General features: G+C 70.7%; 41 protein-coding genes, 6 tRNA genes and 1 riboswitch (1 of these 48 running past the window's edge). Of the genes, 27 read left to right on the top strand and 20 right to left on the bottom strand.

Translation table 11 applies throughout. The annotated features are described in order from the left end of the window. The 5 genes from ACIQI8_RS28495 to purM all read left to right on the top strand — a co-directional run. Positions 1-115, top strand: partial view of an O-methyltransferase gene (locus ACIQI8_RS28495; protein ID WP_402356165.1) — the final stretch only. 482 nt of this gene lie to the left of the window's left edge; 115 of the gene's 597 nt are visible here — the last part of the coding sequence; the start codon falls outside the window, past its left edge; its stop codon occupies positions 113-115. A 32-nt stretch (positions 116-147) separates the two neighbouring features. After that, the gene (locus ACIQI8_RS28490) at positions 148-945 is read left to right on the top strand and encodes a sterol carrier family protein (protein ID WP_402356162.1); all 798 of its coding nucleotides are present in this window, start codon (positions 148-150) and stop codon (positions 943-945) included. An 88-nt stretch (positions 946-1,033) separates the two neighbouring features. Then, complete coding sequence (locus ACIQI8_RS28485) at positions 1,034-1,480, top strand: META domain-containing protein (RefSeq protein ID WP_402356159.1); 447 nt, start codon at positions 1,034-1,036, stop codon at positions 1,478-1,480. A gap of 61 nt (positions 1,481-1,541) precedes the next feature. Beyond that, complete coding sequence (gene purF / locus ACIQI8_RS28480) at positions 1,542-3,068, top strand: amidophosphoribosyltransferase (protein WP_402356157.1); 1,527 nt, start codon at positions 1,542-1,544, stop codon at positions 3,066-3,068. Between the two features lie 44 nt (positions 3,069-3,112). Then, positions 3,113-4,195: a phosphoribosylformylglycinamidine cyclo-ligase gene (purM, locus tag ACIQI8_RS28475; protein ID WP_402356154.1), complete on the top strand. Its 1,083-nt coding sequence runs from the start codon at positions 3,113-3,115 to the stop codon at positions 4,193-4,195. 72 nt (positions 4,196-4,267) lie between these two features. Here the strand turns inward: purM and ACIQI8_RS28470 are convergent, their stop codons facing one another. Beyond that, complete coding sequence (locus ACIQI8_RS28470) at positions 4,268-4,519, bottom strand: DUF3073 domain-containing protein (RefSeq protein ID WP_402356152.1); 252 nt, start codon at positions 4,517-4,519, stop codon at positions 4,268-4,270. A gap of 281 nt (positions 4,520-4,800) precedes the next feature. Then, positions 4,801-5,904, bottom strand: coding sequence for a Leu/Phe/Val dehydrogenase (locus ACIQI8_RS28465; protein WP_402356149.1), 1,104 nt, complete (start codon positions 5,902-5,904; stop codon positions 4,801-4,803). A 406-nt stretch (positions 5,905-6,310) separates the two neighbouring features. Here ACIQI8_RS28465 and ACIQI8_RS28460 point away from each other — a divergent pair, with 406 nt between their 5' ends. Next, entirely contained in the window at positions 6,311-7,153 is an 843-nt protein-coding gene (locus tag ACIQI8_RS28460) for a hypothetical protein (RefSeq protein ID WP_402356146.1), read from the top strand. A gap of 533 nt (positions 7,154-7,686) precedes the next feature. Then, positions 7,687-7,893: a developmental transcriptional regulator BldC gene (gene bldC / locus ACIQI8_RS28455; RefSeq protein ID WP_003949541.1), complete on the top strand. Its 207-nt coding sequence runs from the start codon at positions 7,687-7,689 to the stop codon at positions 7,891-7,893. A 435-nt stretch (positions 7,894-8,328) separates the two neighbouring features. Here bldC and ACIQI8_RS28450 read toward each other — a convergent pair whose 3' ends face one another. From ACIQI8_RS28450 to ACIQI8_RS28415, 8 genes are all read right to left on the bottom strand, one after another. Further along, positions 8,329-8,520 carry a DUF6274 family protein gene (locus tag ACIQI8_RS28450; protein WP_402356143.1) on the bottom strand — a complete coding sequence of 64 codons (192 nt, stop codon included), beginning with the start codon at positions 8,518-8,520 and terminating at the stop codon, positions 8,329-8,331. A 193-nt stretch (positions 8,521-8,713) separates the two neighbouring features. After that, positions 8,714-8,788: transfer RNA gene (locus ACIQI8_RS28445), tRNA-Asp, on the bottom strand. A 94-nt stretch (positions 8,789-8,882) separates the two neighbouring features. Next, positions 8,883-12,827, bottom strand: coding sequence for an ATP-dependent RNA helicase HrpA (gene hrpA / locus ACIQI8_RS28440; RefSeq protein WP_402356140.1), 3,945 nt, complete (start codon positions 12,825-12,827; stop codon positions 8,883-8,885). A gap of 75 nt (positions 12,828-12,902) precedes the next feature. Then, a complete protein-coding gene (locus ACIQI8_RS28435) occupies positions 12,903-13,241 on the bottom strand; it encodes a hypothetical protein (RefSeq protein ID WP_402356138.1) in 339 nt (112 codons plus the stop codon). Between the two features lie 146 nt (positions 13,242-13,387). Beyond that, positions 13,388-13,461, bottom strand: a tRNA-Phe gene (locus ACIQI8_RS28430). A 27-nt stretch (positions 13,462-13,488) separates the two neighbouring features. Continuing rightward, positions 13,489-13,563 (bottom strand) — tRNA-Asp (locus tag ACIQI8_RS28425). A gap of 424 nt (positions 13,564-13,987) precedes the next feature. Continuing rightward, positions 13,988-14,060: transfer RNA gene (locus ACIQI8_RS28420), tRNA-Glu, on the bottom strand. Positions 14,061-14,141: 81 nt separating this feature from the next. Beyond that, positions 14,142-15,746 (bottom strand): metallophosphoesterase, encoded by a 1,605-nt coding sequence (locus ACIQI8_RS28415; protein WP_402356135.1) that lies wholly within the window; start codon positions 15,744-15,746, stop codon positions 14,142-14,144. A gap of 85 nt (positions 15,747-15,831) precedes the next feature. Here ACIQI8_RS28415 and ACIQI8_RS28410 point away from each other — a divergent pair, with 85 nt between their 5' ends. From ACIQI8_RS28410 to ACIQI8_RS28370, 9 genes are all read left to right on the top strand, one after another. Then, positions 15,832-16,182 (top strand): metallopeptidase family protein, encoded by a 351-nt coding sequence (locus ACIQI8_RS28410; RefSeq protein ID WP_185146159.1) that lies wholly within the window; start codon positions 15,832-15,834, stop codon positions 16,180-16,182. A gap of 76 nt (positions 16,183-16,258) precedes the next feature. Continuing rightward, positions 16,259-16,783: a hypothetical protein gene (locus ACIQI8_RS28405; protein ID WP_402356131.1), complete on the top strand. Its 525-nt coding sequence runs from the start codon at positions 16,259-16,261 to the stop codon at positions 16,781-16,783. A gap of 235 nt (positions 16,784-17,018) precedes the next feature. After that, complete coding sequence (locus ACIQI8_RS28400; protein WP_402356128.1) at positions 17,019-19,133, top strand: DEAD/DEAH box helicase; 2,115 nt, start codon at positions 17,019-17,021, stop codon at positions 19,131-19,133. Positions 19,134-19,348: 215 nt separating this feature from the next. Then, positions 19,349-22,423 (top strand): FG-GAP-like repeat-containing protein, encoded by a 3,075-nt coding sequence (locus ACIQI8_RS28395; RefSeq protein ID WP_402356125.1) that lies wholly within the window; start codon positions 19,349-19,351, stop codon positions 22,421-22,423. Positions 22,424-22,493: 70 nt separating this feature from the next. Next, positions 22,494-24,029: an amino acid permease gene (locus tag ACIQI8_RS28390; RefSeq protein ID WP_402356122.1), complete on the top strand. Its 1,536-nt coding sequence runs from the start codon at positions 22,494-22,496 to the stop codon at positions 24,027-24,029. A 108-nt stretch (positions 24,030-24,137) separates the two neighbouring features. Beyond that, a tRNA-Lys gene (locus tag ACIQI8_RS28385) sits at positions 24,138-24,213 on the top strand. Positions 24,214-24,381: 168 nt separating this feature from the next. After that, the gene (locus tag ACIQI8_RS28380; protein ID WP_402356119.1) at positions 24,382-25,170 is read left to right on the top strand and encodes a hypothetical protein; all 789 of its coding nucleotides are present in this window, start codon (positions 24,382-24,384) and stop codon (positions 25,168-25,170) included. Continuing rightward, complete coding sequence (locus tag ACIQI8_RS28375; protein ID WP_402356117.1) at positions 25,163-25,549, top strand: GntR family transcriptional regulator; 387 nt, start codon at positions 25,163-25,165, stop codon at positions 25,547-25,549. The genes ACIQI8_RS28380 and ACIQI8_RS28375 overlap by 8 nt, the downstream gene beginning before the upstream one ends. Before the next feature lie 121 nt (positions 25,550-25,670). After that, the gene (locus ACIQI8_RS28370; protein ID WP_402356114.1) at positions 25,671-26,960 is read left to right on the top strand and encodes a serine hydrolase domain-containing protein; all 1,290 of its coding nucleotides are present in this window, start codon (positions 25,671-25,673) and stop codon (positions 26,958-26,960) included. On the opposite strand, the gene ACIQI8_RS28365 is transcribed toward ACIQI8_RS28370, so the two are convergent. Next, on the bottom strand, positions 26,957-28,222 hold the full coding sequence (locus tag ACIQI8_RS28365; protein ID WP_402356111.1) for an acyltransferase family protein: 1,266 nt from the start codon (positions 28,220-28,222) through the stop codon (positions 26,957-26,959). The genes ACIQI8_RS28370 and ACIQI8_RS28365 overlap by 4 nt on opposite strands. 170 nt (positions 28,223-28,392) lie before the next feature. On the opposite strand from ACIQI8_RS28365, the gene ACIQI8_RS28360 reads away from it, so the two are divergent. Then, the gene (locus ACIQI8_RS28360; RefSeq protein WP_402356108.1) at positions 28,393-29,583 is read left to right on the top strand and encodes a histidine kinase; all 1,191 of its coding nucleotides are present in this window, start codon (positions 28,393-28,395) and stop codon (positions 29,581-29,583) included. A 46-nt stretch (positions 29,584-29,629) separates the two neighbouring features. On the opposite strand, the gene ribA is transcribed toward ACIQI8_RS28360, so the two are convergent. Then, a complete protein-coding gene (gene ribA, locus ACIQI8_RS28355) occupies positions 29,630-30,271 on the bottom strand; it encodes a GTP cyclohydrolase II (protein WP_402356105.1) in 642 nt (213 codons plus the stop codon). Between the two features lie 115 nt (positions 30,272-30,386). After that, positions 30,387-30,902 carry a MarR family winged helix-turn-helix transcriptional regulator gene (locus ACIQI8_RS28350; protein WP_402356102.1) on the bottom strand — a complete coding sequence of 172 codons (516 nt, stop codon included), beginning with the start codon at positions 30,900-30,902 and terminating at the stop codon, positions 30,387-30,389. 89 nt (positions 30,903-30,991) lie between these two features. On the opposite strand from ACIQI8_RS28350, the gene ACIQI8_RS28345 reads away from it, so the two are divergent. From ACIQI8_RS28345 to ACIQI8_RS28325, 5 genes are all read left to right on the top strand, one after another. Further along, positions 30,992-32,122: a dihydrofolate reductase family protein gene (locus tag ACIQI8_RS28345; protein ID WP_402356099.1), complete on the top strand. Its 1,131-nt coding sequence runs from the start codon at positions 30,992-30,994 to the stop codon at positions 32,120-32,122. 213 nt (positions 32,123-32,335) lie between these two features. After that, positions 32,336-33,457, top strand: a complete 1,122-nt coding sequence (locus tag ACIQI8_RS28340; RefSeq protein WP_402357883.1) for an alginate lyase family protein — start codon at positions 32,336-32,338, stop codon at positions 33,455-33,457. Between the two features lie 63 nt (positions 33,458-33,520). Next, positions 33,521-33,597 (top strand) — tRNA-Met (locus ACIQI8_RS28335). Between the two features lie 311 nt (positions 33,598-33,908). Next, a riboswitch (cyclic di-AMP (ydaO/yuaA leader) is annotated at positions 33,909-34,066 on the top strand. 10 nt (positions 34,067-34,076) lie between these two features. After that, the gene (locus tag ACIQI8_RS28330; RefSeq protein WP_402356096.1) at positions 34,077-35,114 is read left to right on the top strand and encodes a M23 family metallopeptidase; all 1,038 of its coding nucleotides are present in this window, start codon (positions 34,077-34,079) and stop codon (positions 35,112-35,114) included. A gap of 127 nt (positions 35,115-35,241) precedes the next feature. Continuing rightward, entirely contained in the window at positions 35,242-36,186 is a 945-nt protein-coding gene (locus tag ACIQI8_RS28325; RefSeq protein WP_402356093.1) for an aldo/keto reductase, read from the top strand. A gap of 26 nt (positions 36,187-36,212) precedes the next feature. On the opposite strand, the gene ACIQI8_RS28320 is transcribed toward ACIQI8_RS28325, so the two are convergent. The 4 genes from ACIQI8_RS28320 to ACIQI8_RS28305 all read right to left on the bottom strand — a co-directional run bounded on the left by ACIQI8_RS28320 (position 36,213) and on the right by ACIQI8_RS28305 (position 41,639). Further along, complete coding sequence (locus tag ACIQI8_RS28320; RefSeq protein WP_402356090.1) at positions 36,213-37,550, bottom strand: PrsW family intramembrane metalloprotease; 1,338 nt, start codon at positions 37,548-37,550, stop codon at positions 36,213-36,215. Positions 37,551-37,593: 43 nt separating this feature from the next. After that, positions 37,594-38,655 (bottom strand): tRNA (guanosine(46)-N7)-methyltransferase TrmB, encoded by a 1,062-nt coding sequence (gene trmB / locus ACIQI8_RS28315; RefSeq protein WP_402356087.1) that lies wholly within the window; start codon positions 38,653-38,655, stop codon positions 37,594-37,596. A gap of 170 nt (positions 38,656-38,825) precedes the next feature. Then, complete coding sequence (gene lhgO, locus ACIQI8_RS28310) at positions 38,826-40,100, bottom strand: L-2-hydroxyglutarate oxidase (protein ID WP_402356084.1); 1,275 nt, start codon at positions 40,098-40,100, stop codon at positions 38,826-38,828. A gap of 114 nt (positions 40,101-40,214) precedes the next feature. Beyond that, a complete protein-coding gene (locus tag ACIQI8_RS28305) occupies positions 40,215-41,639 on the bottom strand; it encodes an MFS transporter (protein ID WP_123999417.1) in 1,425 nt (474 codons plus the stop codon). Between the two features lie 683 nt (positions 41,640-42,322). Here ACIQI8_RS28305 and ACIQI8_RS28300 point away from each other — a divergent pair. Next, positions 42,323-44,422, top strand: a complete 2,100-nt coding sequence (locus tag ACIQI8_RS28300; RefSeq protein ID WP_402356081.1) for an asparagine synthase-related protein — start codon at positions 42,323-42,325, stop codon at positions 44,420-44,422. A 514-nt stretch (positions 44,423-44,936) separates the two neighbouring features. Next, positions 44,937-48,398 carry a BTAD domain-containing putative transcriptional regulator gene (locus ACIQI8_RS28295; protein ID WP_402356078.1) on the top strand — a complete coding sequence of 1,154 codons (3,462 nt, stop codon included), beginning with the start codon at positions 44,937-44,939 and terminating at the stop codon, positions 48,396-48,398. Positions 48,399-48,436: 38 nt separating this feature from the next. Here the strand turns inward: ACIQI8_RS28295 and ACIQI8_RS28290 are convergent, their stop codons facing one another. Together ACIQI8_RS28290 and ACIQI8_RS28285 are read right to left on the bottom strand one after the other, a co-directional pair. Next, positions 48,437-50,389, bottom strand: a complete 1,953-nt coding sequence (locus tag ACIQI8_RS28290; protein WP_402356075.1) for a sigma-70 family RNA polymerase sigma factor — start codon at positions 50,387-50,389, stop codon at positions 48,437-48,439. Positions 50,390-50,888: 499 nt separating this feature from the next. Further along, positions 50,889-51,653, bottom strand: a complete 765-nt coding sequence (locus tag ACIQI8_RS28285; RefSeq protein ID WP_402356072.1) for a TetR/AcrR family transcriptional regulator — start codon at positions 51,651-51,653, stop codon at positions 50,889-50,891. Between the two features lie 374 nt (positions 51,654-52,027). On the opposite strand from ACIQI8_RS28285, the gene ACIQI8_RS28280 reads away from it, so the two are divergent. Together ACIQI8_RS28280 and ACIQI8_RS28275 are read left to right on the top strand one after the other, a co-directional pair. Continuing rightward, a complete protein-coding gene (locus tag ACIQI8_RS28280) occupies positions 52,028-53,395 on the top strand; it encodes an NAD(P)/FAD-dependent oxidoreductase (protein WP_402357880.1) in 1,368 nt (455 codons plus the stop codon). Between the two features lie 214 nt (positions 53,396-53,609). After that, the gene (locus tag ACIQI8_RS28275; RefSeq protein WP_402356069.1) at positions 53,610-55,259 is read left to right on the top strand and encodes a SpoIIE family protein phosphatase; all 1,650 of its coding nucleotides are present in this window, start codon (positions 53,610-53,612) and stop codon (positions 55,257-55,259) included. Positions 55,260-55,318: 59 nt separating this feature from the next. Here the strand turns inward: ACIQI8_RS28275 and ACIQI8_RS28270 are convergent, their stop codons facing one another. Then, positions 55,319-56,608, bottom strand: a complete 1,290-nt coding sequence (locus ACIQI8_RS28270) for an MFS transporter (RefSeq protein WP_402356066.1) — start codon at positions 56,606-56,608, stop codon at positions 55,319-55,321. A gap of 127 nt (positions 56,609-56,735) precedes the next feature. Between ACIQI8_RS28270 and ACIQI8_RS28265 the strand changes: the two genes are divergently transcribed. Continuing rightward, complete coding sequence (locus ACIQI8_RS28265; RefSeq protein WP_402356063.1) at positions 56,736-57,284, top strand: MarR family winged helix-turn-helix transcriptional regulator; 549 nt, start codon at positions 56,736-56,738, stop codon at positions 57,282-57,284. Positions 57,285-57,671 lie beyond the last annotated feature (387 nt).

Below are 57,671 nucleotides of genomic sequence, written 5' to 3'. Positions count from 1 at the left end.
GAAGCGCCTGGTGGGCGAAGTGGAGGGACGCCCGGATCTCCGGTCCGTGCGCCTGGCCTGGTCGAGCGGTCTGGTCATGGCGGTGCGCGGGGAGAGGGGACCGAAAACGCCGTGAGCCGTCCCGCCCCGACGATTAGGCTCACCGCCATGCCCACGGCCAAGAAGCGCGCGCGTACGTACGACCCCGTCAAGACCCGCATCGCGGTGTTCGCCCAGTTCGGGAACGTACGTCAGGCCGTGAGGACACTCACCCCCGAGCAGCTCGCGCTCCCCACCCGGCTCGGCGAATGGACCGTACGGGAGCTGGTCGCGCACATCGGCATGGCGGTCACCGCCGTCCACCGCTCCCTGGAGCGGCCGGCACCGCCGGCGCAGGACACCGTGCTCCTCGACTGGCCCTTCGCCACCGCGGCCAACTCCGCCGCCATCGACGACTTCACACGGACGCTCGCCGAGCGGCACCCCGACCTCGACGCCTATCTCGCCGACATCGAGCGGACTCTCACCGGCCACCTCGACACCCACCCCGGCACCCGGCTGCTGGAGACCAACGCGGGCGCCATGCCCCTCGCCGACTACCTGGTCACCCGTACCGTCGAACTGGTCGTCCACACCGACGACCTGAACGCGGCCGTTCCCGGTCTGGACATCCCGTTCGACCGCCAGGCCCTCGCCGCCTGCACCCGGCTGCTCGCCGATGCCCTGGCCGTGAAGGCCCCCGGCGCGACGACGGAGGTGCGCATCCCGCCGTACGCCGTCGTGCAGTGCGTCGAGGGGCCCCGGCACACCCGCGGCACCCCGCCGAACGTCGTCGAGACCGACCCCCTGACCTGGCTCCGGCTCGCGACCGGGCGGACACGGTGGAAGGACGCTGTGGCGGAGGCGAAGGTCAGCGCGAGCGGCGAGCGGTCGGATCTGGGCGGCCTGCTGCCGATCATGGGGTGAGGCGGCCACAGGCAGCCCGCGATCATGAGGTGAAGCGACTCAGGCATCCCGCAGGGAACCCGTCCCGCGTCCCTCCCGTCCCATCCCCATGGACACACAGCGATTCACCCTCGCCGTCCTGACCATCCTCCCGCTCGTCGTGGCGTGCGGCAGCGAGAAGGCGACCGGAGGCAGCGGCTCGGTCGACGCCGAGCGGCCCGTCACCGGTGTGGACTGGCGGGTCCAGGACATCACCGCGGACGGTACGACCAAGAAGGCGCAGGGCAAGCCGCACCTCTCCTTCGACGCCAAGAGCGGCAAGGTCGGCGGCCGGCTCGGCTGCAACGCCGTCAACGCGACGGCCACCGTACGCGCCGGACACATCACGCTCGGCCGCTCCTCCACCACCCGAATGATGTGCGACGCCTCACTCATGGGCACCGAACGCTCGCTGCTGGACCTCTTCGACGGCCGAGTCGGCTACCGAGTCGATCACGACACCCTCACGCTGACCAGCGAAAACGGCACGAGCGTCCGAGCCGTCGCTGCCGAGTGATCCACTACCGGCGAGTAACCCCAATTCGGACCAGTGGTCGATCTCGCCTACACTCGGTGCCGTGCCACGTGGTGACGGTCGACTCAGTCATGATCTGCTCCCCGGCGAGAAAGGACCCCAGGACGCTTGCGGCGTCTTCGGAGTCTGGGCTCCCGGTGAAGAGGTCGCCAAGCTCACTTACTTCGGGCTCTACGCCCTACAGCATCGAGGCCAGGAATCCGCGGGAATCGCGGTCAGCAACGGCTCACAGATCCTCGTCTTCAAGGACATGGGGCTCGTTTCCCAGGTCTTCGACGAGACCTCGCTCGGTTCGCTCCAGGGTCATATCGCGGTCGGTCACGCCCGCTACTCGACCACCGGCGCCTCCGTGTGGGAGAACGCCCAGCCGACGTTCCGTGCCACCGCGCACGGCTCCATCGCGCTCGGCCACAACGGCAACCTGGTCAACACCGCGCAGCTCGCGGAGATGGTCGCCGACTTGCCCAAGCAGGAGGGCCGCACCCCGCGCGTCGCGGCGACCAACGACACCGACCTGCTGACGGCGCTGCTCGCCGCCCAGTCGGACGAGGACGGCAGGCCGCTGACCATCGAGGAGGCCGCCCACACGGTCCTCCCCAAGGTGCGCGGCGCCTTCTCCCTCGTCTTCATGGACGAGCACACCCTCTACGCGGCCCGCGACCCGCAGGGCATCCGCCCCCTGGTCCTGGGCCGGCTGGAGCGCGGCTGGGTCGTCGCCTCCGAGTCCGCCGCCCTCGACATCTGCGGTGCCGCCTATGTCCGCGAGATCGAGCCGGGCGAGTTCGTCGCCATCGACGAGAACGGCCTGCGCACCTCGCGATTCGCGGAAGCGAAGCCCAAGGGCTGCATCTTCGAGTACGTGTATCTGGCCCGCCCCGACACCGACATCGCCGGCCGCAACGTCTACCTCTCCCGCGTGGAGATGGGCCGCAAGCTCGCGAAGGAAGCCCCGGTCGAGGCCGACCTGGTCATAGCGACACCGGAGTCCGGCACCCCCGCCGCCATCGGCTACGCGGAGGCGTCCGGCATCCCCTTCGGCGCGGGTCTCGTGAAGAACGCGTACGTGGGCCGTACGTTCATCCAGCCCTCGCAGACCATTCGGCAGCTCGGCATCCGCCTGAAGCTGAATCCGCTGAAGGAAGTCATCAAGGGCAAGCGCCTGGTCGTCGTCGACGACTCCATCGTGCGCGGCAACACCCAGCGCGCCCTGGTGCGCATGCTCCGCGAGGCCGGCGCGGCCGAGGTCCACATCCGGATCTCCTCCCCGCCCGTGAAGTGGCCCTGCTTCTTCGGCATCGACTTCGCCACGCGCGCGGAGCTGATCGCCAACGGCATGACCATCGACGAGATCGGCACCTCGCTCGGCGCCGACTCCCTGGCGTACATCTCCATCGACGGCATGATCGAGGCGACCACCATCGCCAAGCCGAACCTCTGCCGCGCCTGCTTCGACGGCGAGTACCCGATGGAGCTCCCGGACCCCGAACTGCTGGGCAAGCAGCTCCTGGAGACCGAACTGGCCGCCGGTCCGGCAGCCACGGCCGCGGCCGACGCGATCCGTCGCCCGTAGACCGCCCGTCAGACCCGCAGTACGACACGAAGGTTCTCACCGTCATGCCTGAGACAACCGGTGCCAGCTCCGCAGCCGCTTCCTACAAGACAGCGGGCGTCGACATCGACGCGGGCGACCGCGCCGTAGAACTCATGAAGGAGTGGGTCAAGAAGACCCAGCGCCCCGAGGTCCTCGGCGGCCTCGGCGGTTTCGCCGGCCTCTTCGACGCCTCCGCCCTGAAGAACTACGAGCGTCCCCTGCTCGCCTCCGCGACCGACGGCGTCGGCACCAAGGTCGACATCGCCCGGCAGCTGGGCGTCTACGACACCATCGGCCACGACCTGGTCGCGATGGTCATGGACGACATCGTGGTGTGCGGCGCCGAGCCGCTGTTCATGACCGACTACATCTGCGTCGGCAAGGTCCACCCCGAGCGGGTCGCCGCCATCGTCAAGGGCATCGCGGAGGGCTGCGTGCTCGCCGGCTGCGCCCTGGTGGGCGGCGAGACGGCCGAACACCCGGGACTGCTCGGCGAGGACGACTTCGACGTCGCCGGCGCCGGTACGGGCGTGGTGGAGGCCGACCGGCTGCTGGGCCCCGATCGCATCCGTACGGGTGACACGGTGATCGCCATGGCGTCCTCCGGTCTTCACTCGAACGGGTACTCGCTGGTCCGGCATGTCCTGCTGAACCAGGCGGGCCTGTCCCTGGACGCGCGGATCGACGAGCTCGGCCGCACGCTCGGCGAGGAGCTCCTGGAGCCCACCAAGATCTACTCGCTGGACTGCCTGGCGCTGACGAGCACCGCCGAGGTGCACGCCTTCTCGCACGTCACCGGCGGCGGCCTCGCCGCGAACCTCGCCCGCGTCGTCCCCGACGGCCTGCACGCCGTCGTGGACCGCGCCACCTGGACCCCGGACCCGATCTTCGACCTGGTCGGCAGGACCGGTCAGGTCGAGCGCCTGGAGCTGGAGAAGACCCTCAACATGGGCGTGGGCATGATCGCCATCGTCCCCGAGGAGTCCACGGACGTGGCCCTGGCGACCCTGGCGGACCGCGGCGTCGAGGCATGGGTGACCGGCGAGATCACCGAACGCGGCGACCACGCGACGGGCGCGGCGCTCATCGGCGACTACGCGAGCTGAAGCTCACCAAGCAGCGCAAAACCCGGTCCGGCGGGGGTAACCGCATGGACCGGGTCAAGCAACGCTGGATAGTCAAGCGCCGCGGCGTTGAGACGTAGGACCGGACTCGTCGTCCTCGTCCTCGTCGTCGTTATAGAGATCCGCGTACTGGGAGTACGGGTCGTCTTCGTCGTCCTCTTCTTCGAACGGCTCGCTGTTAGGCGGCTGGTTCGAAGTCGAAGCGCCCAGCTCGTTGGCCAGACGCGACAGATCAGTCCCGCCGCTGTTGTACTTCAGCTGGCGGGCGACCTTCGTCTGCTTGGCCTTGGCCCGGCCGCGCCCCATGGCTCGACCCCCTCGGTGACGGGGCTCGACGGCCCCAGAGTCTTGACACGCGTTCATGATCTGGAACGGACTCTCCGTGGAGAGACCGGTCCGTAGGGCTTCCACGGTACCTGAGCCCGCGCCCATACGGTACGTCGCCCGCACGACGGGCCCGGGTCCACCCCCTGCGAGGCGCCCCGTCCCCGCTGGTCAACCGCAATTTTAACCACTTCTTCGCGGGCGACCCGCCGACGGACGTGAGAGTTCTCTCCAACTGCCCGCCGACGGGTACCGGCCAAACCTCAGCGGGCCCTTTCCAGGGCCGCCTCGTGCATCCGCTGCTCGGCGATCCGGTCGGCCGCCGCGGCCGGCGGAATCCCGTCCTCCTTCGCACGTGCGAATATAGCCAGCGTGGTGTCGAAGATCTTCGCGGCCTTCGCCTTGCACCGCTCGAAGTCGAACCCGTGCAGCTCGTCGGCGACCTGGATCACCCCGCCCGCGTTCACCACGTAGTCCGGCGCGTAGAGGATCCCGCGGTCGGCGAGGTCCTTCTCGACGCCCGGGTGCTCCAGCTGGTTGTTGGCGGCGCCGCACACGACCGAGGCGGTCAGCACCGGCACGGATTCGTCGCTGAGGGCCCCGCCGAGCGCGCAGGGCGCGTAGACGTCCAGCCCCTCCACCCGGATCAGCGCCTCGGTGTCGGCGACCGCGCTCACACCGGCCGGGTGCGCGTCGAGGATGCGCCGTACGGCCTCCTCGCGCACGTCCGTGACGACGACCTCGGCGCCCTCCGCGAGCAGGTGCGCCACCAGGTGGTGGCCGACCTTGCCGACACCCGCGATGCCGACCCTGCGGCCGCGCAGCGAGGGGTCGCCCCACAGGTGCTGGGCGCTGGCCCGCATGCCCTGGTAGACGCCGAACGCGGTCAGTACGGAGGAGTCGCCGGCGCCGCCGTTCTCGGGTGAACGCCCGGTCGTCCAGCGGCACTCGCGGGCGACGACGTCCATGTCGGCGACGTACGTACCGACATCGCACGCGGTGACGTACCGGCCGCCGAGCGAGGCCACCATGCGGCCGTAGGCGAGCAGCAGGTCCTCGGTCTTGTCGCGGTCCGGATCGCCGATGATCACGGCCTTGCCGCCGCCGTGGTCGAGACCGGCCATGGCGTTCTTGTACGACATCCCGCGGGCGAGGTTCAGCGCGTCGGCGACGGCTTCCTGCTCGCTCGCGTACGGGTAGAAGCGCGTACCGCCGAGCGCGGGGCCGAGGGCGGTGCTGTGGATGGCGATCACGGCCTTGAGGCCGGAGGCGCGGTCCTGGCAGAGCACGACCTGCTCGTGACCGCCCTGGTCCGTGTGGAACAGGGTGTGCAGTGCGTCAGCAGGTGCGCCGGTTACATCGGTCACTGTAGTGACTCCTGGGTAAGTAGCGGCGGTTGGAGACGAGCTCCCATGGGTGGCGGGGGCTGTGAGACGAGATTAGGGCCTGTCTTTCGGATCATGTCGGCGTCGCGGGGTCTGGCACGCACATCTGCGGCGTTGTCGTCGGTTGTCGACGCTCCGCGTCGCCGCCCTCCTCCGCCTTGCAGCTGCACGCACCAGACCCCGCTCGGGTCGGCCAAGAGGCACCGAGCCTCACAGCCGACCTGATCCGAAAGACAGACCCTAGGGCCTTGGGGTGTCCGGCCACCGCGCAGTGCTCAGGATCACGTACTCATGTGATGCGTCCGTGCGACGATTTGGATAGATTTCCCGCCCGTTTGTGAGCGGGTTCCGCAGGTTTTCCCGTTGGTGGGCGGGGGATGGAGCAGGCGTGCCCAAGGTGTCCTCGGTGATCGTCCCGTATGCGACGTATCTGCGCGTGTACGAACCGCTGGCCGCCTTCCCGGAGCCGGAGCGCACCCACTGGGCACGCTACGCCCGCCGCCCGGACCGCCCCTCCTACCAGGACGAGCTGCGCCGCTCCCTGGCCGACCTGCTGCCCACCCCGCCCATCCCGGTGCCGGTGCACGAGAGCAGTGACGCCTTCGTGCTGGATGCCGACGGTGTGGTCTGCGTGTGCCCCTGGCGCACCCGGCTGCGCGGCTGGCAGGCCCTCCAGGAGCTGCCCGAGGAACTGCCGGCGCCGGTCCTTGAGGCGGTCCTGCCGGAGGTCGTACGACGCCAGGCGACCCAGGACTACGAGCGCTGGCTGCTGCGCAACCCGGACGCCCGCCCGTGGATCCTCACCGCGACCTGGCAGGTGCCGCTGCACTGGTTCGTGCTCGTCTCCGACGAGGAGCGGCGCTTCGACAAGGGCTCCGGCGAGATCCCGCCCGCGCTGCGCTACCGCACGCCGATGGTGCAGGCCCGCCGGCGCGTGGCGCGGGCCCTGCGGACGCTGCGGGACACCCTCGACGAGGGGCCGCTGATGGACGGTCTGCTGGATGTCGGGCGCTGGCTGGAGGAGTTCCATCCGCGCTCGCTGGTGGAGCTGGACTACGGCGGGCTCGTGCACACCCTGCCGCCCGGCGAGCTGGAGGACGACCACTCGGCGGCGGACGTCGCCGAGGGGATCGAGGCCCTGCGGCACGGCGACGGGGCGGCCGCGGGAGCGGCGTACGCACGCCTCGTGGACCGCTGGCGGTCGGTCAGGGACCGGCGCTCCGCGAACTGACGTTTGACGAATCGCCCGTTTTGGGGTTTCGTCCTGACACCGGCTCGTGCATTCGTGCGAGTCGCCCTTGCTTCTTGATGTCGCGTCCACATGGGACGTAGGTCCCGATCCGGGCTTATGTGTCAACAACGAGTCAACAAGGGGCAAGCGTGACGGACCGCACGTACGCGGCCCTTGCGTCCCTTACCCCTCCTCATGCCAAAATAGGACAAGGAGTCCGGGGAGGACTCCGCTCGCATTGCACGCTTTGGGGGGTCTGATGACTCCTGATCGCCCTGTGACTGATCGTCACAGTGGCGTGACTGTCCGCTATGGCATGGTCCATCGGCTTCCGTCGCTGATGGATACCTGGAGGGGCAATTCCATCGGTTTGGCCTACGTGGTTGGACAGATGGTGTAGTTGTAGTGCCGAGGACAAGCCGTTCGTCCTATAACCGACTCGACTCGCGTCCGCCATTTCGGGCAACGCGGGTCAAGGTGCAGAATTTAGAGGAAAGAACCGAGAAGGTTCGGTTCTCCCGAGGAGGCCGCTCATGACCGCTCGCACCCCTGATGCCGAGCCGCTGCTGACCCCGGCTGAGGTCGCCACGATGTTCCGTGTTGACCCCAAGACGGTCACGCGGTGGGCGAAGGCCGGCAAGCTCACGTCGATCCGTACGCTCGGCGGGCACCGCCGCTACCGCGAGGCGGAGGTCCGTGCTCTGCTCGCGGGCATCCCGCAGCAGCGCAGCGAGGCCTGAACAACTGAATAACCGGGCAAACCGGCAGGTCCCCCAACTTGTCGATACGTCCGATCACTAGCTCTAAACGACGCGGGTTCTGCCCCAACGGAGCCCACGCCCAAGCCCCTCCGGGCTTTCCCATTACGTGACAAGGGTGCGTCGTCGATCGCGCTGGACTCCGCCGGGTCCAGCGCGATCTTTTTTGTGCGCGTGCGGTGGATGAGTTGGGTGGGTCCGGTGGGGCTGTGAGCGACCTTGTCGGAGTCTGGTCGGAGTCTGAGAAGGGGCCCTGACGGGAGGCCGAGGGAGGGGCCGATGACTGGTGCAATTGCACATATAAAATTGACCAGTTGTAGGACAGGGGTAAATTCCTCGGTTTCAGAAACTCATGCAGTGACTCCCGTCACATGCCAGAGTCCTTGTTACTCCGCGCGCGGGTGCGCTATTGGCGTCTCACGCACTGGCGGGACTCTCGTCCTCGACGACCTCGTCGGCCACCGCGCGGGCCGGCGGGGCGGAGTCCAACTCCTGCCGCAGCAGGCGATGACAGATCGGACAGTGGCGCATGAGATGCCGGTAGGACGTGGCAGCCGCCAGGTGCGCGCGGAGTAACGCCCGCGTCTCATGCCTGACCGAAGCCGCCATACGCCACCTCCAGGGGCCGCACGGGCCGCACGCGAACGTGCCCTGGTCCCTGGGTACCGAGCGAATGTGACGCCGTCAAGACGCCATGAGGCGTTGAGGGACTCTTGAGGGGTCTGAACCGGAAGTGTCGATCCGGCATGGCTCCCTGAACGCGAAGAAGCCCGGATCCGAAGACCCGGGCTTCTTCATACTGCGGTCCTGACGGGATTTGAACCCGCGGCCTCCACCTTGACAGGGTGGCGAGCACTCCAAACTGCTCCACAGGACCAGGTTTCGCAGTGCGATTGGTGCGTTGCGCTGCGAGAAGAGACTGTACAGGAGGGTCGGGGCGCTGGTCGAACTCACCCACCGTGCAGGGGCGATTACGGGACCGCTGCGTCGATCGCCTTCACGATCCGCTTGTCCGAGACGGGGTACGCCGTGCCCAGCGCGTGGGCGAAATAGCTGACCCGCAGCTCCTCGATCATCCAGCGGATGTCCAGCACGGAGGACGGGACCGGCCGGCCCTGGGGCATCTGCTCCAGCAGCCACGCGTACTCGTCCTGCATCTCGTGGACCTTCTCCATCCGGGACGTGTCCCGCTGGACGCCGGTCGGCATCTGCTGGAGGCGCCGGTCGGCCGCCGTCAGGTAGCGCAGGAGGTCGGGCAGGCGCCGGAGTCCCGTCGCCGTCACGAAGCCGGGCCTCACGAGGGCGTCCAACTGCCCTCGTACGTCCCGGAGGTTGGGCAGCAGGGTCGGACTGTTCATGCCCTTCAGCCGGCGCTCACAGGACTGCCAGGCGGTCAGCACCTGCCGTACCTGCTCCACCGCCCGCACCGTCGTGTCGACGATCTCCGCCCGCACCTTGTCGAACAGCTTCCGGTACGACTCCTCGTCCCACGCGGGCCCCCCGAAGTCACCGATCAGCCGGTCCGCCGCCGCCATCGCACAGTCGTCGAACAGGCCCTGGATCGACCCGTGCGGATTCGACGACAGCGCCAGCTTCTGGACGTTCGTCAGCTTCTCCGACGCGAACTTCGCGGGGTTGACCGGGATGTTGCGCAGGATCAGCCGCCGCGTGCCCTTCCACATCGCCTCCGCCTGCTCCGCCTCCGTGTCGAAGAGGCGTACGGAGACCGTGTCGCCGTCGTCCACCAGCGCCGGATACGCCTTCACCGGCTGCCCGGCCCGACGCGTCTCGAAGACCCGGGTCAGTGTGCCGATCGTCCAGTCCGTGAGGCCCTTGCGTTCCAGCGACTGGCCGCCCTCGCGCTCGGCCGTGGCCGCCGCGGCCTGCGAGAGCGCCTGGCGTGCCTTCGGCTTCAGCCGCAGCCGCAGCGCCTCCAGGTCCTTGTCCTCGGCCAGATTGCGCCGCCGCTCGTCCACGATCCGGAACGTGATGCGCAGATGGTCCGGCACCTTCGACCAGTCGAAGTCGTCCGCGGTGAACGGGACTCCGACCATCCGCTTCAACTCGCGCGCCATGGTCACCGTGAGCGGCTCTTGCAGCGGAACCGCCGTGTCCAGAAAGCGCTTCGCGAAGTTCGGCGCCGGCACGTAGTTGCGGCGGATCGGCTTCGGGAGGGAACGGATCAGCTCCGTCACCACTTCCTCCCGCAGCCCGGGGATCTGCCAGTCGAAGCCCTCGTCCGTGACCTGGTTGAGCACCTGCAACGGCACATGGACCGTCACACCGTCCGCGTCCGTACCCGGCTCGAACTGGTACGTCACCCGGAACTTCAGCTGCCCCTGACGCCACGTATCCGGATAGTCGTCCTTCGTGACCGCCTGGGCCGACTCCCGGATGAGCATCTCCCGCTCGAAGTCCAGGAACTCCGGCTGCTCGTGCCGCTTGCGCTTCCACCACGAGTCGAAGTGCGCCCCGGACACGACGTGTTCGGGCACCCGCTCGTCGTAGAAGTCGTACAGCGTCTCGTCGTCGACCACGATGTCCCGGCGCCGCGCCCGGTGCTCCAGCTCCTCCACCTCGCTGAGGAGTCGGCGGTTGTCGGCGAAGAACTTGTGGTGCGTGCGCCAGTCGCCCTCCACCAGCGCGTTCCGGATGAACAGCTCACGGCTGACCTCCGGATCGATCCGGCCGTAGTTCACCTTCCGCTGCGCCACGATCGGTACGCCGTACAGCGTGACCTTCTCGAAGGCCATCACGGCCGCCTGGTCCTTCTCCCAGTGCGGTTCGCTGTACGTCCGCTTCAGCAGGTGCTCGGCGAGCGGCTCGACCCACTCCGGCTCGATCTTCGCGTTGACCCGCGCCCACAGCCGCGAAGTCTCCACCAGCTCCGCCGACATGACGAACTTCGGCTGCTTCTTGAACAGCGCCGAACCCGGGAAGATCGCGAACTTGGCGCTGCGCGCGCCCAGATACTCGTTCTTGTTGCCGTCCTTCACGTCCTTCATGCCGACGTGCGAGAGCAGCCCGGCCAGCAGCGAGACATGGACGCGCTGCTCGGGCGCGTCCTCCTCGTTCAGATGGATGCCCATCTGCTTGGCCACCGTGCGGAGTTGGGTGTAGATGTCCTGCCACTCACGGATCCGCAGGAAGTTCAGGTACTCCTGCTTGCACATGCGGCGGAACGACGACGAGCCCCGCTCACGCTGCTGCTCGCGGACGTACCGCCACAGGTTCAGATACGCGAGGAAGTCACTGCTCTCGTCCTTGAACCGGGCGTGCTGCTGGTCGGCCTGCGCCTGCTTCTCGGCGGGGCGCTCGCGCGGGTCCTGGATGGACAGCGCGGCGGCTATGACCATGACCTCCCGCGCACAGCCGTTCCGGTCCGCCTCCAGCACCATCCGGGCCAGCCGCGGGTCCACCGGCAGCTGGGCCAGCTTGCGGCCGGTCTCCGTGAGCCGCTTGCGCGGGTCCTTCTGCTCCGGGTCCAGCGCGTTCAGCTCCTGCAACAGCTGTACGCCGTCACGGATGTTGCGGTGGTCCGGCGGATCGATGAACGGGAACTTCTCGATCTCGCCGAGCCCGGCCGCGGTCATCTGCAGGATGACGGAGGCGAGGTTCGTACGGAGGATCTCCGCGTCCGTGAACTCCGGCCGGGCGAGGAAGTCCTCCTCGGTGTAGAGCCGGATGCAGATGCCGTCCGACGTACGCCCGCAACGGCCCTTGCGCTGGTTGGCACTTGCCTGCGAGATCGCCTCGATCGGCAGCCGCTGCACCTTCGTTCGATGGCTGTAGCGGCTGATGCGGGCGAAGCCCGGGTCGATCACGAACTTGATGCCGGGGACCGTCAGGGAGGTCTCCGCGACGTTCGTAGCCAGAACGATCCTGCGCCCGCTGTGCTGCTGGAACACGCGATGCTGCTCGGCGTGCGAGAGCCGGGCGTACAGCGGCAGCACCTCGGTGAAGCGGTACTTCTTCTTCTCCAGCGCGTCCGCGGTGTCGCGGATCTCCCGCTCCCCGGAGAGGAAGACGAGGATGTCCCCCTTCCCCTCGCCCATCAACTCCTCGACGGCGTCCGTGATCGCGGTGATCTGATCCCGGTCGGAGTCCTCGGAGTCCTCCTCAAGGAGCGGCCGGTACCGCACCTCCACCGGATAGGTCCGCCCGCTGACCTCGACGATCGGCGCGTCCCCGAAGTGCCGGGAGAACCGCTCGGGATCGATGGTCGCGGACGTGATCACGACCTTCAGATCGGGCCGCTGAGGCAGCAACTGCGCGAGATACCCGAGCAGGAAATCGATGTTCAGGGACCGCTCGTGGGCCTCGTCGATGATGATCGTGTCGTAGGCGCGCAGCTCACGGTCGGTCTGGATCTCGGCGAGCAGGATGCCGTCCGTCATCAGCTTCACGAAGGTCGAGTCCGGACTCACCTGGTCGGTGAACCGCACCTTCCAGCCCACGGCCTCGCCGAGCGGGGTGTCCAGTTCCTCCGCGACCCGCTCGGCGACCGTACGCGCGGCGATCCGCCGGGGCTGGGTGTGCCCGATCATGCCCCGGACACCGCGCCCGAGCTCCAGACAGATCTTCGGGATCTGCGTGGTCTTCCCGGACCCCGTCTCACCGGCCACGATCACGACCTGGTGATCACGGATGGCCGCCGCGATCTCGTCCTTCTTCTGGCTGACCGGCAACTGCTCCGGATACGAGACGGCGGGCACCCGCGCCCGCCGCACCTCCATCCGCTCCTCGGCCCGGCCGACCTCCACCTCGATCTCGGCGAGGACGGCGGCCCGAGCCTCGGGCTTACGGATCTTGCGCGCACCTTCGAGCCTGCGCCCGAGCCGATGCGCATCGCGCAGGGACAGCTCGGTCAGGCGGGGGGCGAGGGCGCCGAGGGCGGGGGCAGGGTGCGTAGACATACGGGATCCAGGATCTCATCCCGGAGAAATCCGTGGCGAATGATTTGCCGCGGGGTGCCCCGACCCGTACCGGTTCTAGGGAGTGCGCTGCTCGGGAGGGCCAGGCGTGACGGTCGGCGGGGCCACCGGCGGGGCAGCCGTCGGCGCCGACGGCCCCCGCGCCTCACCGTCCCCCATGGCGAAGGACTGGGCGGTGTTCGAGACGGCCTTGATCCCCAGATAGGCCGTGGTCATGCTGCTCACGGCGGTGAACGCCGACGTCAGCACCCCGACCATCACCGCCTTGTCGCCGTCGAGCCGCCATACCCCGAAGAGCGCTACCCCGGCGATCGCGAGATTGCTGAACACCACGGCCATCAGTCCGAACCGAGCCCGGTCCCGCTCCAGCGCAAGTGCCCCGGCGGTCCCGGCCATATCCCGCTTCATCGTTCCCTGCCCCACCCGCATCAGCCGGCGCCCCGAGCCACCGATCAGCCCAGAAGGTAGCGCCGGGCGGGGAGGCTGCCAAGCCGGACGCGCACGACGAAGACCCCGTCCGTTGGGACGGGGTCTTCGGGAGGTGGCTGGGGCCGGGATCGAACCGGCGACCTATCGCTTTTCAGGCGATCGCTCGTACCAACTGAGCTACCCAGCCACGAGATTCCTGGAAAAGAAACCTCAGCGGTCCTGACGGGATTTGAACCCGCGGCCTCCACCTTGACAGGGTGGCGAGCACTCCAAACTGCTCCACAGGACCATGCTGTTGCGTACGACAGTCTCGCACACGGTGTCGCGTGTTCCCAACGGGATTGAATTCTCGTGGGGAGGGACGCTGCGACCTTCGATTCGCACTGGCCGGCGGCCGATGTCGCTGGAAAAGCGTATCAGACCACGGGGTGTGCCCAGGCCCATGTGAGAAGGGGTCCGGACCCCTCGGAGGCGGTGGGTACGCATGGGGTGGTGGCGTCGCCCGTGGGCGCTGGTTCGCCGGTGCGTACGGCTGCCTGGGAGCCCGTCAAGTCGCAACACAGGCCGGTGACGCCGTAGTTGCCGCCGTCCTTCACGGCCACGGCGAACCCTTCACCGACGGCGTCCACTGACCTCTGCCGCGCCACACGGCAAAGGCGATGGGCCCGAGGAATCCTCGGGCCCATCGCCATTGCCGTTCAGCTGAAAGCCAGTACCCCCAACGGGATTCGAACCCGTGCTACCGCCTTGAAAGGGCGGCGTCCTAGGCCGCTAGACGATGAGGGCTCTCGGCTCGCCTGGGCGTCTCGCGACGCGTCAGGGGACGTGAGGAGCATATGGGATCGCGGGAGGGATCGCCAAAACTGTTTACGGGGCGGAGGGGGACGAGGACCCAGGGGAGGACGAGGACGGTGGGGTGGGATCGGAGGGGCCCGGGGACGACGGGACCGCGCCCGGCTTGTTGTCGTCCGGGAGGTGGCGGGAGACCTCGGCGGTCGTCTCGCCCAGGCCGCCGAGTTTGATCGCGTCCCAGGCCTGGAGGCGGCGGGTGTCCCGGTCGAAGTAGAGGATCGAGGCCTCGATGGGGGCGGGGTACTTGTGTTCGAGGGCGCGCAGGCCGCTTCCGCCCGTCGAGCCCTCCATGCGCAGCCGGGTGCCGTACTTGAGGATCTCGTCGCCCTCGTGGTGCAGGTGCCCGCACAGGACCAGCGGCACCTCGCCGTCCGTCTCGCGGGCCGCGGACGGTTCGTGGGCGACGGCGATGTCGACCGGGGTGCCGGCCACCTTCTGGTCGTGCAGGGCCGCGGCGAGGCGGGCGCCCGCGAGCTCCTCGGAGGCTTCGGCGCCCTCCGCGTTCGAGCGGTCGGGCGTGAACTGCGGGTCGCCGATGCCGGCGAAGCGCAGACCGGCGACGGTCTCGGCGCGGCCGCCGTCGAGGACGTGGACGTTCTTCATGCGCTCCAGGTAGCGCTGGGTGGCCTCGGAGTCGTGGTTGCCGCGGACCCAGACGTAGGGCGCCCCGAGGTCGGCGATGGGGTCGAGGAAGCCGTTCTCCGCGGCCGTGCCGTGGTCCATGGTGTCGCCGGAGTCGACGATCACGTCCACCTTGTACTGGTCCACCAGCGAGGCGATGATCTTCCAGCTCGCCGGGTTGAGGTGGATGTCGGACACGTGCAGCACGCGGATCGAGGTCGGGTCGGGCTGGTAGGCCGGGAGTGTGGACGTGACGTCGTAGAGCTTGGTCACGTTCGTCACCAGGCGCGCCAACTCCTTCTGGTAGACGTCGAATTCGGTGACGATGTTGCGCGCGTTGCCGACCAGCGAGGGGGCCGAGGAGAGCAGGCCGGAGTACTTCGGTTCCAGGATGGATTCGGAGTTCCAGGTCGCGTACGCCGAGACGCCGCTGGCCAGCAGGAGGGCGAGGGCGGTGGTGCCGGCGGCGAGGGCGCGCCGGGGGCGGCGGTAGACGGCGAGACCGAGGGCGGTGGCGCCGGAGACGACGGCGACCGCGGAGCGCACGGCGAGGTCGAGGGTGCCGTGTGCGACGTCGTGGGCGACCTCGTCCTGGAGTCCCGACAGGCGCTCGGGGTGGTCGACGAGGGCCTGCGCGCGGACCGGGTCGAGCTGGTCGACGTTGACGTCGAGGCGGACGGGCGCGTGGTGGCTGTCGAGCTGGAGGGCGCCGAGGGGGGAGATGTCGATCTTCGTGCCGCCGGTGAGGGAGGGGCGCAGGGTCATCGTGGTGTCCATGGGGCCGACGGGGACCCGCACATTGCCCACGACGAGCAGTCCCAGCCACGCCCCGAGCACCACGACGAGGACCAGGCCGAGGGCGCGGATCCACGGGTTGGTCCGGGGGACGAGAACGGCGGTGGGCTGCGGGCGGTGTGCGCGCCGGCGGCGGGCGAGGGTGCGCGGAACCCTTCGTAGCCATTGCGGAACGGACAGTGCGGCGGCGGGGACGCGGACCATTGGTCCCGTATGCCCAGGTGCGCCGCCGGATATGCGGGTGGGTCCATGTCTCTCGTACGGGCGTCCGGTGGCCGACAATGGGTGGGTGCTGGAGATGACGCGCGAGGAGTTCGAGGAACTGGTCGCCGAGTCGCTGGACCGGATCCCGCCGGAGCTGACACGGCTGATGGACAACGTGGCGGTGTTCGTCGAGGACGAGCCGCCGGCGAACGACCCCGAGCTGCTCGGGCTCTACGAGGGGACGCCGCTGACGGATCGCGGGGAGTGGTACGCCGGTGTCCTGCCGGACCGGATCACGATCTACCGCGGGCCGACGCTCAGGATGTGCGAGACGCGGGAGGAGGTCGTGGCGGAGACCGAGGTGACGGTCGTGCACGAGATCGCCCACCACTTCGGGATCGACGACGCGCGGTTGCACGCTCTGGGGTACGGGTGAGCGCGGTGCGTGTCCTCTTGTGGGCGGCGGGAGTTGGGGAGGTTGACTCCCTTTCCCCGCTCGGAGGTGGCTGCCCGTGCGCGCCTTGTACGTACCCGTTCGTCTCGCGGTCACGGTCGTGGCCGTCGCCGCCGTGGCCGGCTGTATGAGCGTGGGGGACGACGGTGAGGGCGGGAGCGCGAAGCCGTCGCACTCCGCCGGCCGGCACGGCGGTGAGGCCCCGGACGGGGGCACCGGACTGGCGGGGGGCGGTGTCGGGCTCGGGGCGGCGGGGGACGCCAAGCACGGGGGCAGGAAGGGCCACGGGAAGCCGGGGGAGTCGGCGAGTCCGTCCACGTCACCCTCGGCCGGCGCGAGCGCGTCCGCTCCCGTGAAGGGCAAGCCGGGCAGGACCGAGAAGCCGGGGGACCCGGCGCCTACCAAGGCGCCGCCCACGGCGACCCAGTCCGAGCAGCCCCCGCCCCCGCCCGCCTCACCCGAGCCGCCCGCCTCCCCGGAGCCGCCCCCGCCGTCCGCCGAGCCCTCGTCGTCGGCGCACCCGGAGGCGGGACCGCAGCTGGCGGACCGCGAGCCGGCGCCCACGGCGGGTACCCCGGCGTAAGGGCCGACCCCCTCGCATGTGAGCTACGTCAAGTCAGGCTGACTTCGTTTGCCGTCGGGGGTGCGGGGTGCGTATGGTGGTAGATCGTTTGATCCCATTGCCCGGCGCCACTGCAGAGCGCGCCGTGTGGCGCGTACTCTCCCTTGCCGTGGCGGACCGCATTGAGGCGGTCGATAGCGAATCACGGAGTTGACGGGCGCGTGCCGACGGATACTCCGGAAGGTTTCGCATTCGCATGTCCATTTCCAGTACTGATCACGTCGTCATGCCCGAGAACGAGGGCGACGAGACGACCGTGGACGCCGCCGTGGAGGCGCCCGAGGTGACCTTCGCGTCCCTCGGCCTCCCCGAGGGCGTCGTGCGCAAGCTCGCGCAGAACGGCGTGACGGTCCCCTTCCCGATCCAGGCGGCGACCATCCCGGACGCCCTGGCCGGCAAGGACATCCTCGGCCGTGGCCGCACCGGCTCCGGCAAGACCCTCTCCTTCGGTCTGCCGACCCTGGCCCAGCTGGCCGGCGGCCGCACCGAGAAGCACAAGCCGCGCGCGGTCATCCTCACCCCGACCCGCGAGCTCGCGATGCAGGTCGCGGACGCCCTCCAGCCCTACGGCGACGTCCTCGGCCTCAAGATGAAGGTCGTCTGCGGCGGTACGTCGATGGGCAACCAGATCTACGCCCTGGAGAGGGGTGTGGATGTGCTGGTCGCCACGCCCGGCCGCCTGCGCGACATCATCAACCGCGGTGCCTGCTCCCTGGAGAACGTCCAGATCGCCGTCATCGACGAGGCCGACCAGATGTCCGACCTGGGCTTCCTGCCCGAGGTCACCGAGCTGCTCGACCAGGTCCCGGCCGGCGGCCAGCGCATGCTGTTCTCGGCCACGATGGAGAACGAGATCTCCACGCTGGTCAAGCGCTACCTGACCGACGAGGTCACGCACGAGGTCGACAGCGCGCAGGGCAACGTCACCACGATGTCCCACCACATCCTCATCGTGAAGCCCAAGGACAAGGCGCCGGTCACCGCCGCGATCGCCTCCCGCAAGGGCCGCACGATCATCTTCGTCCGCACCCAGCTGGGCGCCGACCGCATCGCCGAGCAGCTGCGCGAGTCCGGCGTGAAGGCCGACGCGCTGCACGGCGGCATGACGCAGGGCGCCCGTACGCGGACGCTGGCGGACTTCAAGGACGGCTACGTCAACGCGCTCGTCGCGACCGACGTCGCCGCCCGCGGTATCCACGTCGACGGCATCGACCTGGTCCTGAACGTGGACCCGGCCGGCGACCACAAGGACTACCTGCACCGTGCGGGCCGTACCGCCCGCGCGGGCCGCACCGGCACCGTCGTCTCGCTCTCCCTGCCGCACCAGCGGCGCCAGATCTTCCGGCAGATGGAGGACGCGGGCGTCGACGCCGGCCGTCACATCATCAACTCCGGTACGGCCTTCGAGCCCGAGGTCGCCGAGATCACCGGCGCCCGTTCGATGACCGAGGTCCAGGCCCAGTCGGCGGGCGACGCCGCGCAGCAGGCCGAGCGCGAGGTCGCCCAGCTCACCAAGGAGCTGGAGCGGGCCACCCGCCGCGCGTCCGAGCTGCGCGAGGAGTCCGACCGGCTGATCGCCCGTGCCGCCCGTGAGCGGGGCGACGACCCCGAGGCAGCGGTGGCCGAGGCCGCCGCCGTCGTGGAGGCCGCGGCCGAGAAGGCCGCCGCCGAGGCGCCGGTCCGTGAGGCGTCCTCGTACGAGCGTCCGCGTCAGCAGCGTGACGAGCGCGGCAACTACGAGCGCCGTGACCGTCGTGACGACCGCCCGTCGGGTGGCTTCCGCCGCGACAACGACCGTCGTGACGGTGGCCGTTCCTTCGAGCGTCGCGACGAGCGTCCCTCCGGTGGCTTCCGCCGTGACGACCGTGGCGGCAGCGACCGTGGCCGTTCCTTCGAGCGTCGTGACGACCGCCCCTCGGGTGGCTTCCGCCGTGACGACCGCGGTGGCAGCGACCGTGGCGGCTTCCGTCGCGACGACCGTCCCTCCGGCGGCTTCAACAGCGACCGTCGTGACGGCGACCGCGGTGGCCGTTCCTTCGAGCGCCGTGACGAGCGCCCCACGGGTGGTGGCTTCCGCCGCGACAACGACCGTCGGGACAACGACCGTGGCGGCTTCCGCCGTGACGACCGTCCCGCGACCGGTCACCGGGGCAGCGACCGCCCGTTCAACCGTGACCGCCAGGGCGACCGCCCCGGCTTCCGCGCCGGCGGCCACGACCGCCCGGGCCACCGCGGCACCACCGGCACGGGCACCGGCACCGGTTCCTTCGGCCGCCGCGACGACAAGCCGCGCTGGAAGCGCAACGGCTGAGCCTGCGTGAACTGAGGAAGGGTCCGTACGACTTCGGTCGTGCGGGCCCTTCCGCCGTTTCCGCCCGCGTAACCGAGCCGCCCGAAAACGCTCGCCCGTCCAGCTGTGAAGTCCCTGTAAGATCAGCGCACTTGAGAGGCGGATGCGCCGGCCGGGGGGCCTGGGACATCGAGCATCGGTGTACGTCCCGCCTCATGTTTCGGGGAGGGTCTTCCTTGGCTCGTCGTGCCCACATACGCCTGCGCCTGCTGGCCGCCTCCGCCGTGCTGGCGGCCGGTCTGGCTCCGCTCCTGCCGGCCACCGCCGTCGCCGAGGGGTCGCAGGACGCACCGCAGGAGACGGTGGTGCCGGCGGCCCAGCGGGACACCTACACCTCGGCGACGCTGCAGAGCCCGTCGACGTACAACGGGCGCGACGGTGCCGGGGCGCAGGGCGTCTTCCACACGCTGGAGGGCGCCGGGCGGGTCTGGACGCGGTACGCGGACGGGCGGTCCGTACCGGTGCCGACGCCGGCGGGGACCTTCGCGCGGTACGGGACGGGCAGCGACGTCCTCGCGTACGTCTACTCCGTCGAGAGCCGCGTCGACCTGTGGAACGCCGTCGACGGAACCACTCGTACGATCCATGTGCCCTCCGGCCTGTCCGTGCTCTCCGCGTACGGCGACCTCGTGGTCGGCTGGCGCACCGTGCAGGACGGGGACGGGACCGCCCGGCGGGAGGTGCACCTGCTGTTCCCGGACACCGATGGCACCACCCGTGACGTACCGGTCACCGGGCTGCCCGACGGGGTGAACCTCGGGACCGCGCTGGGCGGCGACGCCCAAGGGCTGCTCTTCCAGGCCACACGGAACGGCCAGACGCTGTCGGTGCTGGTCGACCGGGTGACGGGACAGGTGCTGAGCCTGACCCCGCCGCGCTCCAAGGTCTATCTCAAGGCGCGGGTCACCCCTGATCACGTGGTGATGTTCAACCTCAACGACCCGACCGTCCTGGTCTATTCGCGCTCCGACCTGTCCGCCGCCCCGACCGAGGTCACCCTCGGCGGCAGCGGTGTGAACCCCGCGGAGGACCTGTCCATTGTCGGCGACTGGCTGATCCACCGGCCCAGCGCCGGCACAGCGGTCGTCGCCAAGCCCCTCTCCGGGGGCCCCGAGGTGACGGTCCTGACCTCGTCCAGCCCCGGCGCCTCCGCCGTCGCCGACGGCACCGCGGTCATGATCGGACGCACCGGCTCGGGGCAGTGGGGCATCCAGCGCATCGCCCCCGGCGCGGACGGCAGCCCCACGGTCACGATGGTCAGGGCGCTGCCGAAGCCGATGTACAGGATCCAGGGGCTGGCACTGGACCAGGGGCGGCTGGTCGTCGTGGATCCCAGCAACGGCTACCGCGACACGTATGTGCGGACCGTTGCCGCGACCGGGACGCCGACGTTCGGCAGCCGTTCGTCGTACGACGGAGGCGGCCGGGTGCTGTCTCCCTGTCCGGTGGCGGATCTCGGCTGCTCGCAGTTGTTCGGTACGACGGCCGGGCTGGTGTGGCTGGAGCGGGGCTCCGGCGGGGACCGGATCAAGGCCGAGGACGGCGGCCCCTACAACTATCTGCGGGAGGTGAGCGTTCCCGCGGGTGGCCGGATCACCGACGTCTCCGGCGCGTACGTGCTCCACACCACGCCCACCGAGCAGCGCGTCTACCGGGTCGACGCCACCATCTCCCCGATCCTCACCCGCGCCGCGGGCCCCTCGGCCCTCTCCGGTGACGTCCTGTGGTCCCCGGGCGCGAGCCCCGGCACCGTCACCGCGTACGACCTGACGCAGCAGAAGACCACCGACACCGTGACCACCGACGCCGGCTGCGCGCCCACCGAACTTCAGGCGCTGGGCCGCTGGTTGTACTGGAACTGCGGTGACAAGGCGGGGGTGTACGACCGTACGACGAAGAAGTCGGTGCCCGTTCCGGTCGGTGAGGCCAAGCTGGGGGACGGATACGTCGTCACGCACGACAGGGCGGCCGGGAAACTGACGCTCACCGCGGTCGCGGACGGCACCCCCGCGAGCCGGGTCATCGGCGATCTGCCCGACACCGGCCTCTCGCAGCGGGACGTGCGCTGGACGGTGGACGAGTCCGGGGCGAACGTGGCCTACGTGGACGCCCAGGAGCAGGTGCACCTGGTGCCGTCCGGGGTGGTCCAGCAGCCGCTGCGGCCGCTGGGCGAGGTGTTCCGTGAGACGGAACTGGAGGCCCGCAAGACCGATCCGGCGGTGTACCCGCTCACTGTGGTGCCGCTGTCGAAGCCTGCCGAGAACTGGACGCTGACGGTGCGTGACAAGGCGACCGGCAAGGTCGTCGACACGTCGACCGGTGGACCAGTGCGCGGCGAGCTGAAGATCGTCTGGGACGGCGTGAGCGGCACGAAGCTTCTCCCCAGCGGTCCGTACGACTGGACGCTGTCGGTCACGCCGGCCGACGGAGCGGGCGCACCGCTGTCGCTCCAGGGCTCGGTCCGGCTGACGGCCGGCCGCGTGGTGCACCACGACTACGCCGGCGCGGACGGCCGGGGCGACCTGCTCACCCTCGACTCCCAGGGCGAGTTGACCGTCGAGCGCAGTGGCGGCAGCGGGACGTTCAGCACGTCGGCGATCGGCACCGGCTGGTCCTCGACGATCAAGGCGGTGCCGGTCGGGGACCTGAACGGTGACAACTGCAACGACGTCCTGGCACGGCTGAGCAGCGGCACCCTACGGCTGTACCGGCCGGGGTGCGACGACCCCCTGGACTCGACGTCGCCGTACACGACGCTGGGCACCGGCTGGAACCAGTACGACGTCCTCACCGCCCCCGGGGACGTCACCAAGGACGGCCGCCCCGACCTGATCGCCCGCAACGCCTCCACCGGTGCCGTCTACCTCTACAAGGGCACCAGCACCGGGAAGTTGTCGGCGCGCGTGAAGCTGTACGACAACTGGAAGACGTACAAGAAGGTCGTCGGGGCCGGTGACCTGAACGGTGACGGCATCGGCGACCTGGTCGCGCAGGACAAGGCCGACAACCTGTACCGCTACTACGGCGCGGGCAGGGGCACGTTCGGCGCGCGCGTGAAGCTTGCGGCGAGCTGGGGTGGCTCGTACAACGTGGTCGTCGGTGCCGGGGACATCACCGGGGACGGCAGGGCCGACCTGGTCGCCCGCGACACGGCCGGCAACCTGTACCGCCTCAACGGCACGGGCAAGGGCACGTTCGGCACCCGCGTGAGGATCGGGACGGGCTGGCAGCGCTACAAAGGTCTCTTCTAGCGGCCCGAGCGCCGATTTCTAGCCAAGTTGTGACGTGTGTCACGCCCCTGGCGGGGGAATTGCTGGGGGCATGACAGATGACGCCATAGCGAGTGGGCTGTCTGACGAAGAACGACTGGCCCAGCTCGGCTACACACAGGTTCTCGCCCGCCGCATGTCGGCGTTCTCCAACTACGCGGTGTCCTTCACGATCATCTCGGTCCTGTCGGGCTGCCTGACCCTCTACCTCTTCGGCATGAACACGGGCGGCCCCGCCGTGATCACCTGGGGCTGGGTCGCGGTCGGCCTGATGACGCTGTTCGTCGGCCTGTCGATGGCCGAGATCTGTTCGGCGTACCCGACCTCGGCGGGCCTGTACTTCTGGGCCCACCGCCTCGCGCCACCCCGCACCGCGGCCGCCTGGGCGTGGTTCACGGGCTGGTTCAACGTGCTGGGCCAGGTCGCGGTGACCGCCGGCATCGACTTCGGCGCGGCGTACTTCCTGGGCGCGTACCTGAACCTGCAGTTCGACTTCAAGGTGACGCCGGGCCGGACGATCCTGCTCTTCGCGGGAATCCTGATCCTCCACGGCCTCCTCAACACCTTCGGCGTCCGTATCGTCGCCCTCCTCAACAGCGTGAGCGTGTGGTGGCACGTGCTGGGCGTCGGCGTGATCGTCGGCGCGCTGGCCTTCGTACCGGACCACCACCAGTCGACGACCTTCGTCTTCACCGAGTTCGTGAACAACACGGGCTGGGGGAGCGGGGTGTACGTGGTCCTGATCGGCCTCCTCATGGCCCAGTACACCTTCACCGGCTACGACGCGTCGGCCCATATGACGGAGGAGACCCACGACGCGTCGACGGCGGGCCCGAAGGGAATCGTGCGCTCGATCTGGACGTCGTGGATAGCGGGCTTCGTCCTGCTGCTCGGCTTCACGTACGCGATCCAGGACTACGACAAGGAGCTGGGGTCCGCGACGGGCGCCCCGCCGGCCCAGATCCTCCTGGACGCCCTGGGCGCGACGGCGGGCAAGCTGCTCCTGCTGGTGGTCATCGGGGCGCAGTTGTTCTGCGGGATGGCGTCGGTGACGGCCAACAGCCGCATGATCTACGCCTTCTCGCGCGACGGCGCGCTGCCGTTCTCGCGGGTCTGGCACACGGTGAGCCCGCGCACGCGGACGCCGGTGGCGGCGGTGTGGCTGGCGGCGGGGGGAGCGCTGGTTCTCGGCCTTCCGTACTTGATCAACTACACGGCCTACGCGGCGGTGACGTCCGTCGCGGTCATCGGTCTCTACATCGCGTACGTCATCCCGACCCTGCTGCGACTGCGCAAGGGCGAGGGCTTCCAGCGGGGGCCGTGGCATCTGGGGCGCTGGTCGCGGGTGATCGGGGTGGTCTCGGTGGTGTGGGTCGTCGTCATCACGATCCTGTTCATGCTGCCCCAGGTCTCACCGGTCACCTGGGAGACCTTCAACTACGCGCCGATCGCTGTGCTGGTGGTGCTCGGGTTCGCGTGGGTGTGGTGGGTGGCTTCGGCTCGGCACTGGTTCCTGAACCCGGAACACGCACGAACGAAGGCACGGGAGGCGGCGCGTTCGGGCGCGCCGGAAAAGGTGGATCCGTAACGGACCGGATCTTTCGCCCCCTGTCCAGCCGCCCGACGCGGCCGTGTCCCCGATACCCGATCGGAGACACGGCCACGTCCCGCTATGCTCGGGGAGGCAACATCGCCTGGGCCCTTAGCTCAATTGGCAGAGCAGTGGACTTTTAATCCATTGGTTGTGGGTTCGAGTCCCACAGGGCCTACCAACTCGCCCCCGGCTCAGAGGTAGTTCGAGCTGGGGGCGCAGCTTTTTCTGGCCCCGGTGTCGCTCTCCTGGCAGGGGCTCCTTCTTGTACCAAGCGTTTGACACAAGGGGTCGTCCGAGGCCATCTTGTACTCGCCGCTTGGTACAAGATGATCTGGGGGACCTCCGTATGCTCGACGCCGTCCCGTTCCAGCAGAGATTCCTCGATCACGCCGATCAGTACGCCCGTTGGTCCGGCCTCGCCATCGGCATCATGGCCGCACAGGCGCTGTCGGCACTCGGGCAGGTCGAGTTCGAGCAGCGCGTCGTGTTCTGCATCACGGCTTTCGGGGTGTGCACGGTGGCTGGCGTCCTTCTGGCGGACGCGCTGACCCTGCTTCCCCAGGAGGCGGTACGCACCGCGAGTCTCGCCCCGCGCATGGTCAGAGACCACGTGCCCCCACGCATGGGTCCCCTGATCGCCCTCCAGGGGGTCACGCTCGTCGTGCTGCTGGCGATCACGGCCGCCACGGCCTCCGTCGACTCCGGCCGTGTCCTCAGCAGGGGCAAGGTCCTCACCGTCGCCTGCAACGGGATTCCGGCGACCCTGGGCCCCTGGCCCGGCCTGTACTACAGCCTTCCGATGTTCGGCGCGCTCGCCATAGCCACCCCTACCTGTGTGTGGGCACTGCGCCGCATCGCGCACGGACCAGGCGGGGAGCAGCAGCGTCGCAACCGCGCGTGGGCGGTGACCGGGGCCTGGGGCCTGCTCGTGTCGAGCCAGCAGTTGTACGCGGTGCTGATGGTCACCATCTCCTTCATGGAGACGGGCTGCGCCGGCGCGACGGGCGCACTCACCTTCTGGGTGTTCTACCCGCTGGCCCTGGTGAACCTCTTCACCGTCGTCTGGTCCCTGCTCACCGTGGTGGCCCCGCGGGCCGTCGACGACGTGCCGGAAGGGGACCGCACCGGTGAGTGAGCCTGCCCTACGCGTCGACACCACCAGCCCTGTACCGCCGTACCTGCAGATCCGGGCGCAGCTCGCCGCTCTGATCGTCACCGGCCGGCTGGTCGAGGGCGACAGGCTGCCGACCGTGCGTCAGCTGGCCACGGATCTCGGCCTCGCGCCGGGCACCGTGGCCCGTGCCTACCGCGAGCTGGAGGCCGAGGGCCTGATCCGCACGCGTCGGGGAGCCGGTTCACGGGTCGCGGCGCCGCCCGCCCGCCCGGCTCATGACCATGCCGCCCAACTCGTGGCCCTCGCACGTGACTTCGCTTTCTCCGCCCGCGCGCTGGGTGCCGACACGGAGGCCGTCCTTGCCGCCGTCCGCGACGCCCTCGGCCCGGACATGGGGTGAAAGGTGCACCTGAGTACACCCAGAACCCGGAGGACACCCCCATCCTCCCCGCCCCGCCGATGCGGTTCGCTGGTGATCGTCACCGTTCAGGATCAGGACCACAGCGACGGGGGATTCGATCATGCAGACTCAGCAGGTTCAGCACATTCAGCCGGTTCAGCCGGTTCAGTCGTCCAAGAAGACCGCGGCCGTCGTACTCGGAGCGGCCCTGCTCGTACTGGCGTCGCCCATGGCCGCGACCGCGGCGGCGACCGCCGGCAGTGCCGCCCACTCGGCCCCGCACCACCCCTACACCCGAGCCACCCTCCAACAAGACCTCGCCGCCGTACGCGCAGCCGGCGGCGGTGACGTCAACGTCCTGGCCAGGGTCGACGGATCCCGCACCGCCCCCCTCATGGCCCGCATCGGCACCCGCACCGCCGACTCCCCCGCCCCCATCCCCTGGAACTCCCACTTCCGCGTAGCCAGCACCACGAAGACCTTCACCGCGACCGTCGTCCTCCAACTCGTCGCCGAGAAGCGGCTGTCGCTCGACGACACCGTTGAGCACTGGCTGCCGGGGGTCGTCTCCGGCAACGGCAACGACGGCCGCCGTATCACCGTGCGCGACCTGCTCCGGCAGACCAGCGGGCTGTACGACTACATCGACGACCCGGAGATCCAGGACCGGTTGATCAACCACTTCGACGAGAACCGGTACGACACCACGCCCGCCGCCGATCTGGTCGCGGTGGCGATGAAGCACCCTCCCGCCTTCATGCCCGCGCCCGGCGGAGCCACCCGGTGGGCCTACTCCAACACCAACTACCTGCTCGCCGGGATGATCGCCGAGAAGGCAGGTGGCGCGAGCTGGGAGGAGCTGGTCGAGCACCGGGTGATCAGGAAACTGCGCCTGCGGGACACCTCCATCCCCGGAGCCGACCCCCGCCTCCCCGACCCGCACGTGAACGCCTACCTGACCACCCCCGACGGCAAGCGCCTCGACGTCACCGAGCACAGCCTTCAGCACACCGCGGACTCCGGTGTGGTGAGTACGACCGCCGATCTGAACACCTTCTTCCGCGCCCTGGCCGGCGGCCGGCTGCTCCCCGCCGCGCAGTGGCGCGAGATGCGGACGACCGTCGAGCGGACCGATGATCCCGACGACCTGGCCGAGATGCCCGTAGGGACTTATGGCCTCGGGCTGCGTGAGATTCCGCTCTCCTGCGGGGGGTTCTACTACACCCACGAAGGCGACGGCGCCGGCGTCAACACCCGCCCCGCCGTCAGCGCGGACGGCACCCGCGCGGTGACCGTCTCCCTCACGACCACCACCGCGCCACCCGACCTGGCCGCTCTCAACCGTGCCACGGGCACCCTGGTGGACCACGCCCTCTGCGCCGCGCCTGCCAAGGGTTCGCCGAAGGACTAGCCGACGCGTTCGGGCCTGGTGACCCGCGCGCCCCGCATCGACATCGACAGCGCCCGCCACGACCTGTTCCGCTTGAACGGCAGCTCGAAGAAGCGGGCGAACAGCCACCCCGTCAGCAGCGACGCCGGCACGCTCAGCAGAACCGTGACGGCGAAGGTCGGCAGGCCGGGGGAGACCACGCGGGGCGCGATCTCGCGGACCGCGATCATGACGATCGGCAGGTGGATGAGGTAGAGGCTGTACGAGATGTCGCCCAGGCCGCGGATGAGGCGCGTGGACAGGAGACTCATGAGCCACACCGGGCGGCCCGTCGCCACCGCCACCAGCAGCAGCGTCATCGCGGGGGCCGCGGCCAGGTCCACCCAGAAGTAGTGGCTGACCGTCCAGGTCGAGCCCTTGACGACCATCACGGACAGCAGCGGTACGGCGGCCAGCGCGGCGAGCCAGTGCCACGGCAGCCGTCGGATCCGGTCCCGTGCGACCACGATCCCGGCGCCGACCAGGCCGGCCACGAAGACCGGGGCCAGGTTCGGGGTCAGCCAGTTCATGCCCTCGACCGGGTTCGCGTTCGTCGCCATGAGGCCGCGGGCGACCGCGAGCAGGGTCACTCCCGTCACCAGGACGACCGCGCCCAGGCGTCGCCGGATGAAGAGGAGGAGGGGGAAGAGCAGGTAGAGCTCCGCCTCCACCGCGATCGACCAGAACGCCCCGTTCGGGGTCGGTGCCGTCGCCACGTCCTGGGCCAACAGGCCGTACACCACGACCGTCTTGAGGGTCGGCGGGCCGAAGCGCGAGGCGGGCACGACGAAGTAGGCGACCGCCACGCTCAGTACGAGGGCCGCCCAGTACGGCGGCAGGATGCGCCAGGCGCGGCGGCTGAGGAAACGGGCCGTGCCGCCGGGGTGCCAGCCGTTGCGGGCGGCGGAGATGGCCAGGGAGAAGCCGGACAGGACGAGGAAGAAGACGACGGCGAGACGGCCGTACATGAGCCAACCCAGCCAGGACGGGCCCGAGTTGCGCGGGAAACCGGGGAAGGCCAGCAGCCAGCAGTGGAACAGGACCACGTAGAGGGCGGCCAGGCCGCGCAGGCCGTCCAGGCCCGGCACGTGGCGGGGGACCCGTGCTTCCGGCGCGCCGCCGTCCCGTTGCGGTGCCGGGACCACGGGTGCGTCGAGCGTGCCTACGTCGAGCGTGTCGACGTCGAGCGTGCTGACGGATCGGCTCGGTTCCGGTGAGATCGCTGGGCCCCCTTCGTACGGCACCGAACGCTCAGCCCGGTGCCACCCACAGTGACTGATACGTCGCAATTGGGCGAGCCGTTCAACGGGCGCGCGTGGGGGTTTCGAGGGGTGCCCGGGAGCCCGCTCCCACCAGGTCGCATGGTGTAGCCCACTGCACCGCGCCCACCGCCCCCGTCGCTTAGCGTTGCCGTATGAGGACAACGATGCGGCGGGCCGCCCGGGCCACAGGGCATCTGCTCCTCGTCGCCCTGATGGCGTGCGGCCTGTGGATCTTCATCACCGTGCTGCTCATCACCGCCGTCGGCACGCTCGCGGTGGTCGGGGCGTGGCTGCTGCCGGAGACGGTGCTCCTCATCCGGCGGATCGCCGGGGCCAAGCGGGGGATGACCGCCGCCTGGACCGGGCAGCGGATCCCCGAGGCGTACCAGCCGATCACCGGGACCGTGCGGGAGCGGATCCGGATCGCCGTACGCGATCCGGGGACGTTCACCGACTTCCGGTGGATGGTCGCCGACTACTTCTACGGTGCTCTGATCGTCCTCGCCCTGCCGCTGTGGCCGCTCGGGCTGGTCGTCGACGGGGTGCGGAGCGGGCTGCTGCGGCGGGCGCCGGTCGTGCTGCCGTTGATCACGCGGATCGCGGACCTGGAGGCCGACTGGTCGACCGCTCTCCTCAAGCCGTCTCCCAAGACCCAACTCGCTGCGCGCGTCGAGGAGTTGGCCGCCACTCGCGCCGACGCCATCGCGGCGCACGGCGCCGAACTGCGCCGTATCGAACGCGATCTGCACGACGGCGCCCAGGCCAACCTGGTCGCCCTGTCCCTGCGCATCGGCCTCGCCAGACGCGCCTACGACCGTGACCCGGACACCGGACGCAAGCTGCTGGACGAGGCTCAGGCGCAGGCCGAACAGGCGCTGACCGACCTGCGGAACGTCGTCCGCGGCATCCACCCGCCGATCCTCACCGACCGCGGTCTGGTCGGGGCGGTGCGCGCGCTCGCCGCCGGGTTGGGGTCCCCCCGCGCGAGCGAAGCCGAGCGTGGGGGAGGGCTCCAAGTGAGCGTGGAGGTCGAGCGGTTGGAGGACGACGGGGTGCGGGCGCCGGCCGCCGTCGAGGCCGCCGCCTACTTCGTCGTCGCCGAGGCGCTCACCAACGCCGCCAAGTACAGCGGCTCGTCCCGGGCCTCGGTCCGACTCGCCCGGATGAAGCGCGGGTTGCGGGTGCGGGTGGCCGACGAGGGGTGCGGCGGCGCCGACGAGACGACCGGCTCGGGGCTGCTCGGCATGCGGCGGCGGGTGGCCGCGCTCGACGGGACCGTGGAGCTGTCCAGCCCGGTCGGCGGCCCCACCGTGATCGAGGTGCGGCTGCCCTGCGTGTGGTGACCCGCGTGCACCGCGGGGCCCGCCCCGACCGGCCCCGTCGAGTCCGTCAGCCCGCGTTCAGCTCCGTCAACTGGCCCAGCGGCAGCGTGTGGTGGGTCTGGAGGACCTTCGCGCGCAGGTAGCGGACGTTGTGCGCGGTCTTGAAGACGCCGGTGGGGACGCGGTCGCGGACGGCGATGCCGAGGGAGCGCAACTGGTCGGCCTTGTCCGGGTTGTTGGACAGCAGGTCCAGCTCGTCGATCCCGAGGGACCGGAGCATCTGCGCCGCCGCCGTGTAGTCGCGGGCGTCCTCGGGCAGACCCAGGGCCGCGTTCGCCTCGTACGTGTCCAGGCCCTGGTCCTGAAGGGCGTACGCGTCGAGCTTGTTGTAGAGACCGATGCCCCGGCCCTCCTGGCGCAGGTAGAGCAGGACGCCGCCGCGGTCGGCTATGCGCTCCACCGCCTCGCGCAGCTGCGGCCCGCAGTCGCAGCGGGCCGAGCCGAAGACGTCACCGGTCAGGCACTCGGAGTGCAGGCGGACCAACGGGGTGGTGCCGGGGGCCGGTTGGCCCAGGACGACCGCCACGTGTTCCTGGCCGTCGGTCAGGCCGTGGAAGGTGACCATCTCGGAGTCGACGCTGTAGCCGTCTTGGAAGCGCAGCGGGACCCGGACGCGGGAGCGCGGCGTTGCGGCAGGGAAGTCAGGCATGCGGGTTCTCCCGGTCCGGTGGACGAGTACCGATCTGCTTCAAAACTGAAGCAGATCCATGGTCACGGACCCTACCCTATGTTTTAAATTTGAAGCAACGGGTTTGTGAGCCTGCTCACGAACAGGGCGAGGACGACCGGCGGCGCCACGGGACGTCCTCCCGCGTGGCCTCGGACCCGTCGCCCTCCAGCGCCCGCACGATCCCCGCGCTGATCTCCTCCAGCTGACCCACCTGTTCCGGGGTGAGGTGGTCGAAGATGGCCGCGCGGACCGTCTCGACGTGCCCGGGAGCGGTCCGCACCAGGGTCTCCATACCGGCGTCGGTGAGCACGGCGGTGCTGCCCCGCTTGTCGGACGGACATCCCTCACGCCGTACCAGACCGTCCTTCTCCAGCCGGGTCACCGCGTACGTCAGCCGGCTTCGGGTGATCTTCGTCCGCCCGGCGAGATCGGTCATCCGCAGCCGGTGGTCCGGTACGTCGGAGAGGTTGGCCAGGATGGAGTAGTACAGGTGGGGCATGCCGGCGTCCTGCTGGAGCTGCCGGTCCATCGCGTCCTCCAGGAGCTGCGATGCGGCGATGTACGCGCGCCATGCGCGCTGCTCCTCGGGAGTGAGCCAGCGAGTCGTCATGGGACCAGTGTAGGTTTGTTTCAAACTTGAACCAAGCCCCGCCTTGAGAGAGCTCGAACCCAGCTCCGTCTCGCAGAGAGAGCGCGTCGATGCCCCACCCGTTCGTCCTGCTGTCCGCCGCCGTCTCCCTCGACGGCTATCTCGACGACACCGGCCCCGAGCGCCTCCTGCTCTCCTCCCCGGCCGACTTCGACCGCGTCGACGAGGTACGGGCGTCCGTCGACGCGATCCTGGTCGGCGCCGGCACGATCCGCGCCGACAACCCCCGCCTGCTGGTGAACTCGCCCGAGCGTCGCGCCGCCCGCGTGGCCTCGGGCCGGCCGGAGTACCCCCTCAAGGTCACGGTCAGCGCCACCGGCGACCTCGACCCGGCCGCCAACTTCTGGCACACGGGCGGCGAGAAGGTCCTGTACACGACGGACAAGGGCGCCGACCGGGCGCACGCCCTGGGCCTGGCCACCGACGTCGTCCCGCTCGGCCCCGACCTGGACTGGCGCGAACTCCTGACCCACCTCCACGAGGCACGCGGCATCGACCGCCTCATGGTCGAGGGCGGCGGCACGATCCACACCCAGCTCCTGCGGCAGGGCCTCGCGGACGAACTCCACCTGGTCCTGTCCCCGCTCTTCGTGGGCACCCCGACCGCGCCCCGCCTCTTCGGCCCGGGCCCCTACCAGCCCGGTCGCCTCCGACTCCTCGAAACCCGGCGGATCGAGGACGTCGTCCTCATGCGCTACGAGCCCACCGCCCCCGGCACCGGCCCCCTCCCCACCGCCGCCGACCACCACTGGCTCCGCCTCGCCTGCGAACTGGCCACCCAGTGCCCGCCCTCCGACACCGCCTTCAGCGTCGGCGCGGTCGTGGTCGCCGCCGACGGCACGGAACTGGCCCGCGGCCACTCCCGCGAGGACGGCGACCCGGTGGTCCACGCCGAGGAGGCGGCCCTGGCCAAGCTCGCCCCCACCGACCCGCGTCTCGCCTCCGCCACGATCTACAGCAGTCTCGAACCCTGCGCCCACCGGGCCTCCCGCCCCAAGCCCTGCGCCCGGCTCATCCTCGACGCGGGGGTACGCCGGGTGGTGACGGCGTGGCGCGAGCCGGACACCTTCGTGACGGCGGCGGACGGGAACGGGTTGCTGGCGGCGGAGGGTGCCGAGGTGGTCGTGATCCCGGAGTACGAGGAGCGGGCGAAGGCGCCCAACTCCCACCTCCTGGCCTGACGTCCGCACCACTGCTCCGTCGGTCCGATCGGCCCAACAGATCCTGCGCCCCACTCCCCGAGCGGTCACTCTGCGAGAGACCCCGAACGGACACAAGCGGAGGTACTGGTAGCAGTGAGGCCATCCCGAAAACGAGCCGCCGTGCTCCTGATCGCGCCCCTTCTCGCCGTGACCCTCGCCTCGTGCGGCAGCACGGACACCGGTACCCGGACCATGGCCCGCGCCCTCCCCCCGGACGCCACGTTCACCCACCCCGGCGTGCTCGTCAGCAAGGCGCAGCTGGACTCCGTACGAAAGAACGTGACCGCCGGGAAGCAGCCGTGGCTGAAGGCGTTCCTGGCGATGCGCGACAGCAAGTACGGGTCGTACAAGTACCGGCCCGAGCCGTACGAGAACGTCGACTGTCCCTGGGGCGGGAAGGTCGCGCAGGGGTGTGTGGAGGAGCGGGAGGACGCGATCGCCGCGTACACGCAGGCACTGCTCTTCAGCGTCACCGGCAAGCAGGAGCACGCGCTCAAGGCGCGCGAGATCATGGACGCCTGGTCGGCGAAGATCAAGCGGCACTCCGAGGAGGACGCGGGGCTGCAGACCGCGTGGGCCGGGTCGACATGGACGCGCGCGGCGGAGATCGTGCGGTACGCGCCGGGGGCCGGGTGGCCTGCCGACCGGGTGGCGCGGTTCGAGAGGATGCTGCGGACCGCCTATCAGCCGCTCGTCACCGAGAAGCTGCCCGACTACAACGGCAACTGGGACCTCGCGATGACCGACGCGGCGATCGGCATCGCCGTCTTCACCAACGACCACAAGGCCTTCGACGCCGCCCTGGCCCGTTTCCGCGACCGTGTGCCCGCCTACTTCTACCTGGAGAAGGACGGCAAGGTCCCGCTCACCGTGGCCGGCTCGACCATGAACACGCCGCAGAAGCTGACGACGTACTGGTTCAGGCAGGGGACGTACAAGGACGGCGTCGCGCAGGAGACCTGCCGCAACTTCAAGCACGTCGGCTACTCGCTCGCCGCCACCGCGCACATCGCCGAGACGGCCTGGCACCAGGGCGTCGACCTGTACGGCGAGGTCAAGGACCGGCTGACCGCGGCCCTCGCCCTCCATGCCCGCTACCAGCTGGGCGAGAACCCGCCCGCGTGGCTGTGCGGTGGCAAGGTCGACCGGAACATGGGTCCCGACCTGGAGGTCGCCCTCAACCACCTGGAGGACCGGCTCGGCGGCTCCGTCCCCGCCGCCCACAAGCTGGCCGAGGAGACCCGCCCGGCCGGTACCGACGATCTCTTCGTCTCCTGGGAGACCCTGACCCACGCCGGAAACCCGGCCGCCTGACCGGCCCGGCTGCTCCTTGGTCACTCCCGTCCCGCGAATGGCGTACAGTGGAGAACACAACGGCGCGGGGTGGAGCAGCTCGGTAGCTCGCTGGGCTCATAACCCAGAGGTCGCAGGTTCAAATCCTGTCCCCGCTACCAACGGCCCAGGGCCGGAGTCCGGATCATCGGACTCCGGCCCTGAGTCTTTTCCCGCGCGCGTCCCGCTCCTCACTTCGGCTGTTGTCACGCCCGGTGAGCAGGTGAACGCCCTCCGCGCAGCAACTGACATACCGTCAACACCTCCAGGCATTCCCGGGCTTGGTCAACTCGCCCGAATTTCACCGGTCATGGCCTGAACGTCCTGCGTGAAAACGTTAATGATCAAGCCGAACAGCTTGGAATCCCCACCCCGTGTCTATTAACGTTCGATAACGCAGCGCGGTCGTCCCAGCCGTCACAAGAGTCGGCTCCGTGCGCACGTGCCGAATCCCGCAAGGGAACCGGGGAACCACCAACTTGGGGTGAATCGCACGTAGTCCGTCGTGTACGCACGACCGGTTTACGCGCGTAGGAGACCTTCCTGCTCCGAACCCGTCAGCTAACCCGGTAGGCGAGAAGGAAGGAAGGAGTACGCCCAGGTGGCGTCCAACCCCCCTGCCCCGGCGGCCCCGTTCGTGCCGAGCCAGCGTGACAACGAGATCTTCGGCTACGGCGGACCCCGCACCGACGAGGGCCCTTGGGAGGAATGGAACCCCACCGAGGATTCCGTCCGCCCCAACCGCGGTCGCCACCGCGTCTCCAAGCAGCGCGGCGGGGGACTCGCCCGCAGCTCCACGGTTCTGGGCGTCGGTGTCATAGCCGCCGTCGGCGCGGGCGGCATGGCCAGCGCCAACACCGGCAAGCCGCCGGTCTCCATCTCCGTGCCCGACCTGCCCAACGTCGGCTCGGTCTTCGGCGAGACCTCCAGCCCCGCCGTCAAGGGGTCCGCGACCGCGCTCAGCAGCGTCGGCGTGACCTCCACGGAGACCGCGCAGGGCACCAAGGATGCCGGCGAGGTGCTGCGCGACCGCATCATGGCGCAGGCCGAGTCGCAGCGCGTCCAGGTCGACAGCAAGGTCCAGTACGCCACCGAGGCCTCCCTCTCCAAGCAGGTCGACGAGGCCGCCGCGAAGGCGGAGAAGGCCGCTGCCGCCAAGGCCGCCGCCGCGAAGAAGAAGGCGGAGGCGGAGGCCAAGAAGAAGGCCGAGGCCGCGAAACTGGTGGAGCTGGCCACGCAGTACCGGCTGCCGGTCGCCTCGTACACGATCACCGGCACCTTCGGGCAGGCCGGTTCCCTGTGGTCCTCCGGGTACCACACGGGCCTCGACTTCGCCGCCCCCACGGGCACGCTCATCAAGGCCATCCACAGCGGCACGGTCACGGAGGCCGGCTGGGCGGGCTCGTACGGCTACCGCACGATCCTCACCCTCGACGACGGTACGGAGCTGTGGTTCTGCCACCAGTCGTCGATCGGCGTGAGCGTGGGCCAGAAGGTCGCCACCGGCGATGTCATCGGCCGCGTGGGCGCCACCGGCAACGTGACCGGCGCGCACCTGCACCTGGAGGTGCACCCGAACGGCCAGGCCGACGGCATCGACCCGATGACGTGGCTGCGCAGCAAGGGCCTCACCCCCTGACACAGGGCGCCACCCATAGGCGCCGGCAGTCGTCGCCAGGTTCCCGGAACAGCGGACTCCGCTTGTTTACGGGAACTTTGCGGCTTTCACGGAAGACCGGCCTCCAGGGTGGGCGTTGATGTGAAGCATGACTTCACTGCGCAAGCTCGGCTCCTCCGACCTGGAGGTCTTCCCCCTCTCCCTCGGCGGCAACGTCTTCGGCTGGACGGCGGACGAGGCGACCTCCTTCGCCGTCCTGGACGCCTACACGGCGGCAGGCGGCAACTTCGTCGACACCGCCGACTCCTACTCGTCCTGGATCGAGGGCAACTCGGGCGGCGAGTCCGAGACGATCATCGGCAAGTGGGTCAAGGCCCGCGGCAACCGCTCCGATGTCGTCATCGCCACCAAGGTCAGCCAGCACCCCGAGTACAAGGGCCTGTCCGGCGCGAACATCAAGGCCGCCGCCGACGCCTCGCTGCGCCGCCTGGACACCGACTACATCGACCTCTACTACACCCACTTCGACCAGCCCGAGGTGCCGGTCGAGGAGATCATCGGCGCGCTCGACGAGCTGGTGCGGGCGGGCAAGGTGCGCAACATCGCCGTCTCCAACATCACGCCGGAGCGGCTGCGGGAGTCCCTGGAGTTCTCCGACCGCGAGAACCTGGCCCGGTACGTGGCCATCCAGCCCCACTACAACCTCGTCTCCCGCGACACCTACGAGGGCGAGCTGCGGGACATCGCCGCCACCGCGGGCCTCGCCGCCGTCCCCTACTTCGCCCTGGCCGCCGGCTTCCTCACCGGCAAGTACCGGCCCGGTACGACGGTCGAGAGCGCGCGGGCGGGCCGCGCCGGCGCCTACGCGGAGTCGGAGCGGGGCCTGCGCGTCCTGACCGCCCTCGACGAGATCGCCGCCGCCCATGACGCGCAGGTCGCGACCGTGGCCCTGGCCTGGCTCGCCGCCCAGCCGACGGTGGCCGCGCCGATCGCGTCCGCGCGCACGCTGGACCAGCTGCCGGCGCTGCTGGCGGTGGCGGACCTGACCCTGACGGAGACGGAGATCAGCCGCCTGACGCAGGCGTCGGCCTGACCGATCCGTGGCTCTACGCGATTGATTTACGGCTGATACGGGTTGTACGCGGGATACGGCGACGCCGGATAGGCGGGCTGCGCCGGATACCCGTACACCCCGTGCACCGGCCAGGGCGGGGCGGTCACCGCGACCGGCGGGGCCGTCGCCCTGGCCGCGTAGTCCAGCGCCGGACGGGCCACGTCCTTGCGGCGCCACAACTCGGCGAGCAGTTCCCTCTCCCGTACGACGAAGTCGGCACCGGCCCGGCCGCGGCGCCCCCGGTGCCGCAGGAAGGCCAGGGAGGTCGCGTACGCCTCGTACTGGGCGACCGCCCTCGCCGCGGGCTTGCCGTAGTGGCGGGTGGCGTAGTCGCGGGCGAGGCGGCGGGCGCGCATCGAGCCGAGGGCGAACGGCTCGGCGGGGGTGAGCCAGCCGGCCATCGTGTAGGCGGGCAGCTCCTCGCGCACGGTCCGCAGCTCGCGCTGCCTGGTCCAGATGACCAGCCAGGTCAGCAGCCCGAACGAGGGCACCATGAACGCGGCGTAGACCCCGAAGAACCCGTACTCGCCGAACGTCGACGAGCTGTTCCAGATCGCGTGCATGCCCATCGCGAGCAGCAGTCCCGACAGCGGGGCGAGGACGCGGCGCAGGTGCTGGCGGTCCCCCGAGAGCGCGGCGATGCCGAAGCCGATGCCGGTGCAGACGGTGAAGAGGGGGTGCGCGAACGGCGACATGATGATGCGGACGAAGAAGGTCGCCGCGGTGACGGAGGCGATGCCGCGGTCGCCGGTCAGCTGGTCGGTGCCGAAGGCGGTGCCGAGGTAGAGGATGTTCTCGGTGAACGCGAAGCCGGTGGCGGTGACGCCGGCTATCACCACCCCGTCGACGATCCCCGTGAAGTCCCGGCGCCGGAACAGGAAGAGGAGCAGGACGGCCGCGGCCTTGGCCGACTCCTCGACGATCGGCGCTATCACCGTCGCGCCGAGGGTGTCCGCGCTGGAGGGGTCCGCGGTCGCCGTGGCGATCCATCTGGTCGCGAAGCTGTTGGCGACGATCGCTATCAGCGCCGCCGCGCAGGCGCCCCAGGCGAAGGCGAAGAGCAGATTGCGCCACGGGCCCGGTTCGACCCGGTCGAGCCAGCGGAAGGCGGCTATGAGGAGCGGTACGGGCAGCACGGCGAGGCCGAGTCCGACCAGAAACCCCTCGGTGCCGGTCTGTTGACGCACCAGGGCGAGGATGACGAGCCCGGAGAGCGCGAGCAGGGTGCTGAGCGCGCCGTACCGCACCCACTTGCGCTGCCACCAGTGGGCGTGCCCGAGCGCAGCACCGGCGGGACCACCGGCGTACGGCGGATTCGTCGGGTACGGGGGACACGTGGCCACGGCATTGACCCTAACGAGGGAGGGCGCTGCCTGCGCGGAGGCTTCAGGCGCCGGTGGGGGGTGGGTAGTTGTGTCGCTCTTCGCGGTCCTGGTCACTGGGCTCTTCGCGATGCTGTACGCGACGGAAGAGCAGGTCGTTCACGACATGTCCCTTCTCCAGCCCCTGGCCCTCGAAACGGGTCAGCGGCCGGAACTCCGGACGCGGCGCGAAACCGCCGTCGGGCGCGGTGTTCTCGAACTCCGGGTGCGCACTCAGTACGTCGAGCATCTGTTCGGCGTACGGCTCCCAGTCGGTCGCGCAGTGCACGATGCCGCCGGGTCTGATGCGGCTCGCGGCGAGATCGAGGAACTCCGGCTGGATCAGCCGCCGTTTGTGGTGCCGCTTCTTGGGCCACGGGTCCGGGAAGTAGACGCGCAGCCCGTCGAGCGCGTCCGGGGCGATCATCTCGCGCAGCAGGATGATGGCGTCGCCGTTGCCGACCCGGACGTTGGGCAGACCGCTCTGATCGGCGAGGTTCAGCAGATTGCCCTGGCCGGGGGTGTGCACGTCCACGGCGAGGATGTTGGTGCCCGGGTCTGCGGCGGCCATCCGCGCGGTGGCCTCACCCATGCCGAAGCCGATCTCCAGCACGACCCGGTTGGCGTTCCCGAACAACTCGCCGAGATCCAGCACCCGCTGCCCGTCGATATCCAGCCCCCACTTGGGCCACAACCGCTGCAACGCGTCCGCCTGCCCGGCGGTCACCCGACTCCGCCGCGGCTGAAAACTACGGATCCGCCGCTCGAAGTGAGACCCGGCGGGATCGGGCATGGGCCCGTCGGGGAACCGGGGTTCCCCCTTGGCCCGGGTGTGGCGGAGGGATTCGCCGGGAGTGTGGGGGAGGGATTCGCCGGGGGTGTGGAGGGGGGATTCGCCGGGAGTGTGGAGGTGGGAATCGCCGGGAGTGTGGAGGTGGGAATCGTCCGGGGTGCGGGTGTGGGATTCGGTGGGGGTGTGGGCGCCGTCCGTATCGGCGTGCGCGACCTGCTCCGCGGTCTCGGGGCGCTCGTCGGGGGCGGGCGCGGCGGGGCGGGGCGTTTCGGGGATGTTGGGGGACTCAGACACAGTGGGTCGATTTTACGTGCGTGGGGGAGGGAGTTGTGAGGGGAAGCGGGCGTTGAGCGGGGAGCGGGCGTTTGGGCCGACGGGCCGGGCATCGGCCCAGGAGGAGACGTGCGCCAGGCGGGGGCTGGTGCGGGCGCGGCCTTGGCTGCCCTCGCCCTCCCAGGGCCGGCTCAGTCCAGTACCGCCAGTGCCCGGCGGGCCACCTCGCGGCCGATCGGCAGGGATGCCGTGGCTGCCGGGGAGGGGGCGTTCAGTACGTGGACCGTTCGTGGGCCCTCCTTGATCAGGAAGTCGTCGACCAGCGTGCCGTCCCGGAGGACCGCCTGCGCGCGCACCCCGGCCGTCGACGGCACCAGGTCGTCCCGTGTCACCGCCGGCAGCAGCCTGCGCACCTCCGTCGTGAACGCCCCCTTCGACACCGACCTGTGCAGCTCGCCCGCGCCGTACCGCCAGTGCTGCCGGGCCATCCGCCACGCCCCCGGCCAGGCCAGCGTGCCCGCCGTCTCCCGGGGTCGTACGACCCCCCAGCCGTACCCCTCGCGGGCCAGCGCCGGCACCGCGTTGGGCCCGACGTGCACGCCCCCGTCGATCCCCCGGGTGAGATGTACCCCGAGGAACGGGAACGCCGGATCCGGTACGGGATACACCAGTCCGCGCACCAGCTCGGGCCGCGCCAGCGCGTAGTACTCGCCGCGGAACGGCACGATCCGCATCTCCGGGTCATCGCCGGTCAGCCGGGCGACCTGGTCGCAGTGCAGCCCGGCGCAGTTCACCAGCACGCGGGCGCGGATGACGTCCCCGCGGGCGGTGCGGACGGCGACCCCCCGCTCCGGGCGCCGGTCCACCTGGACGACCCGCGAGCCGTACCGGATCTCCGCACCGGACGCGTGCGCCAGCTGCTTGGCGACGCCGACGAAGTCGCACACCCCGGTCGTCCCGACGTGTATGGCGGCCAGGCCGCGGACCTCGGGCTCGTACTCCGCGATCTGGGCGGCGCCCAGCTCCTGTACCGGAATCCCGTTCTCCCGACCGCGCTGCACGAGCGCGTGCAGGCGGGGCAGCTCGTCCCGCCGGGTCGCGACGATCAGCTTCCCGGTGACCGCGTGCGCGATCCCGTACTCGGCGCAGAACTTCACCATCTCGGTGGCGCCGCGCACCGCGTACCGCGCCTTCAGCGAACCCGGCCGGTAGTAGATCCCGCTGTGGATCACCCCGCTGTTCCGCCCGGTCTGATGCCGGGCCGGCCCGGGCTCCTTCTCCAGCACGGTCACCCGCGTACCGGGCGCCGCCCGCGTGATCGCATACGCCGCGGACAGCCCGACGATGCCCCCACCGACCACGAGCACATCACAGTCGTAACCGCCCCTGGACCCCACCGGCACCACCTCCACGATTCGATAGTGCACTGCGCCACTGACAGTCACTTCAAACACGGGGATGTGCATGCCGGTAAGGGGCGCGGGACTGTTGCGATGTGCGGCTCCGCCGCGTGGGCGCGAGCAACCCACCACGACCTGCGGTCAGAAGATCGCAGGCACCCGGCAGACGCGTAAAAACCCTTACGCCGGAGCCATCAGCAACGGCCGAGCCCTCTCCCGCAGCTCCACGACCCGCGGCTCATCCCCATACGGCTCCAGCCGGTGCAGAAGATCCTTCACGTACTCCGTCGTCCGAGCCGAAGAGATCCGCCCGGCAACCTCCACCGCACGCACCCCCTGCTCACACGCGGCGTCAAGGTTCCCCGACTCGAGCTCCGCCACCGCCGAGACGACCAACCGCAGCCCGTGCGACCGCACGAACTCCTCCGTCGGCTTCGACAAGGCCTGCTCGGTGAACCGCCGCACCTGCCGAGGCGCCTTCAGATCGCGATAGCACTCCGCCGCGTCCGCAGCGAACCGGTCGTAGGAGTAGAACCCCAGCCAGGACGGATCGTTGTCGCCCTCACGGGACCGCTCCAGCCACCCCTCCGCCGCCTTGAGCGCCGCCCCGGCCGCGACCGCGTCACCCGCACGCGCGTGTGCCCGCGCCTCGACGAGCCGGAAGAAGCTCATGGTGCGGGCGGTCGCCAGCCCCCGATTGCGTTCCAGCGCGGCCTGCGCGAGGTCGACGCCCTCGTCGCCGAAGCCCCGATAGGTCGCCTGCAACGACATCGAGGCCAGCACATACCCGCCGAGCGGCACGTCCGCCGCCGCGCGGGCGAGCCGCAACGCCTGGATGTAGTACCGCTGCGCGGCCTCCTGCTGACCCGTGTCGAAGGCCATCCAGCCCGCGAGCCGGGTCAGTTCGGCGGAGGCGCCGAACAGTGCCCTGCCGACCTCGTCGGAGTACGAGCCGAGCAGCAGCGGTGCCGCCTCCACCCGTAAGCATTCGGGCACCATCGACGAACGCCAGTCGCCGCCCCCGTACTTGGAGTCCCAGCGCCTGGCGTCCTCGGCCGCCTCCCGCAGTTTCAGCACGTCGCTGTGGCCGACTTTGAGCGGTGCGCCGGAGCCCTCGCCGGGGTTCACCTCTCGGGCGACCGAACTGTCGGCCGGGGTTATCAGCCACCGTGAGGCGGGCGTTGCGTATGCGCTGACTGCGAACGATCCCGCGAGAGACTGCCAGATGCCACCGGTGCCTGCGCGCCGGCCCGCGAGGTCGAGACGGTAGAGCTCCGTCGCCGACCGCACCGCCTGTCCGACGTCCCGGGGGAAGGCGAGGCCCACCTCCGGTGCGGGATCCGCGTCCGCCAGGCCGATCTCGTGGAGCGGCACCGGGCGGCCGAGCTTCTGGCCGATCGCGGCAGCGATGAGGTGCGGCGCGGCACCCTGCGGCACCATCCCCTTCGACACCCAGCGCGCGACCGACGTCTTGTCGTAGCGAAGAGTCAACCCGCGTTGAGCGCCAAGATCGTTGACGCGACGCGCGAGTCCTGCGTTGCTGATTCCCGCGAGGGCGAGAACGGCGCCGAGTTTTTCGTTCGGCCCGCGTTGCTCCCTGGACATGCGCCACCCCTCGACACAGACGGCTGCCGCGCTGGCATAACCACGCGGCATTCGTAAACCCAGCGTAGTTCGCCGCATCCCAAGCGTTAAGGGGCATTGTTCCGGATGGCGGGATTGTGGTCCGTACTGAAGTGCGGGTCCGATACGGGCTGTTGTGCCGTGCTCCCATTGTGTGGCCGTGCGCCCGTCCGTGCGCTCTTCTCCGGCCATCGGGGGAGCGGTTCCATGGACCGTGCGTGGGTCGGCCCGCTGTACTGGATCCAGTGGGCTGGGGGACACCGCCGCCTCCATCCCCGCGGGCGGCGGAGAAGTCCGGGAGGCGATCTCCGCCTCCCGGGCTGCGCGCCTGTGAAGCGGTGCGCAGGGCATGTACGGAGCGTGTGCACGCGTGTCTCCGTATCGCCGATTTGGCTGAAAACCGACCCCGTCATCCCGGGCTAATCAGCGCTCCTACCATGGCAGTTGAGGGCGCGAAGGGTGTTTTCGGGGCGCGCTCCGGGGGCGCATTCGAGTCGTAGACACCGTGCCCAACAGGGGAGTTGACCTACCCCCGAGGGTGGGCGCGAGGGCGCGTTCCAGGGAGCGCAAGCGGCGCCACCACCCCTCCGAGGTGCGTCCTTCATGGCAGCATGGGGAACCAGTTCGTACGGTGCACTGGTTGTCCACAGGCTGTGGAGGCGTCGATGCGGTGGTTGGTGGGATGGAGCAGTACCGCCGCTGGGACCGCCACGATCGGTTCCGCGGGGGCTACGGGGCCCGACGGCGAGACCGTCCACCCGGTGGGCTCCCAACTCCTGTGGGGAGACCCCGATCCGCTGTGGGCGGTCGGTGACTGGCGCCCCGACGAGGTGCGGGTCGTGCGCGCCGACGCCCAGAACCGGATCGCGGTCCTCGGCACCTGCGGGGCCACCGACGAGGAGCTGCGGGTCGGGCTGTTCGCCGCGCGCGGGGGCGCACTTCGCCATCTGACGGCCTGGCCGGGCAGCTACACGGCCATCGTCCAGGTGGGCCGCCGGGTCACCGTGTGCGGCGATCTGGCGGGCATGCGGCCGGTGTTCTACACCCCCTGGGCGGGCGGCACGGCGTACGCGACGGCCGCGCTGCCGCTCGCCGACCTCATCGAGGCGAACCTCGACTTCGGCCATCTGGCAGCCCTGTTGGCGGCCCCCGACGTCCCGGCGGCCGTGCACGACTCCACGCCGTACGACGGCGTGCGGCGCATTCCACCGGGGCACACCCTGATCCTGCGCGCCGGCGCACGCGAGATCGCCGGCTACGAGCAGGTCGCCTCCCTCGCCGTCGCGGCGCCCTCGGCCGACCCGGACAGCGCGGTCGACGCGGTGCGCGACGCGCTGGTCGAGGCGGTACGCGCGCGACTGTCGGCGCCTCGGCACGTACCCGGAGCCGACATAGACCCAGGACCGGTCCCCGGCATGGGTCCCGCCGAACGGCGTGCCGCGCGCGGGATGCCGGTCGCGGGCATCGGCGCCGACCTCTCCGGCGGCCCCGCCTCGGGCACCCTGGCGCTGCTCGCCGCCGGCCTGCCGGGCATGCCGGGCACGGTCCTGGGCCACGGCACGGGCGCGGGGGAGCGGCTCCTCGCGGTCACCTTCAACGACCTGGCGGTGGGCGGCCGCGAGTCCGAACTGGAACGGGCGGGCAACCTGGCGGCCAACCCGCGCCTGCACCACGTAGTGGTCACAGGCGGCGAGGAGACCCTCCCCTACGCGGACCTCGACGGCCCCCTCACGGACGAGCCGGGCCCCTCCCTCATCTCCGCCGCCCGCCACCGCGCCCGCCTCGCCGCCGGCAGCGCCGACCACTTCACGGGCTACGGCGCCCGCCAGGTCCTGGACGCGCACCCGGCCCGCCTGGCCGACCTCCTGATGGACCGCAAACGCCGTCACCTGGTACGTCCCGTGGCCGCGCTCGCCAAGGCCGACGGTTCGGTGATGGTCCCCGCGCGCGTGTACGGCGCCGCCCGCCGGCTGGCCCGCACCCCCTACCTCGAAGGCCTGGAACTGCTCGGCGAACGCCTGATGCAGCGCCGCTTCGAGGAGCCGGGCGGTGCCGTCGGCGCGTCCCTGTCCGCCCTCACCTGGGCCAGACCGGGCCCCGCGGCACGCTGGCTGACCGGCGAGGCGCTCGCTGAAGTATCGGTTCGCCTCCAGACCTCCACGAACCGCTCGGGCATCGGCCCCGGCCAACGCCCCGGCGACCATCGCGCGCGTGCGGCGCTGTTCCGCCACGCGGCGGACCTACGAGTCCTCGAACAGGCGGCGGAGATCCGCTCCCAACGCCTTCATGCCCCCTTCCTCGACAACCAGGTGGTCCGCGCCTGCCGCGCCCTCCCCGAGGCCCTGCGCGTCCAGCCAGGCGCCCGAGCGGCCATCCTCCGTACGGTCCTGGAGGGCGCGGGCGTAACGGACCTGCCCCCGGGTTGGGGCGCCCCTACCCACGCCCCCGCGGCAGCCGCGTCCCGCAAGGGCCTCCGCGTAGCGGCGGACTCCTTGATGTCCCTCTTCGGCACGCCCCTCCTGGCGGAGGCGGGCCTGGTGGAAGCGCGGGTGGTCCGCAAGGCCCTCCGGGCAGCCGCCGAAGGCGAACCCCTCCCCTTGGACGGCCTCGCCGACCTGGTCTCCCTGGAACTCTGGCTCCGCCGCCTCCTCTCCCGCCGAGGCACCTGCTGGACGGGAACACCGGCCCGACAGAGGGCGGTCCCGGCGGGCATCACGCCGAGGCGGGGTGCGTTGGCTTCGGGGGGTGGGGCGGGGGTGGCGTGAGGGTCCCGGATACCGGCGTGAGGCCACGATCACGCACGCGTGCGTGCCTGCGGTGGTGGGAAGCGCCGGTTCGGCGTACGAGGCCGAGGCTCTGGCATCCCGATCCCCCACCCACCCCCATGTCCCACCCCACTGCACGGGCCTCCGCCTCTGGACGCCGGTCCGCATCTTTCAGCTCGTCCGGCGTGTGAGGCCAAAGCTCTGCCACCCCAATCCCCCGCCCACCCCAATCCCCACCCACCCCATGCCCCCACCCACCCCATGCCCCCACCCACCCAACGGGCCTGCGCCTCCTCGACGCCGGTCCGCATCTTTCAGCCCGTCCGGCGTTTGAGGACGAGGCCGTTCAGGCCGAAGCGGGGGTCTGGGGGCGCAGCCCCCAGTGGGGTCGAAGGGGCAGAGCCCCTGGAGGATGGGACGGGTAGGGGCGGCGGGGGCGAAAACAACCACCCCCCACCACGCCACCGCCAACAAACACCGTGCCCCACCCCCCACCCCCAGCGACAATGACCCGGTGCGGTACAGAATCCTGGGCATAACCCAGGCCGAGGACACCCAGGGCACCCCCCTACCCATCCCCGGCCCCCGCCTCCGCACCCTCCTCACCGCCCTCGCCCTCCACCCCGGCCGCCTCACCACCCCCGACACCCTGATCGAAGAGATCTGGTCGGACACCCCACCCCACGACGCCCCCGCCGCCCTCCAGGCCCTGATCGCCCGCCTGCGCCGCACCCTCGGCAAGGACGCCATCACCTCCGCCCCCGGCGGCTACCGCCTCACGGCCACCCCGGACGACGTAGACCTGTTCGTCTTCGAACGCCTCGTCCACGAGGGCACCACCGCCCTGTCGACCGACGACGCGCACACCGCCGCCCACACCCTCGACGAGGCCCTGGCGCTATGGCGCGGCCCCGCCCTCGCCGACCTCCCCGACCGCACGGCCGCGACCCGCGCGAACGCCCTGCACCTGGAGGCGACCCGAGCCCGCACCGAGGCGGCACTGCGCCTGGGCCGAGCCCAGGAGGTCGTACCCCGCCTCAGAGAACTGACCACGACCCACCCGTACGACGAACCTCTGCACGCGTTGCTCATCCGCGCCCTGCGCCACACGGGCCGCACGGCAGACGCCCTGGCCGCCTACGAGACGGCCCGCCACACCCTCGCGGAAGGCCTGGGCGCGGACCCGGGCCCCCAACTCCGCGCCCTCCACGCAGAGTTGCTGACCACACCACCCACCCACCTAGCCAGCCCCACTCACACCAGTCACCCCACTCACCCCGCGGACCCTGCCCAGCCCACCGACTCAGCCCACCCCGAAGCCCCCACCCGAACCGGCAACCTCCGTCCCCGACTTACCTCTTTCGTGGGCCGGGAACCTGAGCTCGATGCCATCCGTTCCGAATTGCACAGGGCCCGACTGGTCACGCTCACCGGACCGGGCGGCTCAGGAAAGACCCGCTTGGCCGAGGAAGCCGCCGCAGGCACCCCCCAGGCCTGGCTGGTCGAACTGGCACCCCTCGACCACCCCGAGGCGGTGCCCGGCGCGGTGGTCAACGCCCTCGGTCTGCGCGAGACCGTACTGAAGACCACCGAGCTGACGGCCCCGCAGGACGACCCGATCGCCCTGCTGATAGAGCACTGCGCCCACCGCAGCCAGCTCCTGATCCTTGACAACTGCGAACATGTCATCGAGGCGGCAGCCACCCTCGCCGAGACCCTCCTCACCCACTGCCCGGGCCTCACGGTCCTCGCCACCAGCCGTGAACCCCTGGGCGTCCCCGGCGAGTCCGTGCGCCCGGTCGAACCCCTCGTCCCAGACCAGGCGCACCGCCTCTTCACGGAGCGCGCCACCGCCGTCCGCCCCGACGCGGCCGACCTGCTCCGCGACGAGGTCGACAGCGCGGCGGTGGACGAGATCTGCCGCCGGCTCGACGGACTGCCGCTCGCCATCGAACTGGCCGCCGCCCGGCTGCGCCTGCTCACTCCGCGCCAGATCGCCGACCGCCTGGACGACCGCTTCCGCCTCCTCACCTCCGGGAGCCGCACGGTCCTGCCCCGCCAGCAGACCCTGCGCGCGGTGGTCGACTGGTCCTGGGACCTGCTCGACGAGCGGGAGCGGACGGTACTGCGCGAGGTGTCCGTCTTCGCCGGCGGCTGGGACCTCGCGGCGGCCGAGGCCGTGTGCACGGGCCCCGCCGCCGACCTGATCGGCTCGCTGGTCGACAAGTCCTTGATCGTGGCGTCCCCGTACGAGCGGGACGGCGGCGACGGCATGCGGTACCGCATGCTGGAGACCATCCACGAGTACGCCGTCGAGCGCGCCGCCGAGGTCCCCGAACTGCGCGCCGCGGCCGAGCGCCGGCACCGCGCGTGGGTGCTCGCCCTCGTGGAGGAGGCCGAACCCCAACTGCGCTCCGCCGCCCAACTCCCGTGGATCGCCCGCCTGGAGACGGAGTTGGACAACATCCGCGCGGCCTTGCACGGGGCCCTGGCCGCGGGAGACGAGGCCGAGGCGGGCGCCCTCGCCCTGGCCACGGGCTGGTTCTGGTGGCTGCGCAACTACCGCACGGAGGCCATGGCCTGGACCGACCGGATCCTGCGCCTGGGCATGGCACTGGACGCCGCCGAGCGAAGCGCCCGCCGCCACGAAGGCGATCCCGTCGACCCCGTCCCCGTAGGTCCCGCCGATCCCGTCCCCGTGGGCCCCGCCGATCCCGTAGATCCCGTCGGCGCCTTCCTCGCCGCCCCGGACGGGGAGACGCACCACCCGCTGCACGCCCTGCGGATGAACCTCCGGATGCTGAACCTCTTCCTCAGGGTCGACAACGAGCCGCTGGACGGTCTCCTCGACGACCGCATGCGGGAGTACGTCGACCGGGTGCGGGACCACTTCGCGGTAGGCGGCCCGGACGCGGCCCGGGTGCCGGGGCTCGTGTGGCCGCTGACCACCTTCGTCAGGGACGGCTCACTGGACGTACGGGCCGCCCTGGCCAGTGCGGTCGCCAACTGCCGTGCCCACGGCGACGACTGGTCGATCGGCGTCAGCCTGATGTTCCGTACCCACATGCTCGTCGACTCGACGGGCGGCCTGGAGGAGGTCGACGACGACCTGGCGGAACTGCGGACGCTCAGCCGTCGGGTCGGCGACCGCTGGATGCGCGCCCAGGTGTGCAGCGCGGCCGGTGAGACGGCGATGGTCCGCAGCCGGCCGGACGAGGCCAGGGCGGAGTACACGGAGGCATTGCGGCTGGCCTACGAGGTGGAGGCGTACGCCGAGACGCCGTTCCTCCTCGCCCGGCTCGCCGAGGTCGCCTACCGCACGGGCGACCGCTCGGGCGCGCTGACGGCCCTGGACGAGGCGACCGCCGCCGCCGACCGCTACGGCGTCGCGGAGGCCCGGGCGTTCGTCCGGCTGATGGAGGCCCGCATCGCGCTGGACGACGAGGACATCGCCCGCGCCCGTGAACTGGTGGAGGCGGTCCGGGCGGAGGTGGGGCAGGACGTGGCGCCGCCCCAGTTCATGGTGATGGTGCTGTCGATCGAGGCGATGGTGACGGTCGCCGAGTCCGGCCCCGAGCAGGGGCTGCCCCGGTTCGTGGACACCGTCCGGCAGGCGGTCGAGAAGGGGTGTGCCGACGCGGTCGTGGCGACCCTCGTGGACATGACGGCCGCTCTGCTGGCCGAGCTCGACGACCTTCCGCGCGCGGCCCGGCTCCTCGCCGCAGCCGAGGGCTGGCGCAGGGGCGTCCCCCGCTCCCGTCCGGAGGGCGAGCGCGCCGAGTGGGCCGAGGAGGCCGCCCGCGTGGGACTGGGCCCGGCGCGGTACGCGACGGAACGCGCCCGCGGAGCGACCCTCACTCAGAAAGAGGTCCTGGGCGAGCTGGCCGAACTCGGCGAACCCGGCCCGTCCACCCCGCCCGCCCCTCCCGCCGCGGATCCCCATCCGGAGCCCGGCCGGCGGCTGTTGGGGCACTAGGAAGCCGGCCGTACCTCTAGCGGGGCCCCAGGTTGCCCCTAGCCGCAGGTGAACTTCGACTCGGCCCAGTCCGCGAGCGCCAAGGAGTCGAAGTCGCTGAGCGGTTCGACGACGAGCCGTACGGTCTTGCGCCCGGCGATGTTGACATGGACGGGCACCGCCCGGTCCCCGCCCCGGACCGTCCCGGAGCGCCACAGCCGGACGCCGTCGGCGTAGACCGAGAAGTGCACCCGGCCGATTCCGAGGGTCATGTCGTCGACGCCGACGAGTGCGTCGTAGGAGTTGCAGCTGCGGTTGAGGTCGATGGAGACGGAGGACCGGCCGTGCACGGTCACGCCGTGCGCGTACTTCGTGTCGGCGATCGTCACCCCGTACCGCTGCCACACCCAACTGCTCTCGCCGAGTCGCATCTCGGGCCCGGTGCCGTCGCCGGTGACGTTGTAGGACAGCTCGCTCCACTGGTAGACGGTCGGAGCGGGCGGCGGAGGCGGGGGCGGCGTCGGGGTGGGTGTGGGGGTGGGCGTGGGCCTCGGAGTCGGTTTCGGCGTTGGCGTGGGCTTCGGGGTCGGCGTCGGGCTGGCCTTCGGCCGGGGTTTCGGCGTTGGCGTCGGGGTCGGCCTGGGGGCGGGTGCCGCCGCGAACACCGGGGGCTGCGGCTCGGGTTCCTTCTTCGAGGGCGCGGGCGTCGGCACCTCGGGCTTGACCACCGGCGCGGACGCGGGCGGCTTGGCGTCGGGCTTCTTGGGCGGGACCTCGTTGTTGACCAGCGCGAGCGCCACCGCCGCGGCCGCCACCGCGACGACACCGGCCGCGATGCCGGCCTTCACGGGCGCGCCGAGTCCCTCGGAGGCCGCCGCGCCACCGGCGCCCGCCCCGCCCGACGAGCTGCCGCCCGCCGCCACGGCCGCACCCGTGGCCCCCGCCGCGCCGGCTCCCGCGCCACCGGCGATGAGCGCGACGACCTTGGCGTACCCGGCGGCACCGAACCAGCCGATGACCGCGACCGGCACAACACCCGGGATACCGCTGGCGACTTCCTTGATCTGGCCCGCGGCAAGCCGGCACTTGGCGCACTCCTCCAGGTGCTTGCGCAGGCCCCGTTCGGCACGGGTGCGCAGTCCGCCGCGGGCGTAGGCGCCGAGCCGGTCGGCGTAGCGGGCGCACTCCTCGTCGCCGACGAGCGCGGCGCTGACGTGGGCCTGGAGGTAGGCCTGCTTGAGGCCCTCGCGGGCGCGACTGGCCAGCACGCGCGTGCCGTTGGCGTCCAGACCGAAGAGCGTGGCGACCTCGCTCGGCGACTCGTCCTCGACCTCGGTGTGCCACAGCACGGCCTGCCAGCGCTCGGGCAGCGACCGGAAGGCCTGCATGGCCATGGACTGCTCGGCCTCGTGCATCGCCCGCACATCGGCGCCCAGGTCCAGAGTGTCGTCGTCCGACACCTCCGAGCCGCGGGCGGCCTGCGCGGCGAACACCGCGAAGTCGTCGACCAGTTGCTCGCGCCGGGCCGACTTGGTCCAGTTCGCGGCCACCCGCCGGACGGTGGTGAGCAGATAGGCGCGTACGGCGTGCTCGGGTCCCGAACCGCCGCGCACCGCCTGCAGCATGCGGGCGAAGACCTCGGCGGTGAGGTCGTCCGCGGTGTGGGCGTCACGGCAGCAGGTACGGGCGTAGCGGCGCACGGCGTCCGCGTGGCGCCGGTACAGCTCCTCGTAGGCCGTGTCGTCGCCCGCGCGCATGCGCTCGATCAGGTCGGCGTCGGCAGGCGGCAGATCCCTCGGCGGCGGCAGCACGCTGCCGTCCTCGCGCCGGTCGCGCTGCATGGGCACGCTGCCCTCGACGGGCTCACCACCCTGTGCGGGGATGGCGGCCTCGACGGGCTCGCCGCCGCGCCCCGCCCCGGCGGCCCGGCCACCCTGACTCGGTACCTGCGGGGAACCGCCGGCCTCCGGGTCACCGTCACCCAGTGACTCGTCCCGCCCGTCAACGCTCATCGCGGAAAGCCCCCGCCGCCTGACCTACAGTCGCGAACACCGGGTCAGAGTGCCATATTGGCTTTTGTTCAGGACCCCCTTGGAGGGGACCTTCCACTCGTCCGTGGGGACTTGTCGCGCCGCAGTGCTAGCCGTCACCCGTCCGGGGAAGGCTCAAATGGCCCTCATCGGGCGGGAGTTGCGTCATCTGTCCGGAATGTCGAGCGTGTTGCGGGCTCGCCCGGGGGGCGCGGGCCGCGCACAGCCCACGCTCCTCCGTCACCTTTTCGAGTAACTCCGGCCATGACAGCGGCCGAAGCCCAACGTCATGCCTGCGGCCGAAGCCCAACCGTCATGCCCATAGCCGAAGCCGCAGGGTCTTGCGCGCGGCCGCGACCATGCCGGGAGAGGCCACGGCCGCCGTACCGGAGGCCACCGCCACGCCCGTCGAGACCACGCCCGCAGTCGCAGGTCGAGACCACGACCGCGGCCAGTCACGCAGGGCCGCGATCGCGATCCGTCACAGCGGTCGGGACCGCAGCCCCTCCAGCAGGATGTCCAGCAACCGCGCCGACGCGGCGGCCTGTTGAGCCGCGTCCGGCAGCGAGGGCGCGGCCGTCGCGATCACCAGCAGGACGTCCGACACCGAGACGTCGGGCCGCAGTTCACCCGCCGCACGCGCCCGGTCCACGAGCTGGCCCACGACCTCCAGCAGCGCTGCCGCGCCCGTGTCGTCGTCCGCCGAGACCGCCGGCACCCCCTCGGGCACCAGTCGCAACTCCCCGGCACCCGGCTGGGACCGCTGCTGCGGTACGCGCGCCTCGTCGAGCACGCCGTCGGCCTGCTCGTCCGCGACGCCGACCCTGAGCACCTGCGGCGGCAGCAACCGCCCGGCACCCGAGGCCACCGACGTACGCAGGAAGCGCGAGAGCGCCGACCACGGCTCGTCCTCCTGGCCGAGCGCCGTCCGGGCCTGCTCGGTCAGCCGCGAGGTCTCCTCCTCGGCTATCCGCCGCACCAGGACGTCCTTGCTCGGGAACCGCCGGTAGACGGTCCCCACACCCACCCGCGCCCGCCGCGCCACGTCCTCCATCGGCGCGCCGTATCCGAGCTCGCCGAAGACCTCGCGCGCCGCGCGCAGTACGTGTTCCAGGTTGCGCTGTGCGTCCACGCGAAGGGGCGCCGTGCGCGCACCGTCCCCGCGTCCGTTTGTCGTCGCCGCGCTCACCACACCTGCCGGTGCGAGCGTGGACGCGGACGACCAATGAGTGTCCTGAATATGCATGAATGTTCCCCCGGTAATGACGTCTCCCCCCGGAGACTCTCCCCGCCATCGGCAGCTGGGGCGTGGGAACAAGCGCGACCACGGGCCCGCCCGTCGCGGACTCGATGAGCGCATCCCCCTACACCCCGTCGACACACGAACATAGTTGAGCGGGGGTCAATTCAGAAGGGGCAGGTTCCGCACGGAGCGCCCCCCGATCGGAGTACGGGCCGCATACGTCCCGATTACACCCCCCAAGGTCACCCGGCGCACACCCGCTGACCTGCAAACCTTCCGCGCACTCCGGCAATTCGGCCAAGTCCGGATGTCCCCGACCCGCGGTCACACAAATTGTCGAGGCTGTGGACAAACTCAAGCGCTGGGTGCGTCATGGGATGGTGAAGGAACGTGCGCGCATTCTCGTTGTCGGCGGCGGCTACGTCGGGATGTACACGGCTCTGCGCCTGCAGCGGAAGTTGAAACAAGAACTCAAGCGGGGCGAAGTCGAGATCACGGTCGTCACCCCCGACCCGTACATGACCTATCAGCCGTTCCTTCCCGAAGCGGCGGCCGGTTCCATTTCCCCCCGCCATGTCGTCGTCCCGCTGCGCCGCGTCCTGGACCGCTGCCATGTGGTCATCGGCGAGGCGGAGATGATCGACCACGCCAAGCGCACCGCGGCGGTCATGACCCTCGCCACCGACGAGGAGGGCGCGGGCCCCGAGCGACTGGAGTACGACGAACTCGTCCTCGCGCCCGGCTCGATCTCGCGCACCCTGCCCATCCCCGGCCTCGCCGAGCACGGCATCGGCTTCAAGACCGTCGAGGAGGCGATCGGCCTGCGCAACCACGTCATCGAGCAGATGGACATCGCCTCCTCCACCAGAGACCCCGCCCTCCGCGACGCGGCCCTGACCTTCGTCTTCGTCGGCGGCGGCTACGCGGGCGTGGAGGCGCTCGGCGAGTTGGAGGACATGGCCCGCTACGCCTCCCGCTACTACCACAACGTCGAGCCCGACGACATGAAGTGGATCCTCGTCGAGGCCTCGGACCGCATCCTGCCCGAGGTCGGCGAGGAGATGGGCCGCTACACGGTCACCGAACTGCGCCGCCGCAACATCGACGTACGCCTGCACACCCGCCTGGAGTCCTGCGTCGACCGCGTCGCCGTCCTCGACGACGGAGCCCGCTTCCCGACCCGGACGGTCGTATGGACGGCCGGCGTGAAACCCCACCCGCTGCTCAACGGGACCGACCTCCCGCGCAACGAGCACGGTCGGCTGAAATGCACCCCGCAGTTGACGATCGAGGGCACCACGCACGCGTGGGCCGCGGGAGACGCCGCCGCCGTCCCCGACGTCACCGCCGAGAAACCCGGCACCGAGACCGCGCCCAACGCCCAGCACGCCGTCCGCCAGGCCAAGGTCCTCGGCGACAACATCGTGCACTCCCTGCGCGGCGAGGACCTGGAGACGTACGCGCACAAGTACGTCGGCTCGGTCGCCTCACTCGGTCTGCACAAAGGTGTCGCGCAGGTCTACGGGCGCAGGCTGAAGGGCTACCCTGCCTGGTTCATGCACCGCGTCTACCACCTCAGCAGGGTGCCCACCTTCAACCGGAAGGCCCGCGTCCTGGCCGAATGGACACTCTCGGGACTCTTCAAGCGGGAGATCGTGTCGCTCGGCTCGCTCGAACATCCCCGAGCGGAGTTCGAACTCGCGGCCGGTGGAAAGCCTCCTACCGACCCGAAGGGGTCGTCCTGACCGGAGTGAGGAACTCCGTACACCGCGCAGGCGTCTGACGGATGTCGCCCTCGTAGGCCACACTGCCAGACTGGTCCCACCCCTCGGACGAGCAGAAGCTCGCCCCTCGAACCCGCGAGGCTCTCCCCACAGTGCTGCATCCCCGGGGCGCCAACCCCCAGACCCCCGGCCGGGTCCGGAGTCGGCCGAAGACGACGACACGAGGCAAGGATTCGTGAACTTCACGCGCTGGAGCGCCCGGCTCCCCGGAACGCAGCGCCGCGCCGCAGCGCGGACCGACCACGCGGTCACCGCGGACCGGCGGACGGAGGGCGCGGGCTCGGTCCCCGCCGCCCGCGCCGAACAACTCACCGACGAGCCCCCGCCCGTACCGGCCGTCGACGACCTCCCCGTCCGCGAGGTCCTCGACCGCGTCCCGGCCCTCGTCGCCCTCGTCCACGGCCCCGACCACCGCCTGGCGTACGTCAACGACGCCTATGTGACGGCCTTCGGTGTACGCCCCCTGGGCGAGCCGACCCGCGAGGCGCTGCCGGAACTCGACGAACTGGGCCTGCTCCCGCTCCTCGACCAGGTCCTGCGCAGCGGCAAGCCCCGCACCCTCAAGTCCCGCAAGGCCCCCGACGGCCGCTCCTACACCTTCACCTGCACCCCGGTCGCCCAGGGCGACGACGGCGGAGTGCTCGTCTTCGCCACCGACGTCACCGACCACGCCGAGGCCGCCGAGCGCCTGCGCGCGAGCGAACGCAGCCAGCGCGAAACGGCCGTCACCCTCCAGCGCTCCCTCCTCCCGCAGGAGCTCGAGGAACCCGACGACCTGCGCATCGCCGCCACCTACCAGCCCGGCGGCACGGAGGCCGCGGTCGGCGGCGACTGGTACGACGTCATCACCCTGGGCGGCGGCCGCACCGCCCTGGTCATCGGTGACGTCATGGGCAGAGGCGTCAGAGCGGCGGCCGTCATGGGCCAACTCCGCACGGCGGTCCGCGCGTACGCCCGCCTCGACCTCCCCCCGCACGAGGTCCTCCAGCTCCTGGACGGCCTCGCCATCGAGATCGACCCCAACCAGATCGCGACCTGCGTGTACGCCATCCACGACCCGAACGAGGGCCGCCTGGTGTACGCCTCCGCGGGCCACCTCCCGATCCTCGTCCGCGACGAGAGCGGGGTCGTCCTGCGCGCCGACGAACCGACGGGTCCACCGCTCGGCACTGGCGGCTGGATGCACTCCTCCGGCTCGATCCCGCTCGGCCCCGGCTCCACCGCCGTCCTCTACACGGACGGCCTGGTCGAACGCCGCAACGAAGACCTGGACGAGGGCATCGCCGCCCTGCAGCGCGCCCTGGCCGGCGCCACCGGCACCCCGCAGGTCGTCTGCGACCGCCTGGTCCGCTCGGCCGGTGTCACCGCGGACCACGACGACGACGTCGCCGTCCTCGTCCTCCAGCACCCGGCCCGCACCGGCCCCGACAGCGACCTGTTCCGCAACGCGGCCCTGGAGCTCCTCGGCGGCGTCGAAGCGGCCCCGCGCGCGCGTGCGTTCGCCTCCGGCGTCCTGACCAGCTGGCGCTTCCCCACCGAACTGCACGACCTGGGCGTCCTGGCCGCCAGCGAACTGGTCGCCAACTCCCTCCAGCACGGCATCCCACCCATGCGCCTGCGCCTGCGCCGCACCGACCGCCGCCTGATCATCGAGGTCACCGACGGCGACGACCACCTCCCCCGCCGCCGCCGCGCCGAACCGGGCGACGAATCCGGCCGGGGCATCGCCATCGTCGCCACCATCGCCACGAACTGGGGCTCCCGCCGCACCCCGGGCGGCGGCAAAGCGGTCTGGTGCGAGTTCGTACTCCCACGCCCGGCCTAGCCCCGCACACAGAAGCGGCCGCCACCCCCAAGGGCGACGGCCGCTCTCCCATCCCGATCTCACGCCTCGGCGACAACAGGCTCCGCAGCCGCCCCACCCCGAGCGACCACCCGACTCCTCGCCACCGCCCAAGGCCGATCCTGTACGGCGGTCAGCTGCCGCCCCAGCCGCAGCGCGAGGAACGTGATCCCGAGCGAGAACAGCAGGAACGCCACGATGTACGGCGCGTGCAGCGAGGCCCCCATCGGCCCGCCCACCGCGGGCCCGACGGCCAGCGCGAGCTGCTTCACCAGGGCGAAGGCGGAGTTGTACTGCCCGGCCATCCCCTCCGGCGCCAGATCGGCCACCAGCGGAGCCACCGTCGGCGACAACATCGCCTCACCCAGCCCGAACAGCGCGTACGTCGACACGAAGGCCGCCGTCGCCATCTCCTTGCTCCCGTGCCCGAGCCCGGCGTACCCGGCCACGACCCACGCCACGGCCCAGATCAGCCCCACGACCGCGATGACTCGCGAACGCCGGCGCCGCTCGACGAACCTCAGCACGGCGAACTGCGCGACGACGATCATCAGCGTGTTGGCGGCCAGCGCCGAACCCAGCGCGGACGTGGAGATCCCGGCGGCCTCGACCCCGTAGGCACTGAGCCCCGACTCGAACTGCCCGTAGCAGGCGAAGAACAGCACGAAGCCCAGCACGGACAGCTGCACCATGGCCCGGTTGCCGAGCAGCTGCTTCCAGCTGCCCTTCGACGACCCGGCGGGCGCGGCCCCGATGTGCGGGGCGTGCGGTGTCCGCACAGTCGCCATCACGACCGCCAGCAGCAGGAACATCGCCGCCTCGATCGCGAACAGCAGCGTGAAGGAGGAAGCGCGCGTGGTGTCGACGAGATGACCACCGATGAGCCCGCCGACGCCCAGCCCGAGGTTCTGCAGGAAGAACTGCATCGCGAAGGCACGCGAGCGCGTGTCGGACGTCGAGCAGTCCACGATCATCGTCGCCAGCGCCGGCTGCATCACGGCCTGCCCGGCACCGAGCGCCGCCGCCGACAGCAGCACGGCCGTCGCACTGCCCGCGAGCCCCAGGCTCAGCGCCCCCAGAGCGGCGGTGACCAGAGCGGCGATCAGAACCGGTAGGGGCCCGCGCCGGACGATGGCTCGCCCTGCGAACGGCAGTACGACCAACGCGGCCACGGCGAAGACGGCGAGGACGAGCCCCGCCGTCATAGCTCCCAGACCCCTGACCTGCGCCACATAGACGTACAGGTACGGGACCGTGAAGCCGAGCCCGAACGCGCTGAGTGCGTTTCCCACGTGGATCCGGCGCATCGCTGCGCCCATCGCCCTGGTCACGTTCACCTCTCTCAAGTAGTGAAGACTCCCAGTAGTTAGGAGTGAAGACTTCGAAGCTAAAGTTAGAAGCTAAATAGTACACAGAGAAGGACTTCAAAGCAAAGAGGGTGCGTGCCATACTGCGGCCATGGCCGAGACCCCTGGCGTCAACGAGCCGACGCTCGACGAGCAGATCGCCGCCTACCAGCGCGAGTTCCGGGACCTCGACCCGCAGGTCGAGCAGATCGTCTCGGCCCTGTCCCGGCTGAACCGCCGCATGAACGTCGCCTACGGCCGCCAGACCGCCGCCCTCGGCATCAGCAGCTCCGACTGGGAGGTCCTCAAGGCCCTCGTCCTCGCCGGCGATCCCTATCGGATGGGCCCCAGCGACCTCGCCAAGCGCCTCGGCCTGACGCCGGCCGCGATGACTCACCGCATCGACCGCATGGTCGGCGAGGGCCTGGTCACCCGGGAGCGCGACGAGTCCAACCGCGTCCGCGTGATCGTCGAGCTCACGGTCGAGGGTCGCGAGAAGTGGCTGGAGGCGATGCGCATGGCCACGGTCTTCGAGGAGGACCTGCTCCAGGACCTCTCCCCGGAGGACCGCACGGCCCTCGGCGACGTCCTCACCCGCCTCCTGCGTAGGGTGGAGCACGCCCAGCCGGACGCCGGCGGACGCCTCAGCGACCTGGACTAAAAGATCTTGACAGGGGCGGGTTGACAGCCCCCCTCCAGGTGCGTAAAGTTCTTCGGGTTGCCACGGGGCCGTAACGGTTCTGCGGCAGCACCTCCGCCGCGTCAGCGGCAACTCAAACCTTCAGCACGATCTCCCAGCCGGGTCGAATTCGGTGTGCCCGAATTCAATTCGATTTGGGGCTCGGCGGCCCGATTGGGAATCGCCGAGAGGATCCGCTAAGGTTTGAGACGTCGGAACGGCCCAACAGCCGGAAAGACAACCCCATCTGACGGGGAATCGGACACCGAAAGGGTCTGATAGAGTCGGAAACGCAAGACCGAAGGGAAGCGCCCGGAGGAAAGCCCCAGAGAATGTTCTGCGGGTGAGTACAAAGGAAGCGGCCGTTCC

Source organism: Streptomyces sp. NPDC092369, from assembly GCF_044755245.1.
Lineage (GTDB): Bacteria > Actinomycetota > Actinomycetes > Streptomycetales > Streptomycetaceae > Streptomyces.
The sequence above is the reverse complement of the archived record's forward strand: the minus strand, read 5'-3'. Positions and strand labels throughout refer to the sequence as shown.

Bases quoted from the DNA above. Each gene is read 5' to 3' on its own strand.
- ACIQI8_RS28490 (WP_402356162.1), top strand. From the start codon at position 148: ATGCCCACGGCCAAGAAGCGCGCGCGTACGTACGACCCCGTCAAGACC.
- ACIQI8_RS28485 (WP_402356159.1), top strand. From the start codon at position 1,034: ATGGACACACAGCGATTCACCCTCGCCGTCCTGACCATCCTCCCGCTC.
- purM (WP_402356154.1), top strand. From the start codon at position 3,113: ATGCCTGAGACAACCGGTGCCAGCTCCGCAGCCGCTTCCTACAAGACA.
- ACIQI8_RS28470 (WP_402356152.1), bottom strand. From the start codon at position 4,519: ATGGGGCGCGGCCGGGCCAAGGCCAAGCAGACGAAGGTCGCCCGCCAG.
- bldC (WP_003949541.1), top strand. From the start codon at position 7,687: ATGACCGCTCGCACCCCTGATGCCGAGCCGCTGCTGACCCCGGCTGAG.
- ACIQI8_RS28450 (WP_402356143.1), bottom strand. From the start codon at position 8,520: ATGGCGGCTTCGGTCAGGCATGAGACGCGGGCGTTACTCCGCGCGCAC.
- hrpA (WP_402356140.1), bottom strand. From the start codon at position 12,827: ATGTCTACGCACCCTGCCCCCGCCCTCGGCGCCCTCGCCCCCCGCCTG.
- ACIQI8_RS28435 (WP_402356138.1), bottom strand. From the start codon at position 13,241: ATGGCCGGGACCGCCGGGGCACTTGCGCTGGAGCGGGACCGGGCTCGG.
- ACIQI8_RS28415 (WP_402356135.1), bottom strand. From the start codon at position 15,746: ATGGTCCGCGTCCCCGCCGCCGCACTGTCCGTTCCGCAATGGCTACGA.
- ACIQI8_RS28400 (WP_402356128.1), top strand. From the start codon at position 17,019: ATGTCCATTTCCAGTACTGATCACGTCGTCATGCCCGAGAACGAGGGC.
- ACIQI8_RS28390 (WP_402356122.1), top strand. From the start codon at position 22,494: ATGACAGATGACGCCATAGCGAGTGGGCTGTCTGACGAAGAACGACTG.
- ACIQI8_RS28380 (WP_402356119.1), top strand. From the start codon at position 24,382: ATGCTCGACGCCGTCCCGTTCCAGCAGAGATTCCTCGATCACGCCGAT.
- ACIQI8_RS28370 (WP_402356114.1), top strand. From the start codon at position 25,671: ATGCAGACTCAGCAGGTTCAGCACATTCAGCCGGTTCAGCCGGTTCAG.
- ACIQI8_RS28360 (WP_402356108.1), top strand. From the start codon at position 28,393: ATGAGGACAACGATGCGGCGGGCCGCCCGGGCCACAGGGCATCTGCTC.
- ribA (WP_402356105.1), bottom strand. From the start codon at position 30,271: ATGCCTGACTTCCCTGCCGCAACGCCGCGCTCCCGCGTCCGGGTCCCG.
- ACIQI8_RS28350 (WP_402356102.1), bottom strand. From the start codon at position 30,902: ATGACGACTCGCTGGCTCACTCCCGAGGAGCAGCGCGCATGGCGCGCG.
- ACIQI8_RS28345 (WP_402356099.1), top strand. From the start codon at position 30,992: ATGCCCCACCCGTTCGTCCTGCTGTCCGCCGCCGTCTCCCTCGACGGC.
- ACIQI8_RS28340 (WP_402357883.1), top strand. From the start codon at position 32,336: ATGGCCCGCGCCCTCCCCCCGGACGCCACGTTCACCCACCCCGGCGTG.
- ACIQI8_RS28325 (WP_402356093.1), top strand. From the start codon at position 35,242: ATGACTTCACTGCGCAAGCTCGGCTCCTCCGACCTGGAGGTCTTCCCC.
- lhgO (WP_402356084.1), bottom strand. From the start codon at position 40,100: ATGCACATCCCCGTGTTTGAAGTGACTGTCAGTGGCGCAGTGCACTAT.
- ACIQI8_RS28305 (WP_123999417.1), bottom strand. From the start codon at position 41,639: ATGTCCAGGGAGCAACGCGGGCCGAACGAAAAACTCGGCGCCGTTCTC.
- ACIQI8_RS28300 (WP_402356081.1), top strand. From the start codon at position 42,323: ATGCGGTGGTTGGTGGGATGGAGCAGTACCGCCGCTGGGACCGCCACG.
- ACIQI8_RS28290 (WP_402356075.1), bottom strand. From the start codon at position 50,389: ATGAGCGTTGACGGGCGGGACGAGTCACTGGGTGACGGTGACCCGGAG.
- ACIQI8_RS28285 (WP_402356072.1), bottom strand. From the start codon at position 51,653: ATGCATATTCAGGACACTCATTGGTCGTCCGCGTCCACGCTCGCACCG.
- ACIQI8_RS28280 (WP_402357880.1), top strand. From the start codon at position 52,028: ATGGTGAAGGAACGTGCGCGCATTCTCGTTGTCGGCGGCGGCTACGTC.
- ACIQI8_RS28265 (WP_402356063.1), top strand. From the start codon at position 56,736: ATGGCCGAGACCCCTGGCGTCAACGAGCCGACGCTCGACGAGCAGATC.